51 protein-coding genes, 4 pseudogenes and 1 riboswitch (1 of these 56 cut by a window edge) are annotated in these 56,242 nt (G+C 69.3%); of the genes and pseudogenes, 14 read left to right on the top strand and 41 right to left on the bottom strand.

Going from position 1 to position 56,242, the window contains the following annotated elements:
• Window positions 1-603, bottom strand: the 5' portion of a protein-coding gene (locus VIR15_RS15675; protein ID WP_331929388.1) for an extracellular solute-binding protein. The gene continues 429 nt to the left of window position 1, outside the view; 603 of the gene's 1,032 nt are visible here — the first part of the coding sequence; it begins with the start codon at window positions 601-603; its stop codon lies off the left edge, out of view.
• Between the two features lie 138 nt (window positions 604-741).
• On the opposite strand from VIR15_RS15675, the gene VIR15_RS15670 reads away from it, so the two are divergent.
• Window positions 742-1,266 (top strand): type II toxin-antitoxin system PemK/MazF family toxin, encoded by a 525-nt coding sequence (locus VIR15_RS15670; protein WP_331929386.1) that lies wholly within the window; start codon window positions 742-744, stop codon window positions 1,264-1,266.
• Between the two features lie 65 nt (window positions 1,267-1,331).
• Here the strand turns inward: VIR15_RS15670 and rpsT are convergent, their stop codons facing one another.
• From rpsT to VIR15_RS15650, 4 genes are all read right to left on the bottom strand, one after another.
• Window positions 1,332-1,592 (bottom strand): 30S ribosomal protein S20, encoded by a 261-nt coding sequence (rpsT, locus tag VIR15_RS15665; RefSeq protein ID WP_331929384.1) that lies wholly within the window; start codon window positions 1,590-1,592, stop codon window positions 1,332-1,334.
• A 210-nt stretch (window positions 1,593-1,802) separates the two neighbouring features.
• Complete coding sequence (holA, locus tag VIR15_RS15660; protein ID WP_331929381.1) at window positions 1,803-2,762, bottom strand: DNA polymerase III subunit delta; 960 nt, start codon at window positions 2,760-2,762, stop codon at window positions 1,803-1,805.
• Window positions 2,763-2,823: 61 nt separating this feature from the next.
• Window positions 2,824-3,033: a hypothetical protein gene (locus tag VIR15_RS15655; protein WP_331929379.1), complete on the bottom strand. Its 210-nt coding sequence runs from the start codon at window positions 3,031-3,033 to the stop codon at window positions 2,824-2,826.
• Between the two features lie 196 nt (window positions 3,034-3,229).
• The gene (locus VIR15_RS15650; protein ID WP_331929377.1) at window positions 3,230-5,470 is read right to left on the bottom strand and encodes an ATP-dependent DNA helicase; all 2,241 of its coding nucleotides are present in this window, start codon (window positions 5,468-5,470) and stop codon (window positions 3,230-3,232) included.
• Between the two features lie 97 nt (window positions 5,471-5,567).
• On the opposite strand from VIR15_RS15650, the gene VIR15_RS15645 reads away from it, so the two are divergent.
• On the top strand, window positions 5,568-7,283 hold the full coding sequence (locus VIR15_RS15645; protein ID WP_331929375.1) for a formate--tetrahydrofolate ligase: 1,716 nt from the start codon (window positions 5,568-5,570) through the stop codon (window positions 7,281-7,283).
• A gap of 69 nt (window positions 7,284-7,352) precedes the next feature.
• The gene (locus VIR15_RS15640) at window positions 7,353-8,321 is read left to right on the top strand and encodes a ketopantoate reductase family protein (protein ID WP_331929373.1); all 969 of its coding nucleotides are present in this window, start codon (window positions 7,353-7,355) and stop codon (window positions 8,319-8,321) included.
• Window positions 8,322-8,342: 21 nt separating this feature from the next.
• On the opposite strand, the gene VIR15_RS15635 is transcribed toward VIR15_RS15640, so the two are convergent.
• Both VIR15_RS15635 and hflX read right to left on the bottom strand, forming a co-directional pair.
• Window positions 8,343-9,428: a GNAT family N-acetyltransferase gene (locus VIR15_RS15635; RefSeq protein ID WP_331929371.1), complete on the bottom strand. Its 1,086-nt coding sequence runs from the start codon at window positions 9,426-9,428 to the stop codon at window positions 8,343-8,345.
• Window positions 9,429-9,569: 141 nt separating this feature from the next.
• Window positions 9,570-11,048 carry a GTPase HflX gene (gene hflX, locus VIR15_RS15630; RefSeq protein ID WP_331929369.1) on the bottom strand — a complete coding sequence of 493 codons (1,479 nt, stop codon included), beginning with the start codon at window positions 11,046-11,048 and terminating at the stop codon, window positions 9,570-9,572.
• Between the two features lie 79 nt (window positions 11,049-11,127).
• On the opposite strand from hflX, the gene VIR15_RS15625 reads away from it, so the two are divergent.
• On the top strand, window positions 11,128-11,739 hold the full coding sequence (locus tag VIR15_RS15625) for a class I SAM-dependent methyltransferase (protein ID WP_331929367.1): 612 nt from the start codon (window positions 11,128-11,130) through the stop codon (window positions 11,737-11,739).
• Between the two features lie 46 nt (window positions 11,740-11,785).
• On the opposite strand, the gene VIR15_RS15620 is transcribed toward VIR15_RS15625, so the two are convergent.
• The 8 genes from VIR15_RS15620 to miaB form a co-directional block, all read right to left on the bottom strand.
• A complete protein-coding gene (locus VIR15_RS15620; protein WP_331929365.1) occupies window positions 11,786-13,009 on the bottom strand; it encodes a cysteine desulfurase-like protein in 1,224 nt (407 codons plus the stop codon).
• A gap of 42 nt (window positions 13,010-13,051) precedes the next feature.
• Window positions 13,052-13,903, bottom strand: a complete 852-nt coding sequence (dapF, locus tag VIR15_RS15615) for a diaminopimelate epimerase (protein WP_331929363.1) — start codon at window positions 13,901-13,903, stop codon at window positions 13,052-13,054.
• Between the two features lie 137 nt (window positions 13,904-14,040).
• Window positions 14,041-15,750, bottom strand: coding sequence for a SulP family inorganic anion transporter (locus tag VIR15_RS15610; protein ID WP_331929361.1), 1,710 nt, complete (start codon window positions 15,748-15,750; stop codon window positions 14,041-14,043).
• Window positions 15,747-16,121 (bottom strand): ArsR/SmtB family transcription factor, encoded by a 375-nt coding sequence (locus VIR15_RS15605; RefSeq protein ID WP_331929359.1) that lies wholly within the window; start codon window positions 16,119-16,121, stop codon window positions 15,747-15,749. Before VIR15_RS15605 ends, VIR15_RS15610 begins: the two co-directional genes overlap by 4 nt.
• A gap of 107 nt (window positions 16,122-16,228) precedes the next feature.
• The gene (locus tag VIR15_RS15600; RefSeq protein WP_331929357.1) at window positions 16,229-16,690 is read right to left on the bottom strand and encodes an SRPBCC family protein; all 462 of its coding nucleotides are present in this window, start codon (window positions 16,688-16,690) and stop codon (window positions 16,229-16,231) included.
• A 184-nt stretch (window positions 16,691-16,874) separates the two neighbouring features.
• Window positions 16,875-17,786, bottom strand: a complete 912-nt coding sequence (gene miaA, locus VIR15_RS15595) for a tRNA (adenosine(37)-N6)-dimethylallyltransferase MiaA (protein ID WP_331929355.1) — start codon at window positions 17,784-17,786, stop codon at window positions 16,875-16,877.
• Entirely contained in the window at window positions 17,783-18,409 is a 627-nt protein-coding gene (gene def, locus VIR15_RS15590) for a peptide deformylase (RefSeq protein ID WP_331929353.1), read from the bottom strand. Before def ends, miaA begins: the two co-directional genes overlap by 4 nt.
• 163 nt (window positions 18,410-18,572) lie before the next feature.
• A complete protein-coding gene (gene miaB / locus VIR15_RS15585) occupies window positions 18,573-20,129 on the bottom strand; it encodes a tRNA (N6-isopentenyl adenosine(37)-C2)-methylthiotransferase MiaB (protein WP_331929351.1) in 1,557 nt (518 codons plus the stop codon).
• A 155-nt stretch (window positions 20,130-20,284) separates the two neighbouring features.
• Between miaB and VIR15_RS15580 the strand changes: the two genes are divergently transcribed.
• Window positions 20,285-20,893, top strand: a complete 609-nt coding sequence (locus tag VIR15_RS15580; protein WP_331929349.1) for a YceI family protein — start codon at window positions 20,285-20,287, stop codon at window positions 20,891-20,893.
• Between the two features lie 107 nt (window positions 20,894-21,000).
• Here VIR15_RS15580 and VIR15_RS15575 read toward each other — a convergent pair whose 3' ends face one another.
• The 7 genes and pseudogenes from VIR15_RS15575 to VIR15_RS15540 all read right to left on the bottom strand — a co-directional run bounded on the left by VIR15_RS15575 (window position 21,001) and on the right by VIR15_RS15540 (window position 26,108).
• Entirely contained in the window at window positions 21,001-21,564 is a 564-nt protein-coding gene (locus VIR15_RS15575) for a regulatory protein RecX (RefSeq protein WP_414654971.1), read from the bottom strand.
• A gap of 78 nt (window positions 21,565-21,642) precedes the next feature.
• Window positions 21,643-22,089, bottom strand: a pseudogene (locus VIR15_RS15570) (recombinase RecA); the annotation flags it as partial.
• A 222-nt stretch (window positions 22,090-22,311) separates the two neighbouring features.
• Window positions 22,312-22,818, bottom strand: a pseudogene (locus tag VIR15_RS15565) (intein-containing recombinase RecA); the annotation flags it as partial.
• 108 nt (window positions 22,819-22,926) lie between these two features.
• Window positions 22,927-24,843: pseudogene (locus tag VIR15_RS15555) on the bottom strand (LAGLIDADG family homing endonuclease); the annotation flags it as partial.
• Window positions 24,844-25,074, bottom strand: a pseudogene (locus VIR15_RS15550) (recombinase RecA); the annotation flags it as partial.
• Between the two features lie 237 nt (window positions 25,075-25,311).
• Window positions 25,312-25,857 (bottom strand): O-acetyl-ADP-ribose deacetylase, encoded by a 546-nt coding sequence (locus VIR15_RS15545; RefSeq protein ID WP_331929345.1) that lies wholly within the window; start codon window positions 25,855-25,857, stop codon window positions 25,312-25,314.
• Window positions 25,854-26,108: a DUF3046 domain-containing protein gene (locus tag VIR15_RS15540; protein WP_414654969.1), complete on the bottom strand. Its 255-nt coding sequence runs from the start codon at window positions 26,106-26,108 to the stop codon at window positions 25,854-25,856. The genes VIR15_RS15545 and VIR15_RS15540 overlap by 4 nt, the downstream gene beginning before the upstream one ends.
• Window positions 26,109-26,256: 148 nt before the next feature.
• Between VIR15_RS15540 and VIR15_RS15535 the strand changes: the two genes are divergently transcribed.
• Window positions 26,257-27,876 carry a DUF3352 domain-containing protein gene (locus tag VIR15_RS15535; protein ID WP_331929343.1) on the top strand — a complete coding sequence of 540 codons (1,620 nt, stop codon included), beginning with the start codon at window positions 26,257-26,259 and terminating at the stop codon, window positions 27,874-27,876.
• A 78-nt stretch (window positions 27,877-27,954) separates the two neighbouring features.
• Here VIR15_RS15535 and VIR15_RS15530 read toward each other — a convergent pair whose 3' ends face one another.
• From VIR15_RS15530 to rimO, 4 genes are all read right to left on the bottom strand, one after another.
• Window positions 27,955-28,254, bottom strand: coding sequence for a helix-turn-helix domain-containing protein (locus tag VIR15_RS15530; protein ID WP_331929341.1), 300 nt, complete (start codon window positions 28,252-28,254; stop codon window positions 27,955-27,957).
• A 92-nt stretch (window positions 28,255-28,346) separates the two neighbouring features.
• Entirely contained in the window at window positions 28,347-28,922 is a 576-nt protein-coding gene (locus tag VIR15_RS15525) for a CinA family protein (protein ID WP_331929339.1), read from the bottom strand.
• Between the two features lie 12 nt (window positions 28,923-28,934).
• Complete coding sequence (gene pgsA, locus VIR15_RS15520; protein ID WP_331929337.1) at window positions 28,935-29,600, bottom strand: CDP-diacylglycerol--glycerol-3-phosphate 3-phosphatidyltransferase; 666 nt, start codon at window positions 29,598-29,600, stop codon at window positions 28,935-28,937.
• Entirely contained in the window at window positions 29,597-31,060 is a 1,464-nt protein-coding gene (rimO, locus tag VIR15_RS15515; protein WP_331929335.1) for a 30S ribosomal protein S12 methylthiotransferase RimO, read from the bottom strand. The genes pgsA and rimO overlap by 4 nt, the downstream gene beginning before the upstream one ends.
• Before the next feature lie 37 nt (window positions 31,061-31,097).
• On the opposite strand from rimO, the gene VIR15_RS15510 reads away from it, so the two are divergent.
• Window positions 31,098-32,279, top strand: a complete 1,182-nt coding sequence (locus VIR15_RS15510) for a dipeptidase (protein ID WP_331929333.1) — start codon at window positions 31,098-31,100, stop codon at window positions 32,277-32,279.
• A 12-nt stretch (window positions 32,280-32,291) separates the two neighbouring features.
• Here the strand turns inward: VIR15_RS15510 and VIR15_RS15505 are convergent, their stop codons facing one another.
• Window positions 32,292-33,038 carry an ion channel gene (locus VIR15_RS15505; RefSeq protein ID WP_331929328.1) on the bottom strand — a complete coding sequence of 249 codons (747 nt, stop codon included), beginning with the start codon at window positions 33,036-33,038 and terminating at the stop codon, window positions 32,292-32,294.
• A gap of 58 nt (window positions 33,039-33,096) precedes the next feature.
• Window positions 33,097-36,048, bottom strand: coding sequence for a DNA translocase FtsK (locus tag VIR15_RS15500; RefSeq protein ID WP_331929326.1), 2,952 nt, complete (start codon window positions 36,046-36,048; stop codon window positions 33,097-33,099).
• 203 nt (window positions 36,049-36,251) lie between these two features.
• Window positions 36,252-36,378: riboswitch (SAM riboswitch) on the top strand.
• A gap of 37 nt (window positions 36,379-36,415) precedes the next feature.
• Between VIR15_RS15500 and VIR15_RS15495 the strand changes: the two genes are divergently transcribed.
• Window positions 36,416-37,834: an aminotransferase class V-fold PLP-dependent enzyme gene (locus tag VIR15_RS15495; RefSeq protein ID WP_331929324.1), complete on the top strand. Its 1,419-nt coding sequence runs from the start codon at window positions 36,416-36,418 to the stop codon at window positions 37,832-37,834.
• A 9-nt stretch (window positions 37,835-37,843) separates the two neighbouring features.
• Here VIR15_RS15495 and VIR15_RS15490 read toward each other — a convergent pair whose 3' ends face one another.
• From VIR15_RS15490 to paaA, 10 genes are all read right to left on the bottom strand, one after another.
• Window positions 37,844-38,824, bottom strand: coding sequence for an endonuclease/exonuclease/phosphatase family protein (locus tag VIR15_RS15490; RefSeq protein ID WP_331929322.1), 981 nt, complete (start codon window positions 38,822-38,824; stop codon window positions 37,844-37,846).
• A complete protein-coding gene (locus tag VIR15_RS15485; RefSeq protein ID WP_331929320.1) occupies window positions 38,821-40,506 on the bottom strand; it encodes a ribonuclease J in 1,686 nt (561 codons plus the stop codon). The genes VIR15_RS15490 and VIR15_RS15485 overlap by 4 nt, the downstream gene beginning before the upstream one ends.
• A 65-nt stretch (window positions 40,507-40,571) precedes the next feature.
• Complete coding sequence (dapA, locus tag VIR15_RS15480; RefSeq protein ID WP_331929318.1) at window positions 40,572-41,456, bottom strand: 4-hydroxy-tetrahydrodipicolinate synthase; 885 nt, start codon at window positions 41,454-41,456, stop codon at window positions 40,572-40,574.
• A 243-nt stretch (window positions 41,457-41,699) separates the two neighbouring features.
• On the bottom strand, window positions 41,700-42,164 hold the full coding sequence (locus VIR15_RS15475; RefSeq protein WP_331929316.1) for a dihydrofolate reductase: 465 nt from the start codon (window positions 42,162-42,164) through the stop codon (window positions 41,700-41,702).
• A gap of 29 nt (window positions 42,165-42,193) precedes the next feature.
• Window positions 42,194-43,006: a thymidylate synthase gene (locus VIR15_RS15470; protein ID WP_331929314.1), complete on the bottom strand. Its 813-nt coding sequence runs from the start codon at window positions 43,004-43,006 to the stop codon at window positions 42,194-42,196.
• Window positions 43,007-43,145: 139 nt separating this feature from the next.
• Window positions 43,146-44,267 (bottom strand): 1,2-phenylacetyl-CoA epoxidase subunit PaaE, encoded by a 1,122-nt coding sequence (paaE, locus tag VIR15_RS15465; RefSeq protein ID WP_331929312.1) that lies wholly within the window; start codon window positions 44,265-44,267, stop codon window positions 43,146-43,148.
• A 1-nt stretch (window position 44,268) separates the two neighbouring features.
• Window positions 44,269-44,769, bottom strand: coding sequence for a 1,2-phenylacetyl-CoA epoxidase subunit PaaD (paaD, locus tag VIR15_RS15460; protein ID WP_331929310.1), 501 nt, complete (start codon window positions 44,767-44,769; stop codon window positions 44,269-44,271).
• Window positions 44,770-44,783: 14 nt separating this feature from the next.
• Complete coding sequence (paaC, locus tag VIR15_RS15455) at window positions 44,784-45,539, bottom strand: 1,2-phenylacetyl-CoA epoxidase subunit PaaC (protein ID WP_331929308.1); 756 nt, start codon at window positions 45,537-45,539, stop codon at window positions 44,784-44,786.
• A complete protein-coding gene (gene paaB / locus VIR15_RS15450) occupies window positions 45,539-45,847 on the bottom strand; it encodes a 1,2-phenylacetyl-CoA epoxidase subunit PaaB (RefSeq protein WP_331929306.1) in 309 nt (102 codons plus the stop codon). Before paaB ends, paaC begins: the two co-directional genes overlap by 1 nt.
• Entirely contained in the window at window positions 45,844-46,887 is a 1,044-nt protein-coding gene (gene paaA / locus VIR15_RS15445) for a 1,2-phenylacetyl-CoA epoxidase subunit PaaA (RefSeq protein WP_331929304.1), read from the bottom strand. The genes paaB and paaA overlap by 4 nt, the downstream gene beginning before the upstream one ends.
• Window positions 46,888-46,967: 80 nt before the next feature.
• Here paaA and VIR15_RS15440 point away from each other — a divergent pair, with 80 nt between their 5' ends.
• The 5 genes from VIR15_RS15440 to VIR15_RS15420 all read left to right on the top strand — a co-directional run bounded on the left by VIR15_RS15440 (window position 46,968) and on the right by VIR15_RS15420 (window position 50,750).
• Entirely contained in the window at window positions 46,968-47,558 is a 591-nt protein-coding gene (locus tag VIR15_RS15440; RefSeq protein ID WP_331929302.1) for a GNAT family N-acetyltransferase, read from the top strand.
• Window positions 47,555-48,307 carry an AzlC family ABC transporter permease gene (locus tag VIR15_RS15435; protein WP_331929300.1) on the top strand — a complete coding sequence of 251 codons (753 nt, stop codon included), beginning with the start codon at window positions 47,555-47,557 and terminating at the stop codon, window positions 48,305-48,307. Before VIR15_RS15440 ends, VIR15_RS15435 begins: the two co-directional genes overlap by 4 nt.
• Window positions 48,304-48,618, top strand: a complete 315-nt coding sequence (locus VIR15_RS15430) for an AzlD domain-containing protein (protein WP_331929298.1) — start codon at window positions 48,304-48,306, stop codon at window positions 48,616-48,618. The genes VIR15_RS15435 and VIR15_RS15430 overlap by 4 nt, the downstream gene beginning before the upstream one ends.
• Window positions 48,619-48,650: 32 nt before the next feature.
• Window positions 48,651-49,685, top strand: coding sequence for a serine hydrolase domain-containing protein (locus VIR15_RS15425; protein ID WP_331929296.1), 1,035 nt, complete (start codon window positions 48,651-48,653; stop codon window positions 49,683-49,685).
• A gap of 168 nt (window positions 49,686-49,853) precedes the next feature.
• Window positions 49,854-50,750, top strand: a complete 897-nt coding sequence (locus VIR15_RS15420; protein WP_331929294.1) for an alpha/beta fold hydrolase — start codon at window positions 49,854-49,856, stop codon at window positions 50,748-50,750.
• A 110-nt stretch (window positions 50,751-50,860) separates the two neighbouring features.
• On the opposite strand, the gene dapB is transcribed toward VIR15_RS15420, so the two are convergent.
• Entirely contained in the window at window positions 50,861-51,625 is a 765-nt protein-coding gene (gene dapB / locus VIR15_RS15415) for a 4-hydroxy-tetrahydrodipicolinate reductase (protein WP_331929292.1), read from the bottom strand.
• A gap of 107 nt (window positions 51,626-51,732) precedes the next feature.
• On the opposite strand from dapB, the gene VIR15_RS15410 reads away from it, so the two are divergent.
• Window positions 51,733-53,346, top strand: coding sequence for an FG-GAP-like repeat-containing protein (locus VIR15_RS15410; RefSeq protein ID WP_331929290.1), 1,614 nt, complete (start codon window positions 51,733-51,735; stop codon window positions 53,344-53,346).
• 80 nt (window positions 53,347-53,426) lie between these two features.
• Here VIR15_RS15410 and VIR15_RS15405 read toward each other — a convergent pair whose 3' ends face one another.
• Window positions 53,427-55,703: a polyribonucleotide nucleotidyltransferase gene (locus tag VIR15_RS15405; protein WP_331929288.1), complete on the bottom strand. Its 2,277-nt coding sequence runs from the start codon at window positions 55,701-55,703 to the stop codon at window positions 53,427-53,429.
• Window positions 55,704-55,860: 157 nt separating this feature from the next.
• Complete coding sequence (gene rpsO, locus VIR15_RS15400) at window positions 55,861-56,130, bottom strand: 30S ribosomal protein S15 (protein WP_331929286.1); 270 nt, start codon at window positions 56,128-56,130, stop codon at window positions 55,861-55,863.
• Window positions 56,131-56,242: the final 112 nt, after the last annotated feature.

The following is a 56,242-nucleotide window of genomic DNA, read 5'->3' as shown; positions in this document are numbered from 1 at the left end:
GTTCGCCTTGAACTTCGTCAGCCACTCCTTGGCGCCGTCCTCGCCCTTGGCCACGCGCAGCGCGGTGACGAAGGCCTGGAAGGACGCGTTGGCCGGCGCGTAGCCGATCTTGCCCTTGTACTTCGGGTCGAGGACGGCATCGACGGAGGTCATCTGCTCGACCTCCGGAGCCTGCTGCGGGTTGAACGCGATGACGCGCGCCCGAGCTGACGTCCCGACCCACAGACCGCCCGGATCCGCGAAGCCGTCGATCACCTGCTCGGACGCCGCCGGGTCGAGCGGCTCGAGCCGGCCGGCCTTCGCCAGCGCGCCGAGCGCACCGGCGTCCTGACTGAAGAACAGGTCCGCCTTGGTGGCCTCTCCTTCCTCGAGCAGCTGCGCCGCGAGCTCGCTCGAGCCCGCGTAGCGCACCCCGACCTTGACACCGGTCTGCTGCTCGAGGTCCTCCAGCACACCCGCGACGAGGGACTCGCTCCGGCCGCTGTAGATGACCAGGTCCGCACCCTCGGTCGTGTCGGTCGGGCCGTCGCTGCCGCCGCACGCTGCGGCACCAAGAACGGCGAGCGCCGCGACGGACGCGCTGAGGAAACGGCGAAGGTGCACGTGCTGCTCCTGCCCATAGGGGTCAAGTTAGGACATGCTTACCTTAGGGCACCCCGAGTGGTGCCCTGACACCTGTTCTTCAAAGCGGAACAACCCTCCGGCCTGGGGCGCCGACCATCACTCATTACCGTTGGCCCCATGTCGTCAACCCTGGCGCGGATCAAAACTGCACTGCGCAGCCTCACCCGAGCAACGACGAAGCGGGGCGGGGCACCCGCCCGGCGGCATCCGTCGGAAGCGAGCCCAGCGGCATACGCCCCCTATCTGGGAGACGCGACGACGCTGCCCGACATGACGTACGCGCCGAATCCCGACGGTGCGCCGGACCCGGGTGAGATCGTCTGGGCGTGGGTGCCGTACGAGGAGGACCACGCCCGCGGCAAGGACCGTCCCGTCCTCGTCATCGGGCGCGAGGGGAACCTGCTCATCGGGCTGCAGCTGACGAGTCAGGACCACGACCGGGACGAGGACCAGGAGCGCCGCGCCGGTCGCGAGTGGATCGACATCGGGACCGGGGCGTGGGACCACCGCGGACGCTCGAGCGAGGTGCGCGTCAACCGCCTGCTTCGGCTCGACCCGGCGTATGTGCGCCGGGAGGGCGCCGTCCTGTCACTCAACCGCTACAAGGACGTCATCGCAGCCGTGCGCACCCACTACAGCTGAGCGGGTACGCACTGAGCCCCCCGCCCGATCGGGCGAGGGGCTCGGTGAAACGTTCGATGATCGCGTCAGAGGGACGCAGCCTTCTTGGCCATGGCCGACTTCTTGTTGGCGGCCTGGTTCTTGTGGATGACACCCTTCGACACGGCCTTGTCGAGCTTCTTCGAGGCGGTCTTCAGGGCGTCGGCGGCGGCGTCCTTGTCACCGGAGGCGGCAGCCTCGCGGAACTTGCGGACCCACGTGCGAAGCTCGCTCTTTACCGCCCGGTTGCGCTCGGTGCGCTTCTGGTTGGTCTTGATGCGCTTGAGCTGCGACTTGATGTTTGCCACGTGACGTACTTTCTTGGTCGGAATGGTTGCCGTTAGAGGGCGGCAAAGCTGCTCGGGACCGGGCGTGGGGCACCCTTGCGTGAGCTGCTCTGGATTGCTGCATGCATACGCGCACGACCTGAGCGCGCACGCAAGGCACAAAGTTACCAGCGGCTCAGCGCCGCCTCCAAACTGGCCGAGCCAGACGAGGCCGTATGCCGCTGGGCCCGGTCACTGCGCCGCGCGGGCTCGGGTGATGGTGAGGATCGCCCGCTCCACCGCGTACACGGGATCGCGCCCGCCACCCTTGACCTCGAAGTCGGCCGCCGCCACGGCCTGCACGGCGACCGCAAGCCCCTCGGGGCTCCAGTGCGTCACGGCACGACGGGCCCGGTCGACCTGCCAGGGCGCCAGGCTCAGGCTCTTGGCGACCTGCGCGGAGCTGCCCCGCCCCGCGGAGCCGACCTTGATGAGCTGGCGCAACTGGGAGGCGAGCACCGCAACGATGGGCACCGGGTCGAGACCGCTGGCGATGGCATGGCGCAGCAGCCGAAGCGCCTCCCCGGCCTGGCCGGCGATCGCCGCGTCCGCGACACGGAAGCCGCTCGCTTCCACCTTGCCGCCGTGGTAGGTGTCCACGATCGCGTCATCGACGGTGCCCTCGGTGTCCGCGATGAGTTGGCTGCACGCCGCTGCGAGCTCGCGCACGTCCTTGCCGACCGCCTCGACGAGGGCGCGGACACCGTCGCTCGTGATCCTGCGTCGCGCCTGGGCGAACTCCTTCGTGACGAAGTCCGACTTGTCCCGGTCGGACTTGATCGCCGGGCACTCGATGAGCTTCGCCTGCTGCTTCTTGAGGGTGTCGAGGACCTTCTTGCCCTTCATCCCGCCGCCGTGGGTCACGACGAGGGACACGTCCTCGAGCGGCGCTCCCAAGAGAGAGAGCAGGTCGACCTGGAGCTCGTCCGGCGACTCGTGCAGCCCCTTGACGACGATGCACTTCGTCCCGCCGAAGAGGGACGGGCTTGCATGGAGGATGAGCGAACCGGGCTCGTAGCCGGCGGCCTCGACCCGGATCACCTCGGCGCCCGACGCCTTGGCGTCCGTAACGACGCTCGCGACCGCCCGCTCGACGAGCACGTCCTCGGGTCCGCTCACGAGGACGAGGGAGGGAACGGCCGTTTCGGTCATGGCGCCAACCCTGCCATGCGGTTCAGACACTCCGACATCCCCGGTCACCGGGTTGGCCGATTCACGGGTCGCGATGCCGACCAACCCGAACGGGACGCAGGCTGCCCACGACCAGGACGACGCCGACGGCGGCGAGGATGGGGCCGATCACCGCCCAGAGCCTGACACCCGACATGCCGCTCCCGCCGATCCAGCCCATCCCCTGACCGAACCAGACGAGCCCGAGGACGACGAAGACGGCGCCCAGCACCAGCCCTACCATGCGACTCATGGTCCGCCTCCATTCCCGGAGGTCGGATGCCTCCGACTCCCCCAGCGTAAGTCAGTGTGATATCAGTCACTCGATCCGCACTTCACAGCAGACGATGGCCGCCGTCGAACGGTTCATGACCGAAGACCTGTCCGATGGTGCGCAGCAGGTTGTCGTGGTTGACCGGCTGTGAGAGCACCGGGGGTTGGAGGCGCCGTCAGTCGAACAGCTGGCCCGTGGCCAGGGTGAGGCCGAGCTGGTCCGCCCTGGCCGCGATGGCCGCCTCGGGAAGCTCGAAGTGGTCCACGAGCTCGTCCAGGAGCATCCCCGACTCGGCTGCGTCCCGGAGCTCCTCGTCCTGCTCGTCGGTCCACGCGTGGCCGCTCGTCACCCCGCTCCTCGCGGAGTCCGCGACCGGCGGTGGCGGTGCGACCGGCCGCGGGTGCTCGGTCCCGTCCTGATCGGTGCGGGCCCCGGTCAGTGAGCGCAGAACCGGTTCCTCCACGGTCAGCGGCGCGGGGGCTGTCTCGTCCAGCCGCGTCAGCGCCGCGAGGACCATCCCCTTGTCGGTCGTCGGCCAGAAGGGCGGCAGGGACCGCTGGAGGAAGCCGGCGTATCGCGCCGACATCATCCGCGAGTCGAGGAACGCGACGACGCCGCGGTCGTCGCCCCGGCGTACTAGACGACCGGCGCCCTGTGCGAGACGCAGCGCGGCGTGCGTGGCCGAGACAGCCATGAAGCCGTTGCCGCCCATCCGCGCGATGGCCTGCGAGCGCGCCGACGCGAGCGGGTCGTCGGGGCGTGGGAACGGGATGCGGTCGATGATGACGAGCTGGCAGGACGAGCCCGGCACGTCCACCCCTTGCCAGAGGGTGAGCGTGCCGAAGAGGCACGTGCGCGGATCGCGGGCGAACTGGCGCACGAGCGTGGAGATCTGGTCCTCGCCCTGGCACAGGATGGGGATGTCGTCACCCAGGCGCGCCCGCATCACCTCGGCCGCGGTCTGCGCCGCCCGGGTGGACGAGAAGAGCCCGAGAGTGCGTCCGCCGGCGGCGCGGACGAGCTGCTCGATCTCGTCCAGGCTCTCGTCGCTCGCGCCGTCCCGCCCGGGCGGGGGCAGGTGGGCTGCGACATAGGCGATGGCCTGCTTCGGGTAGTCGAAGGGGCTGCCCACGTCCAGCCCACGCCAGGCCGGCGCGCCCTCGCCTCGCAGCCCGATCGTGCCGGCCACGGCGTCAAAGGTCCCGCCGAGCTCGAGGGTGGCGGACGTCAGGACGACGGTGCGGTCGCTGAAGATCTTGTCGCGCACGAGCATGGCCACGCTCATGGGCGCCACATGGAGGACCGGCCCGCGCCGTGGGTCCTGGCCGAGCCAGACGACGTCGAGCTCGCGCTCCTCGAGGATCCGCTCGGCGTTCTCGTGGACCTCCTCGACAGCGGCTCGCGCCACCTGCTGTGCACCGTCGGCGTCCTGTCCTGGTGTCGGCTTGAGATCGGACTGGACGACGCGCGCCGAGTCGCGGATGCGCGCCAGCGCGAGGGACACCGAGTCGGGCAGGCCAAGCAGCCGGCCTTCCTCCATCGGCTCGAGGGCCGACGCGAGCAGGTCACCCGCCTCGTCGAGCGGCTGGGTGTTCTCCGAGAGGCGACCGGTCTTCTTCGCCGCGGTCTTGACCATCGCTCCGGTGAGCTCATCGGTGATCGTCGCGGTGACCCGGTCGACGAGCTCATGGGCCTCGTCGATGACGAGCAGGTCGTGCTCCGGGAGCATCTGGCGTCCCTCGAACGCGTCGATCGCCATGAACGAGTGGTTCGTGACGATGACGTCGACTTCCTTGGCCGCCGCCCTGGCCCGCTCGACGAAGCACTCGGCGACGAAGGGGCACTTGCTGCCCAGGCACTCGTGCGCCGAGACGGAGACCTGGCGCCAAGCCCTTTCCGGCACCCCTGGCACGAGCTCGTCCCGGTCACCCGACTCGGTCTCGGACGCCCACGCCCGCAGGCGGACGACCTCCTGTCCGAGCCGTCCGGCGCTCGCGTCGACCGCTGCGACGGAGAGCAACCCGTCATCCTCGTCCGGGAACCCGCCCTCGATCTTGTTGACGCACACGTAGTTGCGGCGCCCCTTCACGAGGGCATAGGTCGGGCGCCTGCCGAGGAGGGGCTCCAGAGCGGTCGCCACACGAGGCATGTCGCGGTCGACGATCTGTGCCTGGAGTGCCAGCGTGGCCGTCGCCACGACGGCGGGCCGCCCTGTGTCGAAGGCATGAGCTACCGCAGGCACGAGATAGGCCAGGGACTTGCCGGTCCCGGTGCCGGCCTGGACGAGGAGGTGCTCCTCCCGCTCGATCGCCGCGGTGACGGCTCGCGCCATCTCCACCTGCCCCGGGCGCTCTGTCCCGCCAACCGCGGCGACGGCTGCATGCAGGAGCTGGTCGAGCGTCGGTCGCGGGGCCATTGGCTCAGGGTATTCCGACCCACTCGGACTTCGCCCACGGCTCTCCGCCACTGTGGAGAACACGCCGCGAGCCGCAAAGGTGCGGTTGGATCGGAGCATGACCACCACGCCGTTTCCCTCAGACCTCGACATCGCCTCCGCGGCAACCCTGCGGCCGATGGACGAGATCGGCGCCCAGCTCGGCATCTCGCCGGAGCACCTCGAGCCCTACGGCCGGGACGTCGCCAAGATCGACCTCGCGTTCCTCGACGAGCCAGCCCAGCGGCATACGGCATCGGCTGGAAAGTACGTCGTCGTCACGGCAGTGACGCCGACACCCCTCGGTGAGGGCAAGACGACCACGTCGGTGGGCCTGGCCCAGGGCCTCCAGCGCCTCGGGAAACGGGCGGTCGTCGCGCTACGCCAGCCATCGATGGGCCCGACATTCGGGATCAAGGGCGGCGCCGCCGGCGGCGGGTACAGCCAGGTCGTCCCGATGGAGCGGCTCAACATGCACCTCACGGGCGACTTCCACGCCATCACCGCAGCGCACAACCTGCTCGCCGCGATGGTCGACAACCATCTGCACCAGGGCAACGCCCTCGGCATCGACGTCCGCAACATCACCTGGCGCCGGGTCCTCGACGTCAACGACCGATCGTTGCGCAACGTCGTCATCGGCCTGGGAGCCCGTGAGGACGGTGTGCCGCGCGAGACCGGCTTCGACATCACGGCCGCCAGCGAGATCATGGTGCTGCTCACGCTCGCCAAGTCGCTCTCCGACCTGCGGCAGCGTCTCGGCCGCATCGTCATCGGCTACACCACCGAGGGCAAGAGCGTCACCGCCGAGGACCTCGGCGCCGCGGGGGCGATGGCCGCGATGCTCAAGGACGCGATCAAGCCGAACCTACTGCAGACCCTCGAGGGCGGTCCCGCCATCATCCACTGCGGCCCGTTCGGCAACATCGCGACCGGCACCTCATCGGTCACCGCCGATCTCATCGCCATCCAGGGCAGCGACTACGCCATCACCGAGGCCGGGTTCGGCGCGGACATGGGCGCTGAGCGGTTCTTCAACGTCAAGTGCCGCGTGAGCGGGCTCAAGCCCGACGTCGCGGTCATTGTCGTCACGGTGCGTGCGCTCAAGTCGCACTCGGGCAACTACCTCATCCGGCCCGGCAAGCCGCTGCCTCCCGGCCTGCTCGACGAGAATCCCACTGACGTCCAGGCCGGGCTGCCCAACCTGCGCAAGCACATCGAGATCGTGCGCAGGTTCGGCGTGCAGCCGGTCGTCGCGATCAACGCCTTCCCACAGGACCACGACTCCGAGCACGACGTGATCCGGCGCTACTGCAACGGCATCGGGGTGCGCAACGCCGTGACCAGGCACGTGGCCGAGGGCGGCGCCGGTGCCATCGAGCTGGCCGAGGTCGTCATGGAGGCGGCCCGGGAGCACACGAGCTTCGAGTTCCTCTATCCACTCGACCTGCCGCTGGAGCAGAAGATCGAGGCCATCGCGATGCAGATCTACGGGGCGGACGGCATCGACGTGAGCCCGGCAGCGGCGAGGGCCCTGCGGGACTACGAGCGCCTCGGCTTCGGTGGCCTGCCGGTCGTCATCGCCAAGACGCACCTGTCGATCTCCTCGGATCCGACGCTCAAGGGTGCGCCGCGGGGCTGGCGGATGCCGGTGCGCGAGGTGCGAGCGGCGGTCGGCGCCGGCTACGTCTACGCCATCTGCGGCGAGATGCGGACCATGCCCGGCCTGTCCGCCGCCCCGAACGCCCAGCGGATCGACGTGGATGCGGAGGGCAACATCACCGGCCTGAGCTGACCGCCACGGGCTCCGTAGAGTCGAGCCATATCGCCCGCGAGTCACCCGCCCATCAGAACCATCGCTGTCGTGGGAGCCGGGGCCATGGGCGCGATGTACGCGGACCACTTCAGCAGGGCGGGCTTCCGCACTCTCCTCGTGGCGCACGGTCACCGCCCAGCCCGGTTGCGCGGCCAACCGATCCGCGTCAACGGCCACACCCTGGACGCCGAGGTGGTCGATCCCCTCGACGCCCAGTGGGAGGCGAGTGCGCCCGTTGGCCTCGTCATCGTCGCCGTCAAGCACCGCCAGCTGCCGGATGCCGTCGAGCTGGTCCGATCCCTCGTCTCGAGGGACACGACGGTGCTGTCCGTCCTCAACGGTCTCGACAGCGAGGAGACCATCCTGCGCGGCCTCCGCCAGCCCGGCCCGACAGGAGTGCGTCCAGCGATGGAAGTGGCCGATGAGCAGGTGCCCTTGTGCATCGCGTTGGCGATGGATGCCGAGCGCGAGGGCAACGAGGTCCGCTACACCCAGGCCGGGCGCCTCGTCTTCGGGCACCGGCACCTCATGGCGAGCGACGAGGCCGGACCTGACTGCCGACTCGAGTCAGTCCGGGACGCACTCACCCGAGCCGGGCTCGAGTGGTCCGCCCCGGACGACATGCCCCACGAGCTGTGGTGGAAGTTCATGGTCAACGTCGGGATCAACCAGCCGTCTGCGGTGCTGCGGGCACCCTACGGCGCCTTCGCGCGGCCCGGTCCTGCACGCGATCTCATGACGGCTCTCATCGAAGAGGTGCGCGCGGTGGCCGCGGCCGAGGGGGTGGAGCTCACCGAAGCGGACGTGTCGCGCTGGCACGCCGTCCTCTCCGGGCAGCCGTCTGACGGCATGACCTCCATGCATCAGGACGTGCTCGCGGGTCGCCCGACTGAGGTCGACATCTTCGCCGGTCGCGTCGTCTCCCTCGGACGCCAGCACGGCATCCCAGTGCCGTACAACCAGACGATGCTGTGGATCCTCCACGCACTCGACGGAGCCGCGGGCGCGAGCGCGTGACAGCCAGCCGACGGAACCAGGTCAGGGTCGGCCGTCCGTGACGAGGGGCGCGCCATCGATCCGGCGCGCCATGAAGACGTCGTCGCGGTACTCGTCGCCCTCGAGCCAGATGGCGCCGGGGATCCGACCGACCTCGACCCATCCGGCCCGCTCGTAGAAGTCACCGAGCCCGAGGCCGCTGCGATAGTCGAGGATCAGGAGGTTGACGTCGGGGAGGGCCCGCCGAGCGATCCCGACCATTCCGGCGAGGAGCAGGGCGCCCCAGTTCCGACGCTGGGCTGTTGGGTCGATCATGAGCCGCTTGAGCCAGGCGACGTGGGCGAAGCCCGGCTCTCGGGTGTACTCCCAGAAGCCGAAGCCGCACAGCGTGCCGTCCGGCTTGCGCAGCCCGATGAGCAGCGACTTCCCCGCACGCACGAGCTCGGCATGCTTCTCGAACGCCGCGCGGACCCGCGCGACGGGCGCCCCGGGGAGGAAGCCCACCGCTCCCCCAGCGTCGTTGACCCGGCACCACAGGTCGACGAACTCGTCCACCTCAGTGCGGTCGAGGTCGACCACCCCGACGTCCGGCAGTCTGAGGATGATGTCCGGCTCGTCCTCGGGGAAGTGCGGGTGGACCTCTCGGCCCACCTCGACGAGACCGGCAGCGAGGGCGGTCGCGAGCGACGCGCCGTTGACCGGGGCGATCGCCGCGCGGACCGGTAGGTCGGGCCGGTGCTCGGCCGCCCAGTTCACGACCCCGCGCGCGAGCTCGCGGCCGAGCCCCCGTCCCAGTGCCGCGAACTCCAACCGGTAGTACAGGTTGAGGTGCGGCTCGCCACGGTCGCGGATCACGCGCAACCCGGCCCATCCGATGACCTCCCCGGTGGCCAGCTCCTGGGCCGGCGCGTAGTCGATCCCTTCGGCCCGCCATCGCTCGAGGGATGCGGCGAAATGCTCCCCGCACTGCTGCACCGTCGCCATGGCGGCTGGCTTGTGCACGTAGGTGCGCGGGTCGGTGTGCAGCCGCACGTAGTCCGCCAGGTCCTCCTCGACCGGCCGCCTCAGCCCGAGGCGCGGGGTGTTGATCCACGTGGTCGCTGCGTCGACGACTGATGGGCGTGTCATGTCCAAGGCCATCCGTGCATCCTCTCCGACGGGACCGACAACGACAGTGAGGGGCCAGCCAGGGTCAAAGTGCGGGAGGCGCCCCACGTAGCGGTATGCCGCTGAGCCGGCTCAGCGGCATACGACCCCTTGGTGGGTGGCTCAGGCGACGACGAAGTCAGACAAGTCCGCCTCGACGGACGGCGTCACCCGGGCGCGCACCCGCGTGCCGTCCTCGACGTGCTCGCTCTCGAGGATCTCGCCCTCCTCGTGGATCTTGGAGAGCAGGTCGCCACGGTCGTAGGGCACGAGCGCCTCGACCTCGATGTCCGGCTTCGGCAGCTCGCGTGCGATGAGCTCGCGCAGCTCGGCGATCCCCTCGCCGGTGCGGGCGGACACGGCGATCGAGTGCTTCTCGTGGCGGCGCAACCGGGTAAGGACCGCGGGATCCGCGATGTCCGCCTTGTTGATGACGATGATCTCCTTGATGTCGTCGCCACCGACGTCGGCGAGCACCTCACGTACCGCGGAGATCTGGCCCTCGGGATCGGGGTGCGAGCCGTCGACGACGTGGAGGAGCAGGTCCGCGTCGCCGACCTCCTCGAGGGTCGAGCGGAACGCCTCGACGAGCTGGTGCGGCAGGCTGCGCACGAAACCGACGGTGTCGACGAGCGTGTAGACCCGCCCGTCCTGGGTCTCGGCGCGGCGGACTGTCGGGTCGAGGGTGGCGAAGAGCTGGTTCTGCACGAGCACGCCCGCGCCGGTGAGGCGGTTGAGCAGCGAGCTCTTGCCGGCGTTGGTGTAGCCGGCGATCGCGACGCTCGGGATGCCGCCCTCGCGGCGGCCCTGGCGCTTCGTGTCGCGCGTCGTCTTCATGCCCTTGATGTCGCGACGCAGCTTGGCGATCTTCGTGTTGATGCGGCGACGGTCGAGCTCGATCTTCGTCTCACCCGGGCCTCGCGAGCCGATGCCCTCACCACCGGCGACGCGGCCACCGGCCTGCCGGGACATCGACTCACCCCAACCACGCAGGCGCGGGAGGAGGTACTGGAGCTGCGCGAGCTCGACCTGGGCCTTGCCTTCCCTGCTCTTCGCGTGCTGGGCGAAGATGTCGAGGATCAGGGCCGTCCGGTCGATGACCTTGATCTTGACGACGTCCTCGAGGGCGCGCCGCTGGCTGGGGGCGAGCTCGCCGTCGGCGATCACGGTGTCCGCACCCTCCGCGATGACGATGTCGCGCAGCTCGATCGCCTTGCCCTTGCCGAGGTAGGTCGCGGGGTCGGGCCGCTGGCGGCGCTGGATGACGCCGGCCAGGACCGTGGACCCGGCAGTCTCGGCGAGGGCGGCGAGCTCGCGGAGCGAGTTCTCAGCGTCCTCGGCCGTGCCCTCGGTCCAGACGCCGGCCAGGACAACCCGCTCGAGGCGGAGCTGGCGGTACTCGACCTCGGTGATGTCCTCGAGCTCGGTGGACAGTCCTGCGACGCGCCGTAGTGCGGCGCGCTCCTCCCGGTCCAGCTGGTCGCCGTCAAAGCGGCCGTATGCCGCTGAGTCGGCCTCCAGCCCCTCGTCGGCGAGCGCTTCGGCCTGGGTCGCAAACAGGTCTTCGGCTGTGGATGGCTTGGTGCTGTGGCTTCGTGTCATGTTCCTCATAGGGTCCCATTTCCACAACGACGGCGGCGACACATTTGTGCCCGTGCCCGGCGAAGTACGGTTGCCGGTGATGAGCGAGCGCCCAGATCACTACTTCAGCGCCGATCCGGCCTCACCCGAGGAGCGGCAGCAGATCCGGGTCCGGCTAGACGGTCGCGACCTCACCCTGACGACCGCCCGCGGCGTCTACTCCCCCGGTCGGCTGGACCCGGGCACGGCGGTCCTTCTCTCGGGGGCTCCCGACCCCAGCCCGACCGGCCACCTGCTCGACCTCGGGTGCGGCTGGGGTCCGATCGCGATCACCCTCGCGCTGCGTTCTCCCGGTGCCCAGGTCTGGGGAGTCGACGTGAACCGCCGGGCCCTGCAGCTGGCGGCTCACAACGCCGACGTGGCGGGAGTCAGCAACGTCACCTTCTGCGAGCCGGACGAGGTGCCGGCCGATGTCCGTTTCGAGACGATCTGGTCCAACCCCCCGATCCACGTCGGCAAGGCTGCCCTGCACGCCCTGCTCCAGCGGTGGCTGCCACGACTGGCCGATGACGGCGTGGCACACCTCGTCGTCCAGAAGCACCTCGGCTCGGACTCCCTGCAGAAGTGGATCAACGCGCAGGACTGGGGACTGGCCTGCACGCGGGTCTCCTCGTCGAAGGCCTTCCGGATCCTCGAGGTCCGGCGCACCTGAGCCGGCCCTCGAGACTCGAGCCAGCGCTATCCAGCATTACCCGGCGCTACCCAGTGATCGCCTCGAGGGCCTCGATGAGCCGATCGACGTCCTCGTCGTCGGTGTACGGGGCGAGCCCGGTCCGCACTCCGCCGCCGTCGCCGAGACCGAGGGCGCGTGAGCACTCGATGGCGTAGAAGTTGCTCGCCGGGGCGTTGATGCCCTTGTCCGCCAAGGCGCTCCGCACCTCTTGGGGATCCTTCCCGTCGACGGTGAACAGCAGCGTGGGCGTGCGCACCGCGGCGTTGCTGTGGACGCGGACACCGGGCATCGCCCGGACAGCAGTCTCGAGTCGCTCAGCGAGCCGGTCCTCGTGCTCCTCGAGCGCGCGCAGGCTCGCGACGAGGCGCCCCCGCCGGTCGGACCGGTCAGCCCGCTCGTCAGCCCAGTCGGCCGTCGCGAGGCCAGCGAGGAACTCGACCGCCGCCGTTGTGCCGGCCATGAGCTCGTAGGGCAGCGTTCCCAGCTCGAACCGCTCGGGGACGTCGTCGGAGGACGGCAGCAGCTTGTCCATCTCCAGCGTCGCGAGCAGAGCGGGGTCGGCCGACACGACACCGCAATGCGGTCCGAGGAACTTGTATGGCGAGCACGACCAGAAGTCGGCGCCGAGGGCCGGGCGGTCGACGAGCACGTGCGCCGTGGCGTGGACACCGTCGACCCAGTAGAGGGCACCGGCATCGTGGACGACCTCGGCGATCTCGGCGACGGGCGGCCTCGTGCCGATGAGGTTGGAGGCGCCGGTCGTCGCGACGAGGCGGGTCCGGTCGGAGAGCTGGGCCGCGACGGCGTCGACGGACAGCTCACTCGTCGTGGGGTCGAAGTCGACCCAGCGCACCGTCGCCCCGACCGCTGCGGCAGCCTGCACCCAGGGCCGGATGTTGGAGTCGTGGTCGAGCCGCGTCACGACGACCTCGTCCCCCGGGCGCCACGTCTTCGCCAGGGCGCGCGACAGGTCGTAGGTCAGGGCCGTCGCGCTGCGCCCGAGGATGACTCCCCCTGGGTCGCTGGCGAGCAGGTCGCCGAGAGCCGCTCGGCAGTCGGTGACGATCTGTTCCGCGCGTCGCTCAGCCGGGGTCACCGTGCCCCGATTGGCAACGGCGGACACCATCGTGTCGTGGACCGCCTTGGCCACCAGGTCGGGCGTCTGGCTACCGCCCGGACCATCGAAGTGGGCGGCTCCCTCGCGCAACGCGGGGAAGTGCGATCGGACGGCTGCGACGTCGTAGCTCATGCGCTCATGATCACAGAACCGGCCGGGAACCGGTCGCCGGGTCTACAGGGCGAACTCGCCGTCAGCGACCAGCAACGCCGGCCCAGCGAGCTCCACCCGGTTGCCCGGGAGCGGTGTGACGGTGAGCGTGCCACCCGGCACGTCGACCCGCCACGGCTTGAGGTCCTCCTCACCGGACCAGAACCGGGTCGCGAGCGCGGCAGCGGCCGCACCCGTGCCACAGGACCTGGTCTCGCCCACCCCACGTTCATGCACGCGCATCGCGATGTGCGACGGGCCGACCGCCTTGACGAACTCGACGTTGATCCCGGCGGGCTGGTCGGGCTGGACCTCCGGTGGCGTCGTGAGATCGAGGTTCTCCAGCTCGATGCCCTCGGGCAGCATGACGACGGCATGCGGGTTCCCGAGATCGAGGGTGAGCGCCGGCACCGGCTTGCCGTGCCGCGGTCGCACCATGATGTCGAAGCCGTCGCGACGGGCTCCCTGCTCGTCGCCGTACCGCCACGGACCCAGGTCCACCGCGAAGCCCTCAGGCACCACGCGGACGTGCTTGACGCCTGCCCGGGTCGCGATGTCGAACCGCTCGCCCTTCGCCAGCCCTTCCCGCACCAGGTAGGACGCGAAGACGCGGGTGCCGTTGCCGCACATCTCCGCCAACGAGCCGTCGGCGTTGCGGTAGTCCATGAACCACTCGGCCTCGCCGGCCTGCGCCCGGACGAGGTCCTCGGTGGCGTGGCGCGTCGGCATGATGCGGATGACGCCGTCCCCGCCGATCCCGGCCCTTCGGTCCGCCAAGCGCTGCACCTGCGCGGGCGTCAGCTCGAGCGTGCCGTCGGGGTCAGGCACGAGGACGAAGTCGTTCTCGGTGCCGTGCCCCTTCGTGAACCGCGTCATGACCGTCATTGTGCTGTATGCCGCTGAGCTCGCTCCTACAGGCCGCTTTCCTTGCGCTCGCACGCCCTTCCCCCGTCCAACGATCGAGTGAACAGCTTTTGGGACAAAAGCTGTTCACTCGATTGGTATGGGATGGGTCAGGCGTGGGTCTGCGCGGCTGGCTCGTGCGCGATGCGGGCCGCGTGCACCCGGGCATGGGCGATCGCCTCGGGTGTCGTCGTGAAGAGGTGCCGCTCATGGGCGAGCTCGTCGTAGACCCGCAGCTCGCGCAGCACCTTCTCGTGCTGCGGCTGGATGCCCGAGAGCATGACCGTGATGCCTTGGTCCTCGAGTCGCGAGATCGTGTCCGCGAGCACGGTCGCCCCGGTCGCGTCGATGACGGTGACCCTGGCCATGCGCAGGACCACCACGCGAACGTCGCTGACGTTGGCCAACTCCAGCAGGAAGTCGTGGGCCGCGGCGAAGAACAGCGGACCGTCCATGCGGTAGGCGACGATGTGCTCGTCGAGCAGCGCTCGCTCCTCGTCGCTGTGGTCGGTCTCGTCCAAGGGCACCTGGTCGATGCGAGCGGCGCGGGACGCTTGTCGCAGCGCGAAGAAGCCGGCGACGATCAGACCCACCAGCACGGCCATGACGAGGTCGGTGAGCACCGTGGCCAACGCGGTCACGACCAGCACCGTGGCGTCACCGCGGGTCGAGCGCATCAGGGCACGGAGGCTCGAGAAGCGGACCATCTGCACGGCGGTGGCGATGAGCACACCTGCCAGCGCCGCGACCGGGATCATGCCGACCCACCGGGCCGCCACGAGCACGACGATGAGCAGGACGACCGCGTGGCTGACGGAGGCCAGCCGCGAGGCCGCACCGGAGCGGACGTTGACAGCGGTCCGTGCAATGGCCGCGGTCGCCGGGATGCCGCCGAAGAGCGGTGCCGCCAGGTTGGCAATGCCCTGACCCAGGAGCTCCCGGTCCGGGTCGTGCCGCTGTCCCACGCTCATCCCGTCGGCCACGGTCGCGGACAGCAGGCTCTCGAGCGCCGCCAAGGCCGCGACCGCCACCGCGGGCAGGATCAGGTCGTCGAGGGCTGCGAGGTCGACCATCGGGAACGCCGGCGCAGGCAGGCCCGCCGGGATGGTCCCGATGTCTCCCAGGTGGAGGCCCAGGGCTTGGTTCGCCACGGTGGCCAGGACCACGACCACGAGGGCCCACGGCACCCCGGGACGCAAGCGTGCCAGGAGGATGATGCCGAGGGCCACGCCGAGGGACATGACGACGGGCGCCCAGGTGAGGTTCTGCGCCCACTGGCCGAGCGCGTCGAACGCGACGCCGAGGACCTTCTCGCCCTCAGCATGCTGGCCGAGGACGGCAGGCACCTGCTGGAGGCCGATGATGGCCGCGATGCCCAAGGTGAAGCCCTCCACCACCGGGACGGGGACGTAGCGGATGAAGCGGCCCGCGCCGAACCACGCGAGGCCGATGAGGATCAGCCCGGCGAGGATGCCCACGACGAGCACGCCGCTCGCTCCGTGGGTCGCGATGATCGGCACGAGCACGACGGTCATGGCCCCTGTCGGGCCGCTCACCTGGACGCGGCTACCACCGAAGATGGCGGCCAGCGCACCGGCGACGACCGCCGTCACGAGTCCGGCCGTCGCCCCCATTCCCGAGCTGACGCCGAAGCCGAGCGCGAGCGGTAGGGCAACGAGGCCCACCATGAGCCCCGCCGGGAGGTCGCGACCGAATCGCGCTGACGTCCAGTCCGATCGCCGTGGTGAGAGCTGGCGGGCGCGCCGCCAGGCGATCTGCGTCCACCGGGTGGCGCGAGATCCGTCGATCGCGCTGCTCATGAGGTCGACGCTCCCGTGAGGCTCCCGGTCGCTGTCCCGGTGAGCTCAGACTCCAGCTCGCCCCGGACGATGATGATGCCGGACAGGATCGCGCGAGCGGCGAGCAGCAGGTCCCGCACCTCCGGAACGCTGACGGAGTAGACGACCTCACCTCCGCCTCGCGTGGAGGTCACGAGTGAGGCACGGCGGAGCACGGCGAGCTGTTGCGAGAGGTTGCTGGGCTCGATCTCGATCTGCTCGAGGAGCTCGTGCACGGCGTGATCGCGCTCGGACAGCAGCTCCAGGATGCGGATCCGCGCCGGGTGGCCCAGCGTCTTGAAGAACTCGGCTTTCGCCTGGTAGAGCGGCACGCTCACCGGTGACCCTTCCATTGAAGACTTGTTGACTTGAAGAAGTTATCAAGTCTTGCCTTTGCTGTCACCCCCGTCTCATCGAGTGAACAGCTTTCGGAGTTGGCGCCAGCGCGGTTCGACTGCGGTCAACGCTCGGTACCGCTCCGGAAGGCAGCCTCGTCGGTAGCGAGCAGCATGTCCGCGAAGGTTGCGGTCAGCATCTTGTCGATCAATGGGCCGGTCAATCGGCCGAGCGCACCACCCCTGGGCAGGTACCGGTAGTCGAACGTGGCCAACGTGCCGTCTTCGTCGGGCTCGAGCGTGAGCATGGAGTCGGCGTGTTTGAACGGCACCGATGCGCTCGGCTGGTTCCGTGTGCCGATCCTGCGCCTCTCCTCCCAGGTGGTCACCGTTTCATCCATGCTGCCGATCGGCTTCAGCTCAACGTGGCGGCGAGCTCCCACGCCGCCGGTCTGGTCGCCGATGGGTCTCGTCGCCCGGAGGCCCCTCCAGTGGTTCGCGAGATTCGGAAAGTCGGCGAACAGGGCCCATAGAGCGCCCGGGGACGCAGACATCCGACGTTGCACCGTGATCTGACGTTCAGGCATGAGGACCGCTCCAAGGGTCCGGGTCGGTGCAGGTCAGTGCGCCGTCCACATCCCATGATCGCTACAGCACAGGCAGCCGCGCAATCGCCCTGCCCCACGCCCACATCGGCAAGCTGGAAATCAACGTCGACATAGGTGCCCTCGTCGATTCCCAAGCGACTGACGTTCGGGGTGTGACGCTTCGTCACCCGACCAGGGCGAGCACCTCGTCCACGTCCACTCCGCGCGTCGCGTCGACCCAACGAATTCTCGGGTCCGCGCGGAACCAGCTCTCCTGCCGCCGGACGAACCGTCGGGTGGCTTGGGCGGTCTCGGCGATGGCCTCAGGCTCGGTCAGCTGCCCGTCGATGACGCTGATGGCCTGGGCGTAGCCGATGGCTCGGCTGGCGGTGAACCCGTCCCTCAACCCGTCGGCGAGCAGGCCCTCGACCTCCTGGGGCAGACCCGCGCGCCACATCTGTTCGACCCGGGCATCGGTCCGCTCGTCCAGGACCGACCGGTCCGCCGACAGCCCGACGATGACGGTCGGGGTCACGAACTCGCGTCTCGGCATCGAGGCGCTGAACGGTCGACCGGTCAGCTCGATGACCTCAAGAGCGCGGACGATGCGCCTGATGTTTCCGGGTTGGATCCGCGCCGCAGCTGCCGGGTCCCTCTGGAGCAGAAGGCGATACATGGAGTCGGCACCCACCTCGAGCGCGTGCGCCTCGAGGTGGGCGCGCACGGTGGGGTCCGTCGGCGGGATCTCGAGCCGGTCGAGCACCGCCCGGACGTAGAGACCGGATCCGCCGACGAGGATGGGCACCCGATCGCGCTCCCTGATGGCCCGAATGTCCGCGCGGGCGGCCTCTTGGTAGGCCGCGACACTCGCCTCCTCGGTGACCTCGAGCACATCGAGCTGGTGGTGCGGGATGCCGCGCCGCTGCTCCCGGGTCAACTTGGCGGTCCCGATATCCATGCCCCGGTAGAGCTGCATCGCATCCGCGTTGATGATCTCGCCGTCGAGGCGCGCAGCGAGGTCGAGTCCCAGTCCGCTCTTGCCGGTCGCAGTGGGTCCGACCACGGCGATGATCGGCAGGTCGGCCGGAGCCGTCACATGCCCTCGCTGTGGGCGTGCTCGTGCTCGCGGTCGGGAACGGCGTCCTCCTCATGGCCGAACGGGTCAGGGTCTACCCCGGGCATCCACGTGCCCCCGGGTTTCCCCCAGCCGTTGCGCTTCACGGCCTTGCGGGCCTTCTTGGACTGACGATCGTCCAGGCGGTCGATGTAGAGGGTGCCGTTGAGATGGTCATACTCGTGCTGCATGCAGCGCGCGAACCAGCCCGTCGCGTCGAACTCGATCAGCTGCTCGTCGACGTCGAACCCGACGACGTGTGCCGTCGCGGCCCGCTTGAGGGGGAAGGACTCGCCCGGCACCGAGAGGCACCCCTCGGTCTCCTCGCGAGGGTCCGGGCGTTCCCGCGGGATCCGGGAGGCGGTCAGCGTCGGGTTGATCACGTGTCCCTGGACGGGAACGCCGTCCTGGTTCTCCATCTTCCAGATGAAGACCCGGAGACCGACCCCGATCTGCGGAGCGGCGAGGCCGACACCGTTGGCGGCGTCATTCGTCTCGTACATGTCCTGGACGAGGGTGCGCAGGCCGTCGTCGAACTCGGACACGAGCGCGGCGGGGCGGTGCAGGACCGGCTCGCCGGCGATGACAATGGGTCGAACAGCCATGCCCTGCATCCAAGCACGCGACCGCGCCGGCTCCCAACCCAACTTTCGATGGCAAGCCAGCCCAGCGGCATACGACATCCCTTCCACGATCGAATGAACAACTTCGGGGACCAGCGACACCCAGAATCTGTCCACTCGATCGAAGAGTGGCCGTCCTACCCGCTCACGGGGTGGCGCAGGCGGGAGCCGAGAAGACCGTTGCCGGGCGTCCCACCGTCGGGATGCCGAGGCTCACCTTGGGCTTGCCACTGCCCGCAGGGTCCGCCTGCAGCGTCGCCCAGGCGTCCCCGCCACGCGTCCGACGCACCGAGTAGGCGCCACCGGTGAGAGCGGCGTCGGCGACGAGGTGGTGCGGCGCGCCATAGGTCACCCCCACCGTGACGAGATCGCCCGGGCGTGGCACCTCGGCTCCCTCGGGCACGGCGAAGTGGACGAGGCGGTTGTCGCGGGCCCGCCCGGACAGGCGGTGGGTGGCGGCGTCCTTGCGACCCTCGGCAGGCGCGACGAGCACCTCCACGGATTGGCCCTCGAGACGCCGGTTCTCCGCCCAGCTGACCTCCTCCTGGAGGGCGATCAGCCGGTCGAACCGCTCCTGGACGACCGCCTTGGGCACCTGGCCCGGCATCGTCGCCGCCGGAGTCCCCGGCCGGATCGAGTACTGGAAGGTGAAGGCGCTCGAGAAGCGGGCCTCGCGCACGACGTCGAGCGTGCCCTGGAAGTCGTCCTCGGTCTCCCCCGGGAACCCGACGATGATGTCGGTCGTGATCGCGGCCTGCGGGATGTGGTCCCGGACGGTGTCGAGGATGCGGAGGAACTTCGCGCTGCGGTAGGAGCGGCGCATCTCCTTCAGGACCTTGTCGGAGCCGGACTGGAGCGGCATGTGCAGGCTCGGCATGACGTTCGGCGTCTCGGCCATCGCGAGGATGACGTCGTCCGTGAAGGCCGCCGGGTGCGGGCTCGTGAAGCGGACCCGCTCGAGCCCATCGATCTCACCGCAGGCGCGCAGCAGCTTGCCGAAGGCGAGCCGGTCACCGAACTCGACCCCGTAGGTGTTGACGTTCTGCCCCAACAGGGTGATCTCGACGACGCCCTCCGCGACGAGTGCCTCGATCTCGGCGAGGATCTCGCCCGGGCGGCGGTCCTGCTCCTTGCCCCGGAGGCTCGGCACGATGCAGAACGTGCACGTGTTGTTGCAGCCGACGGAGATCGAGACCCACCCGCTGTACGCCGAGTCACGCCGCGTGGGCAGGGTCGACGGGAAGGTCTCCAGGCTCTCGAGGATCTCCACCTCGGCACGCCTGTTGTGCGCCGCACGGTCCAGCAACGCCGGCAGGGAGCCGAGGTTGTGCGTGCCGAAGACGACATCGACCCATGGAGCCCGCTCGACGATGGTGCCCCGGTCCTTCTGAGCCATGCAGCCGCCGACGGCGATCTGCATCTCGGGGTTGCTCAGCTTGGCCTGGCGCAGCTGGCCCAGGTTGCCGTAGAGCTTGTTGTCGGCGTTCTCACGCACGGCGCAGGTGTTGAAGACGACGACGTCCGCGACCTCGGGCCGCGCGTCCCGCGGCAGGCTGGCGAGGTCGACGTAGCCCGCCGTCTCGAGCAGGCCGGCGAGCCGCTCGCTGTCGTGGACGTTCATCTGGCAGCCGTGCGTCCGCACGTCGTAGGTCCTGGGCATGGTCTTCCGCATCGTCATGGCCGTCATGGCCCTCATGGGCATGGACAAGGGTACGTGGTTCGCGCTCAGCCGTCGGACGTCAGGAACTGGGTCGACACCGCGCCGAGTAGTCTGTCCCGCGCAATATTTGACAGTTCAACGAAAGTCCTGCATAGTTGTCATTGAAGGTTCAACCACCAACCCCCTAAGGACTGATCATGGGACTGTTCAACCGCAAGGCCGAGGCCACCGAGACCGTTGAGGCCGCTTCCGTCGCCATCAACGACATCGCCGGCGACTACACGCTCGACCCGAGCCACACGCGCATCGGCTTCTCGGCCCGTCACGCCATGGTGACGAAGGTCCGCGGCAACTTCGAGGAGTTCGAGGGCACCGCCCACGTCGACACGCAGACGCCGGCCAACTCCTCCGTCAAGGTCGTCATCAAGGCCGCCAGCGTCACGACGCACAACGAGCAGCGCGACGGCCACCTCAAGACCCCCGACTTCTTCGACGTCGAGAACTACCCGGAGATCACCTTCGTCTCGACCAACGTCGAGCGCGACGGCTCCGAGTGGGCCATCACCGGTGACCTGACCATCAACGCGGTCACCAAGTCGATCACCATCCCGTTCGACGCGACCGGCTCCGCGAAGGACCCGTTCGGCAACATCCGCATCGGCTTCGAGGGTGAGACCACCATCGACCGCACCGACTGGGGCCTGACGTTCAACGCGGCCCTTGAGACCGGCGGCGTCCTCGTGAGCGAGAAGGTCAAGCTCGAGTTCGACGTGTCGGCGATCGCCGTGGTCCCGTCCCAGGCCTGAGCGACACCGACCTCCCAAAGGGGGCGGGGACCGTATGGTCCCCGCCCCCTTTCTCACGCCCAAAAAGACCATGCCGTATGCCGCTGGGCCTGCTCCCCCACGAACGCTCAGTCGCGCTGGTGCTCGGGAGCGTCGTTGACAGCGTCGCGGATGACCGGCCAGGCGACCTCGCCCGAGTAGCCCTTGCGCGCAAGCATGGCCGCCAGGCGACGGGCCTGGACGTCGGGCGCCAGACCGGTCATGGTCCGGAGCTTCTTGGCCACGAGTTCCTCGGCCTTGGCGCGCTCGTCGTCGATGCCGACCTGTCCGAGCGCTTCCTCGGCGGTCTCCTGGTCGATCCCCTGCTTGCGAAGCTCATGGGCCAGACCTTTGCGAGCCAGACCCTTCGTGCCCTGCTTCGAGCGGACGAGCATCTCGGCGTAGGCCTCGTCGTCGACCAACCCGACCTCGGTCATCCGGTCGAGGACCCGGGCGGCCACCTCGGGATCACAGCCGCGCTGGCTCAGCTTGCGCTCGAGCTGCGCCCGGCTGCGTGGGGCCATCGACAGCTGGCGCAGCACGATGGCGCGGGCGACCGACTCTGGGTCGGCCTCTGAGCTGGTCTGCTCGGGGTCCTCGGGCGGGGGCGTCCACGAACGACGCCCTCGACCTGGTGCCGCCGCCGCGGCCAGACCCTCTGCTTTCGCGAGGGCGGCCGCGGCGCGCGCCAGCTTGTCGTCGTGGGTCTCGGCCGACACGAGGGCTCAGGCTCAGAACTCGACGGGCACGTCCGAGACGTCGGCGGGCTTGTCCACCTTGGGTCCGACGCCGAGCTTCTCCTTGACCTTCTTCTCGATCTCGTCGGCGAGGTCGGGGTTGTCGCGCAGGAAGTTGCGCGCATTCTCCTTGCCCTGACCGAGCTGGTCGCCCTCGTACGTGTACCAGGCACCGGCCTTGCGGATGAAGCCGTGCTCGACGCCCATGTCGATGAGGCCGCCCTCACGGGAGATGCCGTGCCCGTAGAGGATGTCGAACTCCGCCTGCTTGAACGGCGGCGACACCTTGTTCTTGACGACCTTGACACGCGTCCGGTTACCGACCGGGTCGGTGCCGTCCTTCAGCGTCTCGATGCGACGCACGTCGAGCCGCACCGACGCGTAGAACTTCAGCGCCTTGCCACCCGTCGTCGTCTCGGGGCTGTTGTGCACCATGACCCCGTCGACGAAGTAGTTGTGCGTGCCGGCCACCTCGATGTCGAATCGATGCATCGAACGCGTCTTGGGCTTGACGTGGACGTCGAGGACCCGCGCCGGGACGAGTACCTGGGTCGGCTCGACGAACTCCGGCTCGACCGCGAACTGTCCCCCGAAGCGCGGCAGGAGCTTGTAGTCCATCGAGGGGTGGATGTAGGGCGCGACGATCTCCTGGAAGCGAGCCGTCCCCGCCGTCGTCATCTGTAGCACGGCCTTCTGGCGGGCGCCGCGCAGCGACACCTGGCACTCCACGCCGTGCGTGTCCCTCAAGAATTCGACCAGTCGCTCACGACTGCGCTCACTCATTGCCTCGACACAGATGTCGATGCGGCCGCTGCCACCAGCGGTCCGTGCCTGCAGCCCCTTTGACCGCAGTGCGAAGGCCCCGTCGTCCATGTACCAGATCGCGAGCGCGAGGGGCGTCAGCTGCTTGATCACATCGTCGGTCAGGTGTTTCTTGCCGTCACCCCAGTACATGACCTCGCGCAGCTCACCGAGCTCGGGCAGGGGTGTCAGGTCGATATGCACCGCCCCGTTGGGTCGTACCGATCGGGTCTGTCCGATGTTGCCGAGGAGGGCCGCCTTCCAGTCGAGATAGGCCACCTGCTTCTCCCCGTGACCCATTCGGTAACGAACCCCGCTGCGCCCGTGGGTGTTCGGCGCGAGGTGGCCGTCGCCCATGAGACCACCGAGCACGACCTGCCACTGCTGCTCGCTCAGCCGAGCCGTCTCGTTGACCATGACCCGATCGCCGGCAATGATCTCGCCGGCCTCGCGCCAGCCACTTGGCGTACGGACGAGATGGTTCTCGGTCGCGGCGAACTTCGACTTGCCGTTACCGCCGGACTTCGCGACGGTGAACTGGAGGAACTTCTCCGTGACGCCGTTGTCGAACCATCCGGTCACCGGACGGTTCACGATCTCGTTGGTCTTCGCGTCGTACGTGCGAACCTCGACCGGCAGCTTCTGGTTGACGATCTTGCCGATCTTCTCAGTGGAGCCATCAGCGAGCGTGACCCGGGTGCTGTAGCTCATGCAGCCAAACATGACGCCGATCTTCTCGCGGAGCTGGTTGATGAAGATCGCTGTCGTACCAGTCGTATTCAACGCACCGGTCAGTTTCCGCAATGCCTGGCTCATGAGGCGGGCCTGGAGGCCGACGTGGCTGTCACCCATCTCACCCTCGATCTCGGCGCGGGGCACGAGCGCGGCGACGGAGTCGATGACGATGATGTCGAGCGCACCGGAGCGGATCAGCATGTCGGCGATCTCGAGCGCCTGCTCCCCCGTGTCCGGCTGCGACACGAGCAGGGCATCGGTGTCGACGCCGAGCTTCTTCGCGTACTCCGGATCGAGCGCGTGCTCAGCATCGATGAAGGCGGCGATTCCTCCGCCCTTCTGCGCGCTGGCGACCGCGTGCAGCGCCACAGTCGTGTTGTGGGACAGCATGCCGTTGGCAAGGAAGCTGTGTGACCCGGGCACCATGATGTCGAACGTGGGCTGCATTCCCCCGTCCTCGACTGAAACGACCTCCTCATAGGAGTAGCGCTGCAACGCCAGCGACCTCAGGTGCTCGATGAGCGCCCGAGCCCCATCCGTGATCCGCTCAGGGCGCGCCTCGGCCCAGGCGACGATTCTCAGCAGCCGAGTCTGTGAACAGCGCAAATCCATGTCCTTGCGGAAAAGATCGCCGGCGACCCGGTCAAACCCCCGATCGCCGCCGATGGAGTCACGCAGGTCGGCAATCCGGGTGGCTTGATGCGGCACGTTCTCCCGCTGCGGGTCACGCGACGACGGTCGGTAGTTGGCCTCGACCTGAGCTGCGCGCCGCGCGGAGCGGAAGCCGACCACCTCGAGGAAGCGATGCACGGCGCTGGGGTTCACGATGACGCTGTAGTAGTCGCGCTCGTAGGTGGTGTTGAAGGTCGTATGCAGCGTGACCGGGACGCCGAGGCCATAGAGCATCAGCTGGACCTGCTCGGCCAATTGTCTTGACGCCGAACCGAGCCCGACAGTTGACGACGGGTCGATCCACCCGTCGCCCTCGAACAGCGCGGAGAGGAATGCACGTTGTGCCTTCGCCCCAGCAGTCCGAACTCGGTGGGGAACGGACTTCTCGGGAGCGTTGACGAACGCCAAGCCGTAGTCGTCGGCGAGACGCTTGCGTAGTGCCGTGTCGTGTACGACATGCTCTCGGTCAGCGTAATGCTTGACGGTGCTGCCGAATACGGACTCCATGAGTGAGGAGAACTCGCCAGCCACCTCCGGATCCCAATTGGTGAAGCGGACTGCGTGGCGGTTCTGTTCACCCAGCGTTCCCTCGGCCACGAGATAGCCCAGCAGAACAGCCTCGTCCTCGCTGAGGCCATCACCGTGAGCGGCCTCCTCAGCCCCAAACAGGGCCGACACAACGGTGTCGCCAACCGCCAGCCGTCCTGCCGTGCGCCAGACGATGTTGCCGCGCTCGTTCATGACGCGCAACGGGTGGTTGTGCGTAGCACTCACTGTGCGTCCAGAGCTGAGATGGATGCGCAGGACCGGCTTGCGGTTGTTGTGCGTTGTCGCAGCGACGGCCTCGAGCTCTCCGCGTTCATTGACGACGCGAAGTCCCAAGTGGGACACGTCGGTAACCCGAGACGTGCATGAGGCGGGCTGGCCGGTGCGCTCGAAGAGCTCTGCGATGGTCTCGAGGCCCTGGTCGGACCACACATAAGTGTCGGCCGTGAGGCACTTTCCACTGCTCTCAGGTCCGTAGATCTCCACGATCCGCCCGCGCGGCAGACCGCCGATCCCGAGGGCGACGTCGAGGGCGATCGACCCCGTCGGGATGACCTCGATGGGCGGGCGGATGTCGTCGCCCAGGCGCATGACGGCGCCCTTGCCGAAGTTCTTCTCGATCTGCCCCATCACGGTGGAGAGGGCTTTGTCCTTGTCCTGCGCCGATGCCATCTCGGTCACCTATCTGCCGTCTTCGCTGCGGTCGTCTACCTTCGACCCCCAGCGACGGCTCGTCCGGTCTCGCTGTCGGGTCAGACGTTAGGTGAGGGCACCGACATCGGGGTGTTCCACGAGACGGCCTGTGGACGACGTCGAGCATGGCGCTCCACCTGTGGATCACACTACCGAACACGTGTTCGACGCAGTGGAGGTCAACGACGACACGCCGACACCGGCGTCAATAACCGGTCACTCCCCACGGACGACACCCTCGAGCGCTCGGTCGAAAGCGGCATACGTCTCCTCGCCGAAGAGCCAGAAGCGCGACCGCTCGACCACGCCGAACTCCGCCATCGCCTCGACCACCGCGGTGATGGCGACCCCTGCGGCCCGCTCCACCGGGTAGCCGTAGATGCCGCACGAGATCGCCGGGAAGGCCACAACGGCGCAGCCCGCATCCGCAGCGAGCTCGATGCTCCGTCGATAGCACGACGCCAGCAACGCAGCTTCTCCGGCACTGCCGCCGCGCCAGACCGGTCCCACGGCATGGATGACGTGGCGCACCGGCAGCCGCCCCGCCCCGGTGATCTTCGCGTCGCCGGTCTCGCAGCCGCCGAGCGTGCGGCACTCGGCCAGCAGCTCCGGACCAGCCGCCCGGTGGATCGCCCCGTCCACCCCACCGCCGCCGAGGAGAGACGTGTTGGCCGCGTTGACGATCGCATCCGCCTCCGCGTCGGTCGTGATGTCGCCGCGAAGCAGCTCGATGCCGGATGCCGCTGGGCTCGTTCCCGTCATGGCCGGCCTTCCGGCTGGCCTCCTTGGGCGCCTCGCGCCACCCGGGCGCTCCGGCCCAGGCGACGCTCGGCCGGGATGTCCATGTCGTCGCAGAGGGCCTCCCAGACGGCTCGGGGCGGCTCGCCCTGCTCGAGTGCCTCGAGGACGGTGCGACCACCGAGCGCACCCAGCACGTGGTCCCGGGCCAGCGACCCGGCGTAGGCCTCGCCGAACTCGTCGTTCATCAAGGTCCAGAAGTGGCTCATCCGCACGAGCCGAGTCTGCCACCGAAACCGGGAACCGCCATGGCGCGAATCGTCGTCTGACCGTTGCCAAACCCGCTGAGGAGCTGGCGAGGAGACCGGTAGGGTCGTCCTCGTCCCGCCCGACGGCGGGCTCGATCCAACCAGGGGGAATCACATGAACCAGCCGACCGACGGCCCCGTGCCCGAGAACAACCCGTCCCAGCCGGCCCACGGTGGTCCGCCGTCGTACACCTTTCCCGGGGCGACCGAACCGGTCGGGCTCACGGACCCGTCCTCGAGTGAAGGCGATGCCGTCCCTGCTTCACCACCGCGCCGCAGGACGAGCCGGGCGCTTCTCGTCGGCGGCGTGGCCACCGTCCTCGTGCTCGGTGTCGGAGGTGCTGTCGCCATCCAACAGCTGAGCGGCAGCGGCCCGCGTCCATCCGACGTCCTGCCGGGCGACACCTTCGGCTACGTCCAGGTCGACATCGACCCCTCTGCCGGACAGAAGCTCGCGGCTGTGCGCTTCCTCGGCAAGATCCCCGAGATCAAGGACCTCGAGTCGGGCGACACCCGCAAGAAGCTCTGGGACCTCGCCGTCGCCAACTCGGACGACGACTGCGTCAAAGACTTCGACTTCGCGCGTGACATCGACCCATGGCTGGGTGACCGGGTCGGCTTGGGGTTGCGCCCCGGGGGCACGGCTGACGACCCGAATGTCGTCGCCGCCCTGCAGGTCAAGGACCAGGACCAGGCCATGTCGACGCTGGGCCGCCTCGCAGACTGCAGCGAGGGAGGAGACCAGGTCGACCTCCTGGCCAAGGATGGCTACGTCCTTCTCACCAGGCACGGGCAGGGCGACGCCACGCTCGCGGCGATCGACATGGGCACGCTGTCGCAGAACGCGACGTTCAGCGGCGACATGGCTGCTCTCGGCGAGCAGGGTGTCGCCACGACGTGGTGGAACGTCGGGCCGATCGCCAAGGAGCTCTCCTCGGCTCTGCTCTTCGGTGTACGGGCGCCGGACGCCCCGCAGGACCTCCAGGGGCGGGTGGCCGCAGCGTTGCGCTTCGACCCCGGCTACGCCGAGATCGCCGGGATCGCCCGCGGGTTCAGCGGTGCCGCCCAGTCGATCCAGCCCGTGGACGGCGACCTGTCCGAGCTGGCCGCCCTACCCGACGACACGCTCGCTGCGGTGCACGTCTCGGGCGGGGAGCAGCTGCTGGACCAGGCTTGGCCCCAGCTGGAGAAGCAGCTCAATGACGTGGCTTCGTCGAGCGGCATGGACGACCCTCTCGGCGAGATCGAGGACGAGCTCGGCCTCGCCCTGCCGGACGACCTCAAGGTGCTCCTCGGCAGCTCCTTCACGCTCGCTCTGCCCGACCAGGAGTTCGGCAGCGACGTCCCCGCCATCGGCGCCAAGGTCGTGACGAGCGACGCCCAGCGCGCGGAGGAGGTCGTGTCCACGGTCGAGGACGCGAGCGGCGCGGCCGGCATTCTGACGAAGAGCGTCGACGGAGACCAGCTCTACGTCGCCACCACCCCGGACTACGTCGACCGGCTCAAGTCGGGCGGGAACCTCGGTGACACGGACGGCTTCAAGGCCGCCCTCGGCGACGCGGCCGACGCCGACTACGCGGTCTACGTCAACCTCGACCGGCTCGAGAAGCTCTACCTCGAGGAGGCCGACGGCGAGGCCCGCGCGGCCCTCGAAGCGATGCGCGCCATCGGCATCTCATCCACGGTGACCGGTCAGGGTGAGGCTGCGTTCGCATTCCGCATCGTCGCCAACTGACGGTCCACGCGTTGCGGTTTGAGGTGGACGCGCCGGAGGTTCGCCGGCGCGTTTACCTCAACCGGCGGCGGGAAGATCTCAGGCAGCAGACGCGGCGACGACGTCGTCCGAGGGGACCGGCAGCGCCACGGTGGGGGCGAGGCCCTCGGACTCGGCCATGCGGCTCGAGACATCGATGAGGACCTGGGAAAGAGGCAAGTCAAGGGCGCCGCAGATCGAGGCGAGCAGCTCGGAGGAGGCTTCCTTCTCTCCCCGCTCCACCTCACTGAGGTAGCCCAACGAGACGGAGGCGGTGGCCGAGACCTCACGCAGCGTGCGCCCCTGTGCGCGCCGGCGCTCTCGGAGGACGTCTCCGAGCTCACGTCGCAACAGGGTCATGCCGTCCTCCTCCAATGGTCGTATCCGTCGTCGTGTCCGTTGGTCAAGTGCGGGGAAGCAGGTGCCGCTTCTCCTACCGTACCGCCTGCCCGTCAGGACGGCGCAGGGGTTTGGCCGTCCGCGTCGCGAGCCGAGTCGCGCGGCACAGGGCTCTCGCCGCGCGCGGCGGGGTCCGTCATGACATCCAGGGCGAGCTCAAGCGCGGCCGCCGCGGCCCCTCTCCGCACGTCGTCGCGCGTACCCTTCAACCGCAACGCCCTCGTGACTGTTCCCCTCGGTCCCGCAACGGCGAGGTGGACGGTGCCCTCTGGCTTGCCCTCGGCAGGTCCCGGCCCTGCCACACCCGTCGTCGAGATGCCCCAGGCCGCGCCGAGCCGCAGCCTCGCCCCCTCGGCCATGGCGCGCGCGACGCGCGGGTCCACGGTCCCCGCCTCGGCCACGACTGACGCGGGGACACCGAGGAGCGCAACCTTGACGTCGGCGGCATAGGCCACGATGGCGCCGCGGAGGACGACCGAGGCACCCGGGGTGTCCGCGATGGCGGCGGACACGAGTCCGGCCGTCAGGGACTCGGCGCACGCGACCGTCTCACCCACCTCCGTGAGATGCGTGACGATGCGCTCGGAGACGCTCCGATCATCGGACCCGGCGCTCTCAGGGCAGACCATCAGGGCCGACCATCAGGCCAGACCATCAGGGCGCCTGGTCGCCCTGGCCGCACGCCGCACCCGAGTCCGCTCACTGTTCTCCCGCAGGCTCAGCGCCTGGAAGACGTAGTCGACTCCCGAGACAACGGTCGCGACGAGGGCCGCCGCGAGGATCCCGTGGGCCACCCAGGTCCAGAACTCCGCGAGCGGGAAGACCCACAGGGGCAGCGTGAGGCCACCGAGCGCGAAGGTCTGGAGCATCGTCTTCAGCTTGCCGCCGCGTCCAGCGGGAAGGACCCCATGGCGGATGACGAGGAAGCGGAGCAGCGTGATCCCGATCTCGCGCACGAGGATGACGATCGTCACCCACCACCAGATCTGCCCCAGCACCGACAGACCGATGAACGCGGTCCCGGTGAGCGCCTTGTCGGCGATCGGGTCCGCGACCTTGCCGAAGGTGGTGATCTGGCCGTTGCGGCGCGCGAGCCGCCCGTCAATGCCGTCCGTCACCGCGGCGATCGCGAAGACGACCCAGGCCCAGAAGCGCCACCACGGATCGGCACCGCCGTCATGGAGCAGGAGCACCGCGTAGACCGGCACGAGCAGGAAGCGGAGCACGGTGAGCGCGTTCGGGATGTTCCAGTCCGTGGGGCGGGGCGAGGGACCCTCACCATGCGGCAAGAAGGGCGGCTCCGTCATCGCAACTCCGCGACGAGGTCGATGCCCTCGGTCGCCACGACGACCGCAGGCACGAGGTCGCCCACAGCTGGCTGTCGTCCATCGCCAGCCTCCACATAGGTGACGCCATCGACGTCGGGCCCCTGGAACGCCGCGCGTCCGACGACCCGCCCGTCCTCTGCGTCGACCTCCTCGACGAGGACCTCGACGGCCTCGCCGATCCGCTCCTCGGCGCGCTGCGCGTTGAGCTCCTCGACGAGACGAGTGAGGCGGTCGACGCGCTCAGCGATGACCCCGGACGGCAGCTTCTGCGCGAAGGTCTCCGCCTCGGTCCCGTCCTCGTCGGAGTAACCGAAGACGCCGACCACATCGAGCCTGCCCTCGGTGAGGAAGGCCTCGAGCTCCTCGACGTCCTGGTCTGTCTCGCCGGGGAAGCCGACGATGACGTTGCACCGGATCCCGGCCTCGGGAGCGGACGCCCGCACCCGCGCCAGCAGGTCGAGGAAGGCCTCGCGCGAGCCGAAGCGTCGCATCCGCCGCAGCACCGGCTCCGACGCGTGCTGGAAGGAGATGTCGTAGTACGGCACGACGCCCGGAGTCCGCGCCATCGCCTCGAGCAACCCCGGCCGGATCTCGGCAGGCTGGAGATAGCTGACCCGCACCCTCTCGATCCCGTCCACCGCGGTCAGCTCCGGCAGCAGCTTCTCGAGCAGCCCCAGGTCCCCGAGGTCCTTGCCGTAGGACGTCGAGTTCTCGGAGACGAGGAACAGCTCCTTGACACCCCGGGCAGCCAGCCAGCGTGCCTCCGCGACGACGTCGGCGGGCGGCCGGGACACGAAGGCCCCCCGGAACATCGGGATCGCGCAGAACGAGCATCGACGGTCGCAACCCGATGCGATCTTGAGCGGCGCCCACGGCCGTCCGTCGAGGCGGGCGCGGACCACGCGCGGCCCGCTGGCGGGTGCGGGACCCGGCTCAGCGGCATACGGCATGGTGTTGTGGCCGGGGAGCGCGACCTGCACGGCCACGTCCTGCCGCGCCACCGGCGAGAGCGGAAGGAGGCGTCGCCGGTCGCCGGGCGCATGGCTCGGCACGTGGCCGCCGCCAAGGATCGTGCGCAGATGCGTCGAGAGGTCCCGGTACGAGTCGAAACCGAGGACCGCATCCGCCTCCGGCAGTTGGTCCGCGAGGTCCTTGCCGTACCGCTCGGCCAGACAGCCCACCGCGACGACGGCCCGGGTGCGGCCGTCCTCCTTCAGGTCAGAGGCCTCGAGCAGGGCATCGATGGAGTCCTTCTTGGCCTGCTCGACGAAGCCGCACGTGTTGACGACCGCCACGTCCGCCTCCGCGGCGTCGTCGACCAGGGTCCACCCCTCCGACTGCAGCCGGCCGGCCAGCTCCTCCGAGTCGACCTCGTTGCGAGTGCACCCCAGGGTGACGAGGGCGACACTCCGGGTGGGGGCCGCGGCGGGAGGGGTCATGCGACCCACTGTAGATGGACCGGTGTTCAATGGCTGAATGCCCGACGCGCTCGCCCGTGCACACGCACTCCTCGCCGAGCACCCGCTCATGGACGGCCACAACGACCTCCCCTGGGAGGCCAGGGTGCAGGCCGGCTACGACTTCGAGCGCCTCGACATCTCGACTCCCGTGGCCTCGACGGTCACGGATCTGCCCCGCCTCCGGGCCGGCGGTGTCGGGGGGCAGTTCTGGTCCGTGTTCGTGCCGAGCAGCCTGCAGGGCGACGCCGCCGTGACCGCCACCCTCGAACAGATTGACGGCGTCCACCACATGATCAGGTCGTATGCCGCTGAGCTCGCTCTCGCACGGACCGCTGAGGACGTCGACGTGGCCAGGTCCCAGGGCCGCATCGCGTCCCTCCTCGGCGCGGAGGGTGGCCACTCGATCGGGTGCTCACTCGCCACGCTGCGGGCCCTCCACGTCCTTGGGGTGCGGTATCTCACGCTGACGCACAACGACAACGTGCCCTGGGCAGACTCCGCCACGGATGTCCCAGCCGTGGGCGGGCTCACGGCGTTCGGTCGTGAGGTGGTGCGGGAGCTGAACCGGATCGGGATGATGGTCGACCTCAGCCACGTCGCGGCATCGACGATGCGACAGGCCATCGAGGTGAGCGTCGCACCGGTGATCTTCAGCCATTCCTCCGCCCGGGCCGTGTGCGACTCACCGCGCAACGTCCCGGACGACGTGCTCGAGAGCCTCCGGGACAACGGTGGCGTGTGCATGGTGACCTTCGTCCCGGAGTTCCTCTCCCCCGCCACTGCGCAGTGGCGCGTCGAGGCTGCAGCTGCAGCTGCAGAGCGGGGCGTCGATGCCAAGGACTGGGTCGCCTTCCACCGCTTCGCCACCCAGTACCGGCGCGAGCACCCGAAGCCGGACGCGACGATCGAGGACGTCGTCGCCCATCTCGAGCACGTGCGTGACGTCGCGGGGATCGACCACGTGGGTATCGGCGGCGACTATGACGGCACCGACACCTATCCGGTGGGGCTCGAGGACGTGAGCGGGTACCCCCGGCTCGTCGCTGCGCTCGTGGACCGCAAGTGGTCCGACGTGGACCTTGCACAGCTCGTCCGCGGCAACACCCTGCGGGTCATGCGCGACGTCGAGGCCGTCGCCCGGGACCTGCAGGAAACCCGGCGACCGAGCCTCAGGACGATCGAGGAGCTCGACGGCTGACTGACTCAGACGTCACTGGCGGAAGCGGGCAATGGTGAGGCCGACCAGTCGGGCGACGACGAGCGCGACGTAGAGCATTCCCGTGACCATCTGGAGCATGATGAACGACCGCGCGTGCGGCGTCACCGCGGAGATGTCGGACAGGCCGGTGGACGTCATCGTCGTGATGGACAGGTAGAGCAGCTCGTACCACGAGCGCTCACCAGGCAGTGCCTCGCCGTAGATCGTGAAGGAGTTCGGCCAGATCATCTGGACCGCGACATAGAGATAGGCGAAACCCCAGGCCACCACCGTGAACGTCGCGCCGGTGGCGAAGAGCTCGTCGCGAGTCACCCAGTTGTCGGCGAACATGTACCGGAGCAGCCCGTAGCCCGTGTAGAAGTAGAAGAGCGCGTGCAGCAGCGAGCTCCAGAAGAGGACCGGATCGCTGTCGGGCCAGACCGCCTCGGCAACGGTCAGGGCGACCACAGGCACGCCGATGACCGCCGCCACCCACGTGTGCGCCGGGGTCGCCTGGACGGCGCGGATGGCGAGGAACAGCACGACGAGGCCGACGAGGCCGAAGAGCATCCGACCGAACTCGCGGAAGTCGCCGAGCGTCGCGGTCTCCATGAAGGGGTACGCGAGCAGGGCCGCGAGCTGGACTGCCAGCAGCACGGCGCACGGGGTCTCGACGAAGCCTCGGCGGAGCCGGTCCCAGCGGGTCGGTGGCCCTGGCCGACGCGAGGTCGACGGCCACAGCTCCAGTGATGCGCTCACGACGCCGACTCTAGACCGGAGAGAGCCGCCAGACCGGAGAGAGCCGCCGCCACAGTGCTCAGCGCTCGTCGCGCCGATCGGTCAGCTGCCACGCATCCTCCGACTCATCGTCGTCCTCGGTGGCGACCGGGGTCAGGTCACCAGGCTGCCAGGCTGCGACCGGCCCGCTGGGCAGGTCGTCGAGGTCCTCTCCGTGCGCACGGCGCTCGCCGCGCTGGACGACCATAGCCGCCGTCCGCACCTGTCCGTCTCCGACGGCCATCGGGTCGTATGCCGCTGGGCTGGCCGTGCTTGGGGCGCTCTCCTCAGCGGCCGCGTCCTCTGCCAGCTGTCTCTCGACGATGCTCGGGTCACCGGCGAAGGGCACCGGCTCCTCGGCTGGCTCGGCCGGCTCGTTGGGGTGCGGGACATCCTCTCCCCGCAGGAGCGCCAGGGTCTGCTCGAGGTCGTCCGGCCGGACGAGGACGTCACGCGCCTTCGACCCCTCGCTCGGGCCGACGACCCCCCGTGACTCGAGCAGGTCCATGAGGCGTCCCGCCTTGGCGAAGCCGACGCGCAGCTTGCGCTGCAGCATCGACGTCGACCCGAACTGCGTCGTCACGACGAGCTCGGTCGCCTGCAGCAGCACGTCGAGGTCATCACCGATGTCGTCGTCGATCTGCTTCTTCGGCTGGGCGACCGTGACGTTCTCGACGTAGTTGGGTTTGAGCTGGGTCGTGACGCGCTTGACCACCTCGTGGATCTCCGACTCGTTGACCCACGCACCCTGGACGCGCATCGGCTTGCTCGCGCCCATCGGGAGGAAGAGGGCGTCACCCTGGCCGATGAGCTTCTCGGCTCCCGGCTGGTCGAGGACGACACGCGAGTCGGCGAGAGAGCTCGTTGCGAAGGCCATCCGCGACGGGACGTTGGCCTTGATGAGGCCGGTCACGACGTCCACGGACGGCCGCTGCGTGGCGAGCACAAGGTGGATGCCAGCTGCCCGGGCGAGCTGCGTGATGCGGACCACGGACTCCTCGACGTCGCGTGGGGCGACCATCATCAGGTCAGCCAGCTCGTCGACGACGACGAGCAGGTAGGGGTAGGTGGTCAGCTGCCGCTCGGAACCCGGCAACGGCTTGACCTTGCCTGCGCGGACCCCCTTGTTGAAGTCGTCGACGTGCTTGAAGCCGAAAGCCGCGAGGTCGTCGTAGCGCTGGTCCATCTCGCGCACGACCCACTGCAGCGCCTCGGCCGCCTTCTTCGGGCTGGTGATGATCGGCGTGATGAGGTGCGGGATGCCCTCGTAGGCGGTCAGCTCCACCCGCTTCGGGTCGACGAGGACGAGGCGCACCTCCTCGGGCGTGGAGCGCATGAGGATCGAGGTGATCATCGAGTTGACGAAGCTCGACTTGCCGGAGCCGGTGGCCCCCGCGACGAGCAGGTGGGGCATCTTGGCGAGGTTCGCGATGACGTAGGCGCCCTCGACGTCCTTGCCGACCCCCATCACCATCGGGTGCTCGTTGGACCGGGCGGTCTGGCTGCGCAGGACGTCGCCGAGGGCGACGTTCTCACGGTCGGCGTTGGGGATCTCGATGCCGATCGCGCTCTTGCCCGGGATCGGGCTGAGGATGCGCACGTCCGCCGAGGCGACCGCGTAGGCGATGTTCTTGGACAGGGCCGTGACGCGTTCGACCTTCGTCCCGGAACCAAGCTCGACCTCGTAACGGGTCACCGTCGGACCGCGCGTGAAGCCCGTGACGGCGGCGTCGATGTCGAACTGGTCGAAGACGTGGGTGAGCGACTCGACGACCTTGTCGTTGGCCTGGCTGCGCGTCTTGTGAGGGGCGCCGTGAGCCAGCATCGCGAGATCCGGAAGGTGATAGGTCACATCGCCCTGGAGGGAGAGCTGCTCGACCCGCGCGGGCATCGTCGACGTCGGCGGCGGCGCCAGCTCCGGCTTGGCGCCGGTCTGCGTGTCGGGAGCACCGTGGGTCCGGGGGTCGGTGGCGTCGATCGCCTGGGTCGAACCAGAGGCGCCGCTCGGGCGCGGCGCGAGCAGGCCGGGAGCGGTGGGGCGCTTCTCGCCAGGGCGCAGGCGCAGCGTGGGCTCGTCCTCGGCTTCCCGCATCGCGGCCTGGCGGAAGGCCTCGTCGCCTTCGCGCTCGGACAGGTCCACCGCCTTGCGCCGGCCCCGCTTGGCGCCTCCCTCGGCGGTCTCATCCTGCGCCTGGTCCTGCTCGTGCTCACGGTGCAGCACGAGGTCGCGCAGCTGGCGGAGCCGGTGCGGGATGAGGTTGACGGGGGTCGCGGTGACGACGAGCAGGCCGAAGATCCCGAGGAGGATGAGGATGGCCAGGGCTCCGTACGGCGAGACCGCCGCCGCGAGCGGGCTCGACGCGAGGAAACCGATGATGCCTCCGGCGGCCCGCATGCCCTCGGCCCCGTCCGGCGGGTTGGGGATCCCGTCGCTGAGGTGTGCGAGACCGCATGACGCGAAGGTCAGCGCAATGGTGCCGACGATGATGCGGTTCGTCGCGGCCTCGTCCTCCGGGGCGCGCAGCAGGCGCAGGCCGAGCGCGAGCAGCACGAGGGGGACGGCGTAGGCGATGCGGCCGAACGTGCCCGCGAAGACCGCGTGGACGACCTGACCGAAGGTGCCGTGGACACCCCACCACTCGCGGGCGGCGACGACGATGGCCAGGGCGATGAGGGCGAAGCCGAGCCCGTCCCGACGGTGCTCGGGCTCGAGGTCGCGCGCGCTCGTGCCCACCCGGCGCACTGCACCACCGGCCACGTGGGAGACCCCCATCCAGGTGTTGCGCACGGCCCGCAACGGCAGCGGGAGTCCGCCGCTCTTCGCGTTGGCCCGTGGGGCCGGCCGCTTCGTCGTGCGTCCGCCGCCGCGTCCAGAGGTTGACCGGGTCGATGTCCCTTGCCCACGAGCGGACCCGGTTCCCCGAGAACCCGTCGCGGCACGGCTCGGTGCCGATGAGCTCGAGCGCGCACTGCCGGACCCACGTGTCGCCATGATGGCACGGTACGTCAACGCCACGCTGAACTCACGCGTCACACGCGCACCACGACCGATTCACTCATCCTGTCGGGGCACCCGGCGGACGGACAGGGGCAGCGAGCCCAGCGGCATACGGCATCAAGGTGGTGTCTCAGATGACGACACGCTGCCACGACGCGGTGGACAACGCGGGGGAAGCGTCCCTATCTTCATGGGCAGGTCATGAGCGCCAGCGCGAAGCCCCGGCTTGCTGGCCAGCAACCCTCCTCCGCGGTGGGGTGCTCCGGGTGACGACCAGGCCGTCCTCGCCACGTTCGTGGTGACGGGGCACGGCAAGCGCGGACCTGCATCCGGTGGGTCCCCGACCCCAGGAGCCAGTCCCATGTCCGTCTTCGCCAGCACCGCCACGTCTTCCTGCACCGACCGTGCGCCCGTCCTGCGCAGCCGCCCCCGCGCCGAGACGGCACCAACGGCTGGCCCCGCTCTGCCGGCCGTCGTCGGCGCTGACCTCCAGGTGCCCACCCTTTCGGGGACCACGACCTACGCCAACCTCGACCACGCTGCCTCGACGCCCGCACTGGTCGCGGTCAAGGAGGCGGTCGACCGTGCCCTCGAGACCTACGCCTCGGTCCACCGGGGGGCTGGCTACGCATCTCGGCTGACGAGTGCCTGGTACGAGGAGGCCCGCGCACAGGTGGCCCAGTTCGTCGGGGCGCGCGGCGACGACACCGTCGTCTTCACGCGGACGACGACCGACTCGTGGGCGCTCCTCTCGTCAGCACTGCCGGCGACCACCACGATCTTCGTGTTCGCGTCCGAGCACCACTCGACCCTGCTGCCCTGGGGAGACGACCGCACCGTGCGGCTCCCCGTGCCACACAGCGTCGAGGAGGCCCGCTCGGTGCTCGGCGAGGCGCTCGCCAACGCAGGTTCGGTGGACCCTGACGGTGACCGACTCGTCGTCGTCACAGCTGCCTCCAACGTCACGGGCGAGGTGTGGCCGATCGAGGACTTCGCCCGGATCGCGCACGACCACGGTGCCCGGATCGCGGTCGACGCCGCCCAGCTGTCGGGACACCGACGCATCGACCTTGCCGGGTGGGACGTCGACTACGTCGCGTTCTCGGGCCACAAGACCTATGCCCCCTTCGGTGCCGGGGTCCTTGCGGGACGGTCCGACTGGCTCGACGCGGGCGCCCCCTACCTGCGCGGCGGCGGCGCGACCCGGTCCGTCGGCGAGCACGGCACGAGCTGGGCCACCGGGCCGGCCCGGCACGAGGGCGGCAGCCCCAACGTCATCGGGGCGATTGCCCTCGCGGCAGCGTGCGCGACGATCGCCGGCCACCGCGGGGCAATCGAGGAGCACGAGGCACGCCTCCTCGCCCGGCTGCGCGACGGATTGCGATCGATCGACGGGGTCGAGCGGCTGTCGTTCTTCGGCGAGAACCATGACCGCGTGGGCGTGGTGGCGTTCACCGTCCGAGGCCTCGAGCCGTCGCTCGTCTCGCAGGTCCTGTCCGTCGAGCACGGGATCGGCGTGCGGGACGGGCGCTTCTGCGCCCACTTGCTCGTCGACGACCTGCTCGCCAAGCGGGGCGACGCCACGCCGGGCGAGGGGGTCGCGACTGCCGTGCGTGCCAGCATCGGGCTCGGCACGACCATCGAAGGCGTGGACCGACTCATCGGTGCGGTGCGCGAACTCGTCGAAGCCGGACCCGCGGCCAGGTGGACGCGCGGAGACACCGGTTGGGTGGTTGCGGGCAACGACCCGCGCGATCGTGAGGTGACCCGCCCCTGGTGACGCCGACGATCAGCGTCTCGGGAGCGAGTAGGCCGCCCAGATGATGCCGTGGTCCGTGCCATGGATCGCGACCTCACCCGCCTCGACGACGGTCAGCTTGCGGCTCAGCAGGTGATCGATCTGGACGTAGGGCGGCATGCGATGGTCGACGAAGGGCCAGGTCCGGACCCAGCCCAGCCCCGCGACCCGGTGCGCGTCGTCCTGGCCCGCTGAGAGGGCCCGGAAGGCGGGGTGCCCGGGACTCGCGTTGAAGTCGCCGGCGAGCAATGTCGGCTGGTCACCCGACTGGCGGTCTCGCCAGGTCGCCAGCGCCCGCAGGCCGGCTCGCCACTGCTCGGTCTCGCCGGCCAAGGGCGCCATGACGTGCACGGCCTTGAGCCGGACCGGAGTGCCACTGACGTCCAGGACGACCTCCGGCTGGAGGCTCGGAGTGTGTGCGTCGACCGGGTCGCCACCGGTCACCTGGGTGAGGGGGAAACGCGAATAGACCATGGTGCCCGTGAAGGAGTCCGGACGGGTCTCCCCCGCCCGCTCGATGAACCATTGGTCGAGGCCCGACTTGTCCAGCGCCCGCTCCGCGTCCGGCGTGATCTCGGTGGCCACGAGGACGTCGACGGAGTGAGCCCGCACTGCCTCCGCCACCTGGTCCGGGTCGGCCCTGCCGAACGAGAGGTTGACCGCCATGACGGTGAGGTCACGTGGCGCCTGCGGCGACGTGTGGGCGAACCAGTCCGGGAGCGCCATGGTCGCCGCGACCACGACAGCCACGGTCACCGGCAGCAGCATCCACCACCGCCTGAGCAAGGCAGTCGCAACGAGCAGGCCGAGCAGGCCGATCGCGACGAACGGGCCGGCAGTCTGCAGCACGATGACCGGCTGCGCCGTCGTGTCGAGCCAGCGTGCGGCGCCGGCGGCCACGAGGACGACGAGCGCCGCGGCGATTCCGAGGTCGACCCAGCGCCGCCTCCTACCCAGCTCGGGCTCCGTCACGCCTGGAGGACGACGGGGATGATCATCGGGCGTCGACGGATCTTGCCGCCCACCCAGGAGCCCACGGCCCGCCGGATGACCTGCTGGAGCTGCTGGTCGTCACGAACGCCATTCGCGACGGCCTCCTCGATCGCCCGCTCGACCTTCGGGATCACCTGCCGGAAGAGCTCCTGGTCCTCGACGAAGCCCCGCGCCGTGATCTCCGGACCGGACGCGATCTTGCCGGTCGCGGCGTCGAGCACGACGATGCACGTGATGAAGCCCTCGTCGCGCAGGATGCGACGGTCCTTGAGCAGCGCCTCGTCCGCGCCGCCGATGTTGGTCCCGTCGACATAGATGTAGCCGCAGTCCACGACTCCGGTGATCCTGGCCTGGCCGTCGACGAGGTCGACCACGACGCCGTCCTCTGCGAGCACGACGTTTTGCTCGGGCACACCTGTCTGGATGGCGAGCTGGGCGTTGGCGTACATGTGGCGCCACTCGCCATGCACCGGCATGACGTTGCGGGGTCGCACGATGTTGTAGCAGTAGAGCAGCTCGCCCGCGCTCGCGTGGCCCGAGACGTGCACCTTGGCGTTCCCCTTGTGCACGACGGTTGCACCGAGGCGCATGAGGCCGTTGATGACTCGGTAGACGGCGTTCTCGTTGCCGGGAATGAGGCTGCTGGCCAGCAGGACGGTGTCGCCCGGGCCGACGTTGATCCGGTGGTCACCGTTGGCCATCCGGGACAGGGCCGCCATCGGCTCGCCCTGCGAACCGGTACTGATGAGCACCAGCTTGTTGTCCGGGAGGTCACCGAAGCGTTTGGCGTCGACGAGGATCCCGTCGGGCACGTGCAGGAAGCCGAGGTCGGCGGCGATCCCCATGTTGCGGATCATGGAGCGGCCGACGAAGGCGACCTTGCGCCCGGCCTTCTCGGCCGCGTCCAGCACCTGCTGGACCCGATGGACATGGCTGCTGAAGCACGCGACGATGATGCGCCGCTCGGCATGCCGGAAGACCTTGTCGATGGCCGGCGCGATCTCGAGCTCAGGGGTGGTGAAGCCGGGCATGTCGGCGTTCGTCGAGTCGGTGAGGAACAGGTCGACGCCCTCCTCCCCCAGCCGTGCGAAGGCCCGCAGGTCGGTGATCCGACCATCGAGCGGCAGCTGGTCCATCTTGAAGTCACCGGTGTGCAGCAGGGTGCCCGCCTTGGTGCGGACGAACACCGCGAGCGCGTCCGGAATCGAGTGGTTCACCGCCACGAACTCGAGGTCGAAGGCGCCGACCCGCTCGCGCTGCCCCTCCGCAACGGCCAGGGTGAACGGCCGGATGCGGTGTTCCTTGAGCTTGGCCTCGACGAGCGCCAACGTCAGGGTCGAGCCGATGAGGGGGATGTCCTCCTTGAGGCGGAGCAGGTAGGGGACGGCTCCGATGTGGTCCTCGTGTCCGTGTGTGAGGACGATGGCCTCGACGTCGTCGAGACGGTCCTCGAGGTAGGAGAAGTCGGGCAGGATCAGGTCGACCCCGGGATGGTGGTCCTCGGGGAAGAGCACGCCGCAGTCGATGACGAGCAGCCGGCCCTGGGTCTCGAGGACGGTCATGTTCCGACCGACCTCGCCGAGCCCGCCCAGGGCGACGACCCGGAGGCCGTTGCTGGGCAGGGCGGGCGGATCGGTCAGCTCGGGGTGGAGATGGCTCACAGGTTTCCTGTCGGTCGGGTGCGAGGTCAGGCGAGCTGGCCGAGCCAGCTGGGTGGGCGCGCTGGTCAGGCGACCGTGGCGAGGGCGGAGCGGACGACCTGTCGCTGCTCGGGGGTCGCCTCCACGAGCGGGAGCCGCACCGTGGCGGACTCGATGACGCCCTGCTCGGCAAGGGCCGCCTTGGCCATGATGGCTCCCTGCGTGACGTTCATGACGGCGTCCACCATGGCGTGAAGCGACCGGTGGATGGCCCGGGCATCGTCCCAGCGGCCCTCCACGACCGCGTCTGCGTAGCGCCGGTAGACCGCGGGGCAGGTCTGCGAGGTCACGCCCACGAATCCGACGCCGCCGTTGACGAAGTGGGCCAGGTTCATCGCGTCGTCGCCGGAGTACCAGTCGAGGCCGGTCGCCTCCATCAGCTGGCTGGCGAGCCACAGGTCGGCGCGGGCGTCCTTCACGGCGACGACGCGCTCGTGCTCGGCTATCCGGAGGTACGTCTCGCGGGCGATGGCGATGCCGGATCGACCCGGGATGTCGTAGACCATGACCGGAAGGTCGCTCGCGTCAGCGAGGGCGAGGAAGTGGGCGACAAGCCCCGCCTGCGGCGGCTTGTTGTAGTACGGCGTGACGGCGAGGACCGCGTTCGCGCCGACCTTCTCAGCGACGCGCACGGACTCGACGCTCTTGGCGGTGTCGTTGCTGCCTGCCCCGGCGACGATGACGGCCCGGTCGCCGACCGCGCCGATGACGGCCCGGAGGAGGTCCTCCTTCTCGGACGCCGTGGTCGTCGGCGACTCCCCCGTCGTCCCGGACACGATGATGCCGTCGTGGCCCTGGTCGACCAGGTGCGTCGCCAAGCGCTGGGCGGAGTCGAGGTCGACTGATCCGTCCGTCCGCATCGGCGTCACCATCGCCGAGAGGACACGTCCTAGCCGGGGTGCGTCTGCCATGGGGCAAGGTTAGCCCCCGCCGCCTCCCATGCTTCCAGGCGGCCGCAACGTGTCCCAACCCGATCGAAAGAACAGCTTTGGGGTCACTTCTCCCCGAAACGTGGTCACTCGATCAGGATCGGTGGCGGAGCGCACGAAGCGAGGCACTACTCGCTCGGGGGTCCGAGTAGTGCCTCGCCACTCCTACCATCGCGTGGCCTGCGGTGGCGTTACACGGCTCGGGCACCAAATTCCGGCGGGCGGTCAGCGGCGGAGGTAGGTGACCCACGCAAACCCGTCGTGCGGCTCGCGTTCCGTCTCCTGCCACTCTGTGGGATCGACGTCGGGAAAGGTGACTGAGCCCTCCGGGGACTGGTCGACCTCCGTGATGACGAGGCGAGCGGCATACGGCATGGCCTCCCGGTAGACCTCGCCGCCGCCGACGACGAACACCTCGTCAGCGGGTCCGGCGAGGCTCAGGGCCTCGGCCAGCGAGTGCGCGGTCTCGACGTCCGGGTGTCGCCAGTCCTCCTGCCGGGTCAGCACGATGGTCCGGCGGCCGGGCAGCACGCCGACTGAGTCGAACGTTCGCCGGCCCATGATCATCGGGTGCCCCATGGTCGTGCGCTTGAAGAACTTGAGGTCCTCGGAGATGTGCCACGGCATCGAGGAGCCGTCGCCGATCACGCCGTTGCGGCCGACGGCGGCGATCATCGTCACGTTCGTCATGGAGCCACTGTGTCAGCAAGTGCCCCGGCTCAGACAGCGATCGGGGCGCGGATACCCGGCTCCGCCACGTAGTCGACGAGCTCGAAGTCGTCCAGGTCGAACTCGTCGATACTCGCCTTGCCGGGGGTGATCCGCATCGTCGGCAGCGGATGCGGGGTGCGGGTCAGCTGGAGCCGAGCCTGCTCGAGGTGGTTGAGGTAGAGGTGGGCGTCGCCCAGCGTGTGCACGAACTCCCCCGGCTCCAGGTCGGTCAGCTGCGCCACCATCTGCGTCAGCAGCGCATAGCTCGCGATGTTGAACGGCACGCCGAGGAAGATGTCGGCGCTGCGCTGGTAGAGCTGGCACGACAGGCGCCGTGTGCCGTCATCACCGGGCGGCGACACATAGAACTGGAACAGCGCGTGGCACGGCGGCAGCGCCATCTCGTCGACATCCGCGACGTTCCAGGCAGAGACGATGAGGCGGCGGGAGTCCGGATTGGTGCGGATCTGCTCGATGACCTTGGCGATCTGATCGACGCGGCGCCCGTCCGGGGTCGGCCACGACCGCCACTGGTACCCGTAGATCGGCCCGAGGTTGCCGTCCTTGTCGGCCCACTCGTCCCAGATCGAGATGCCACGCTCCTGGAGCCACCTCACGTTCGTGTCACCCCGCAGGAACCAGAGCAGCTCGCCGATGATCGAGCGCAGGTGCAGCTTCTTCGTCGTCATCGCGGGGAAGCCGTCGGCGAGGTCGAAGCGCATCTGGTGGCCGAAGACGCTCAGCGTCCCGGTCCCGGTCCGGTCGGACTTCTCCTGACCGTGGGTCAGGACGTGGTCGAGGAGGTCAAGGTACTGCCGCACACAGGCAGCGTAGTTGGCCCCGGTGTCACAACCGAGCAGGTGAGGCCGTATGCCGCGGGTCCGGCTCCCCCGCACCCAGCCTCCCAGCCCACGTCCCACATCTCACGGAGCTGGCCGTCTGGCGGTCAGTCGCGTCGGCTCAGGCGTCGTAGTCGAGGGAGACGTCGTCGCTCACCGGGTGGCTCTGGCACGTGAGGACCAGGCCGGCCGCCACCTCGTCCGGCTCGAGCGCGTAGTTCCGGTCCATCCGCACCTCGCCGGAGACGAGCCTCGCCCGGCACGTGCCGCAGACGCCGTTGGTGCACGAGAAGGGGGCATCCGGCCGCAGGCGAAGCGCCGCGTCGAGGATGGTCTCGTCGCGGCTCGGCATGGGGATCACGGTCGTGCGCCCGTCGAGGTTGACCGTCACCGTCGCCTCGGGCGGCGCCCCCTCGTCGATGACGACCTTCCGCTTCGGCTCGGTGCCGTCGTCGACGTGGAAGATCTCGTGGTGGACGTGGTGCGGCTCGACCCCCTGCTCCGTGAGCAGCGCCTCGGCCGCGGTCACCATCCCGAAGGGCCCGCAGAGGTACCACTCGTCCACGGACCCGACCGGCACGAGGGTGGCGAAGATCCGTTCGAGCCGCTCCGGGTCGAGCCGCCCACTGAAGAGCTCGACGTCCTGCGCCTCGCGGGAGAGGACGTTGATGAGGTGGAAACGCCCCGGGAAGCGGTTCTTGAGGTCCTCGAGCTCCTCGAGGAACATGATCGAGCTCGTCCTGCGGTTGCCGTAGAGCAGCGTCACGCGTGACCGCGGCTCCTCCTCGAGCGCGGTGGCGAGCAGGGACATCACCGGCGTGATCCCGGAGCCTGCCGCAATCGCGAGGTGATGCCGTATGCCGCTGGGCTGGGTTACACACGTGAAGCTGCCCAACGGGGTCATGACCTCGAGAACGTCCCCGGCGGCGACGACGTCGTTGAGCCAGTTCGACATCCGTCCCTCAGGGACGCGCGCAGCGGCGACGCGCAGGGTACGGCTCGCGGTGGCGGTCGCGCGCGACTGACAGATCGAGTAGGACTGCCGGACCTCCTCGCCGTTGATGATGGCGCGCAGCGTCAAATGCTGGCCAGGCTCGAACCGGTACTCGTCGGCGAGCTCGGGCGGGACCGCGAAGGTGATGGCAACGGACTCGTCGGTGAGCCGCTCGACGTCGGCGACGGTCAGCTCGTGGAAACGGGCCCGATGGCGGGCGGGAGCGCCCTCGGTCGTGAGGTCGGTCATTTCAGATGGCCTTGAACTCGTCGAAGGGCTCACCGCACGCGTTGCACCGGCGCAGGGCCTTGCACGCGGTGGACCCGAAGTGGGCGATCTCCGTCGTGTCGTCCGAGCCGCAGTGCGGGCAGCTGACGACGTGCCGCTGGAGCTGGAGGAGGACGGGACCACGGCCCGCGCCTTCCGGCACCGGCCCGGGCGGCGCGATGCCGAAGCGCTGGAGCGCGGCCCGGCCCTCCTCGGTCATCCAGTCGGTCGTCCACGCCGGGGACAGCCGGGTCCGCACCTCGGCTCGATAGCCGTGGACCTCGGCCTCCCACCGGATCCGGTCGGTGATCGCCTCCATCGCAGGGCATCCGGAGTACGTCGGCGTGATGGTCGCGACGAGCACCTGGGCGTCCTCGTCGACCTCCACGTCGCGCAGGATCCCGAGGTCCGCGATGGAGATCACCGGGATCTCCGGGTCAGGGATCCGCGAGATCGCCTCAGCCACAGCAGCTTCCGTCGACATGGGCGCCATCGGGCTCACCACGTCGCACCGGGGTGGGAGCGCGCGATGTGCTGCATCTCGGCGAGGAGGTAACCCATCGGCGTCGAGTGGACGCCCTCTCGGCCACCGCGAGTGCGCCGGGTCGGGGCGTGCAGGTCGAGGGTCGCCTCCTCGCACACCGCGGCCACCTGCGACGTTACGGCCTCGTGCAGGGATGACGGCAGGACGCCCACGCCGGCCTCCGCTGCCGCGACGCTCGCCGGGTCGTCGTCGAACAGCTCCGGCAGGTAGGGCAGCACCCACTCCAGCCCGGCCTGCATCCGCCGGTGCGACTCCTCAGTCCCGTCCCCCAAGCGCACGACCCACTGCGTCGCGTGGTCGTGGTGGTAGCGGACCTCCTTGAGCGCCTTGCCGGCCACCCCCGCGAGGACACCGTCGCTGGAAGCGAGCAGAGCGGCATACAACTGCTTCTGGTACGCGGAGAACCACAGCAACCGCGCCATCTCCCGCCCGAAGTCACCCCGCTCCTGCTCGACGAGGTGGACGTTGCGCCACTCCCGCTCGTCCCGCATCATCGCGAAGTCGTCCTCGCTCCGGCCCGTGCCGTCGAGCGAGCCGACGTAGGGATAGAGCCCCCGCGCCTGACCGAGGAGGTCCAGCGCGATGTTGCCGAGCGCCATGTCCTCCTCGATCTGCGGGGCGTTGGTCATCCACTCGCCCAGCCGCTGCGCATAGACCATCGCATCATCAGCCAAGCCGAGCAGGTATGCGGCAGAACGATCCTCGCCCATCACAGGTACTCGACGTCCTCTGGCACCTCGTAGAACGACGGATGCCGGTAGACCTTGTCGGCCGCGGGGTCGAAGAACGAGTCCTTCTCCTCCGGGCTGCTCGCGACGATGTCCGACGCGCGGACAACCCAGATCGAGACGCCCTCCTGGCGGCGGGTGTAGACGTCGCGGCCGTTGCGCAGCGCCATCTGGGCGTCCGGGGCGTGGAGAGAGCCGACGTGGGCGTGCGAGAGCCCTCGCTTGCCGCGGACGAACACCTCCCAGAGCGGCCAGCTCTTCTCGGCGGGCCCGGTGGTGGGTTCGGTCACGCGGCACTTCCCTTCAGCTCGTCGGCGTGCTTGCGTGCGTAGGCGTTGGCGGCCTCACGCACCCAGGCGCCCTCCTCGTGGACGGCGCGACGGTGCTCGATCCGCTCGGCGTTGCACGGACCGTCACCGCGAAGGACGCGCCAGAACTCATCCCAGTCGATGGGCCCGAAGTCATAGTGGCCGCGCTCCTCGTTCCACCTCAGCTCGGGGTCCGGCAGCACGATGCCGAGCTTCTCGGCCTGCGGCACCATCATGTCGACAAACTTCTGCCGCAGGTCGTCGTTGCTGAACCGCTTGATCCCCCACGCCATCGACTGGGCCGTGTGCCCGCCCTTGGCGGCGTCACCGGTGTCGGGCGGGCCGAACATCATCAACGCCGGCCACCACCACCGGTCGGCCGCGTCCTGGGCCATGGCCTGCTGCGCCTCGGTGCCGCGCATGAGGTTCCACAGGATCTCGAAGCCCTGCCGCTGGTGGAACGACTCCTCCTTGCACACGCGGATCATGGCGCGCGCGTAGGGGCCGTAGGAGCACCGGCACAGCGGCACCTGGTTCATGATCGCGGCACCGTCGACGAGCCAGCCGATCGCGCCGCAGTCGGCCCAGGTCAGCGTCGGGTAGTTGAAGATCGACGAGTACTTCTGCTTGCCGTTGTGCAGCCGGTCGAGCAGCTCGGCACGGTCGACGCCGAGCGTCTCGGCAGCGCTGTAGAGGTAGAGGCCGTGTCCCGCCTCGTCCTGGACCTTGGCGATGAGGATCGCCTTGCGCCGCAGGGAGGGGGCGCGGGTGATCCAGTTGCCCTCGGGCTGCATCCCGATGATCTCCGAGTGGGCGTGCTGGGCGATCTGGCGGATCAGCGTCTGCCGGTACTCCTCCGGCATCGCGTCGCGTGGCTCGATGCGCTGGTCGGCGGTGATGAGCGCATCGAAGTCACCTCCGACCTGCTCGCGTCGGTCCTGGTGCGCGAGAGCCTCGTCGTAGGCGCCCGTCTCCGCCGCGTTCAACGGCTCGTTCGGGTCGATGACGTCATTGCCATACATGCGTCCAGTATGCGAGATGGGCGCCAGTCGCACCAAAGTGGCCTTTCTCGGACGCGTGGAGCGCCTGAGACGATGCTGTGGTGAACCAACCGCACCACCCCGTCCATCACGAGCACGACCACCCGCCCGGTCCCCTTGCCGACGCCAGCGTCCGGCTGGCCCGAGTGTCCGATGCCCCCGCAGTGGGGTTCGTCCAGGCCGTCGTGTTCCGGGAGGCGTATGCCGCTGAGCTGGCTCCCGAGGTCATAGCCGAGTTCCAGCCCCAGGCCTTCGCGAGCGCGTGGCGGGCGACGCTCGAGGGTGCGGCGGCAGGGGACGGAGTGCTGCTCGTGGCGTGCGCGGGTGAGCAGGTCGTCGGTTTGGCTGCGGTGGGAGCCTCGAGCGATCCCGACGCCGACGACAGCACCGCCGAGCTGCTCGTGCTCGCCGTTCATCCGGACGCGCGGCGCCAGGGCCATGGCTCCCGTTTGCTCCACGCCGTCGTCGACACGGCGCGCGCCCGCGGACGCGACCGGCTGACCGCTTGGGCCCTGGCCTCCGCAGAGGAGGTGCGCGCTTTCCTCGTCGCGGCTGGACTGGACTCGGACGGCGCGCACCGGCAGCGCGTGGTCGGCCCTGACGGTGAGACCGCCGAGGAGGTCCGCCTCTCTGCTTCCCTGGAGGCGGCATGACGACGGACGCCCGGCCCGCAGAGGAGCGGCGCCTCGTCATCCGGGAGGCCCTGTCGGTCGGCATCGCGACGGGTGCCTACGGCATCAGCTTCGGGGCCCTGGCGGTCTCTGCCGGCCTCGACGTGTGGCAGGCCTGCGCCCTCTCCCTGCTGATGTTCACGGGCGGTTCGCAGTTCGCCTTCATCGGGATCATCTCGGCCGGCCTGCACGCTGCCCCGGCCGCGATCGCCGCGTCCTCCCTCCTCGGTGTCCGCAACGGTCTCTATGCCCTGGAGCTGACCCAGCTGCTGGGGGTCAGGGGTGTCCGACGCCTCGCCGCCGCGCACATCACCATCGACGAGTCGACCGCGGTGGCGGTGTCCCAGTCGCACGGCAAGGCCGCTCGCCTGGGCTTCTGGCTGACTGGTCTGACCGTCTTCGCGTTGTGGAACTTCACGACGCTCGTCGGCGCCCTCGTCGGCAACGCCCTCGGGGACCCGAAGGCCTGGGGTCTCGACGCGGCCGCCTGCGCCGCGTTCACCGCCCTCCTCTGGCCGCGGCTGAAGAATCGTGACGCCGTCGCGATCGCCGTCGTCGCTGCGGTGGTCGCGGTCCTGCTCGCCCCCGCCACGCCGCCCGGCGTCCCGGTCATCGTCGCGGCGCTGGCCGCGTTCATCGCCTGGCGCGAACCGCGCCGCGGCGCAGTTGACACCGACGGGGACGCGGAGGACTCGGAGCCACGCCGGACGGGGTCCGAGGTGCAGTCATGAGCATGTGGGTCGCCTTGCTCATTGCGGCCGCGATCGCCTTCGGGCTCAAGCTCGTCGGCTACCTCGTGCCGGCCGACTTGTTGGCGGAGCCGCACGTCAAGCGCGTCACTGCGGCGCTGCCCGTGGCTCTGCTCGCCGCTCTGGTTGCCATCCAGACCCTGACGGGCCCTGGTGGTGCCTGGACGCTCGACGCGCGCCTCGCCGCGGTCGGCGTGGCCGTCGTGGCGCTGATCCTCCGAGCGCCGTTCATCGTCGTCGTCGTCCTCGGCGCGGCGACGGCCGCCCTGCTTCGACTCGCCGGCTGGGCCTGAAGGCCAACCTGGCGCAGCCCTAGGCTCCTTCCATGGTGACGTGGGACGAGGTGGCGGGCGGGCTCGCCGGGTTGGGCGAGGAGGACCGGTTCACGGGAAGCGTCCTGGTGGTGGAGGGCGAGCGAACGCTTCTCGAGGTCTGCGCCGGTCTGGCCAACCGCGCGACGGCGACGCCGATCCGCCCCGCCACCCGATTCGGCCTGGCGTCCCTGTCCAAGGCATTCACGGCAGCGGCCGTGCTGAGCTGTGTGCGCAACGGCCTGCTCGGCCTCGACAACCGGGTCGTGGACCTCCTGCCGGCCTCGCGCCGACCGTGGACCCTGCCGCACGAGGTGACGGTGCACCACCTGCTCAGTCACACCTCCGGCATCGGCGACTACTTCGAGGAAGACGAGGACCTGACCGGGCACCTCGAGGACTACGGTGCCCTCTGGCGAGACCTGCCCGTCTACGGAATGGAACGGCCTGACGACTTCTTGCCTCTCTACGCCGGAGCTGCGCCCATCGACGAGCCGGGGGCGAAGTTCCACTACAGCAATGCCGGCTTCGTGCTGCTCGCCGCGATCACCGAGGAGGTGACGGGGCAGGAGTTCGTCCACACGGTGACCGAACGCGTGCTCGGGCCGGCCGGTATGTCGTCATCCGGCTACTTCCGGTCCGACGAGCCAGTGCCCGACGTCGCGGCGGGCTATCTGAAACGCGCTGGGAGCGATGACCCGTGGCGCAGCAACATCTTCTCGATACCGGTCATCGGTGGAGGCGACGGCGGAGCCCACTCCACCCCGCGCGACCTGGATCGGTTCCTCACGGCGATTGCATCCGGCGACCTCCTGGGCGAGGAGCTGAGCACCCTGATGCGCAGGCGGCACGTGCCCGTCGACGATGGGGTCTCCTATGGCTACGGCCTCTACGTCCGGGCCGACGGCGCCTTCGGGCACGGGGGTGGCGACCCGGGTGTCGAGACGGTGGCGCGCCACCTACCTGACCGGGACCTGACGCTGGTTGCCCTCTGCAACGGCGAGGGGATGCTCGAGGACGTCTGGCCCTTGGTGCTCTCGGCTCTCTGACCCGGCCGTCGTCGACCCGAGCGGGCTCGCGGCGCTCGTCATTCCTGCAGGCCAAGTGGGCATTTCCACCCATGGCCGGCGCCTCCCGGATGGGCACATCTCCCGACGCGGTTGACGCTGCCAGAACGTAGCGTCGAGCTGCAGGACAAACCTTGGGAGGTGAGTTCGATGAGCAACGGACCAGCGCGTGATGGAGGACCGGTCGTCGACGGTGCGCAGAAGGAGCGCCGGCAGCTGATCGCAGCCACTCCACTCCTCGAGCAGCACCTGACCGTGGCCGGAATACCAACGGCGGTGCTCGTCGGTGGCGAGGGCCCTCCTGTCGTGCTGCTGCACGGGCCCGGCGAATTCGCCCTGACGTGGATGCGCGTCATGCCACAGCTCGCCACGGCGCACCGTGTCGTGGCTCCCGACCTGCCTGGCCACGGCGCCTCCGGTTTGGGAGACGGGCCGCTCGACCGCGAGCGTGTGCTGTCCTGGCTCGACGACCTGATCGAGCAGACCTGCCCCTCGCCTCCCTACGTGGCGGGCCATCTGGTTGGCGGTGCGATCGCGATGCGCTTCGCGCTCGAGCGACCGGACCGGCTGCGTGGCCTCTCGTTGGTCGACACCCACGGCCTGAGCCGCCTCCGCCCGTCCCCGGCGTTCGCCATCACCCTCGCCACCTTCATCGCACATCCGACGCCCACGAGCAGGGACCGCTTCTTCCGGCAGTGCTTCGTCGATGTCCCGCAGCTGCAGGAGGGGCTGGGCCCACACTGGGACCCGCTGATGACGCTGGGTCTGGAGGGCGCCAGGTCGCGGGAGCAGAAGACGGCCATGCGCAGCCTCATGTCTGCCTTCGGCACCCGGTCGATCCCCGAGGCCGACCTCGCCAGGATCACGGTGCCGACAACGCTCATCTGGGGTCGCGAGGACCGCCAGACGCCACTGTCCGTGGCCCAACGCGCCAGCGAACGATACGGCTGGCCCTTGCACATCATCGACGGGGCCGCCGACGACCCCGCCTTCGAGCAGCCCGCGGCGGTGATGAGGGCGTTCGAGGCGATCCCTGCCCTGGGATGACGGCTAGCTGCGTTCGAGGTATTGGGATCGAGGTAGTGGCTCGCTCGCGAGAGGGATGGATCACCTCGAACCAGGTGAAGGCAAGGGGGCAGTCCAGGCGATGCTGAGGGTCAGTCGAGGCTGAGGTACTTCTCCAATCCCACGGTGAGACCGGGGTGGTCTGCGACGGCGCGGACCGCGGCGATGACGCCGGGCATGAAGGAGGCCCGGTCGAACGAGTCGTGGCGGATCGTCAGCTGCTCGCCCGCGTTCCCGAGGAGCACCTCCTGGTGCGCGACGAGCCCACGCAGCCTCACCGAGTGCACGTGTATGCCGCTGAGCTGGGCTCCGCGAGCGCCTTCAGGATCGTGGGTGGTTGCGTCTGGGACGTCGGGCAGGCCGGCCTCGTCTCGCGCGGCCCCGATGAGCGCCGCCGTCCGTGCGGCCGTCCCGGACGGCGCGTCGACCTTGCCCGGGTGGTGCAGCTCGATGATCTCGACGGATTCGAAGTACGGGGCCGCCTTGGCGGCGACCGACATCATGAGCAGCGCCCCGATCGCGAAGTTCGGCGCGATCAGCACGCCGACCCCAGAGCCGGTGCTGGCGGGCGGTGCCCCGTCGAGCTGCTGCTTGAGGGCTGCCAGCCGGGCCTCGTCCCAGCCGGTGGTGCCGACGACGACGTGAACTCCCCGGTCGACGCAATGGGCGACGTTGTCCGGTGATGCGGCCGGGACCGTCAGCTCGACAGCGACGTCGGCGCCGCCCAGATCCCCCAGCTCATCACGCGAGCCGTAGGCCCCGACGAGCCTCAGTCCCTCAGCCGCCCCGACCGCCCTTACGGCCTCGGAGCCCATCCGGCCGTTCGCGCCGATCACCGCAACCTTGATGTCCGTCACGCCGAAACCCTATCGATGCCGGACAGGGAGTCCGTGTTTCGCGACGAAAGGCCCACCTTCACCGACGGTCCGGATGGACACTGGAAGGGATCGAGGGAGTGGTCATCATGCGCGATCCTGCTCGCACGAACCTCCGGCGCGTCCGAAGGATCCTTCTCGCCCCTCTCGCGGCCGTGGCGCTGCTCGCCGGGCTCCTGCCCGCCGTCGCGCCGCCCGCTCAGGCCGAGCCCCTGTTCGGGCACGACATCTCGTGGCCGCAGTGTCCTTCGAGCGTGGGTGGGTTCGACCTGCCGATGCCCCCGGACAGCACCCAGTTCGTCATCGCGGGCCTGACCAAGGGCTTGCCGTTCACCGAGAACCCGTGCCTCGCGTCGCAGGTCGACTGGGTCCAGACCCGCAACAAGCCCGCACACGCGTACACCATGGCCGCCTTCCCGACGAGCGCGCAGCTCAGCACCTACGGTTCGCAGGGACCCTGGTCGACGAGCACGCGCGCCGGCCAGCTGTCGAACGTCGGCTATGCCGAGGCGACCTACGCCGCAGGAAGCCTCGACCGCGTCGGTTGGACGCCGCCCGTGGTGTGGATCGACGTCGAGCCGCGGCCGGCGCAGCCCTGGCCCACCGGCAACGCCGCCCAGCAACGCGAGAACCGCTACGTCATCGAGGGATTGATGCGCGGACTGCGCGATAACGGCTACGCCTACGGCCTCTACTCCTTCACCAGCGGCTGGCAGGAGATCACCGGCGGCTGGCGTCTCCCGGGTGTCCCCGTGTGGGCGACGGCCGGACAGCTCGACTACCCCAACGAGGCTCTGGACCGGTGCACCCAGCCCAGCTTCTCGGGTGGGCACGTGTACCTCTCGCAGTGGTACGACGACACCCGGGACTATGACCGGACCTGTGGGACGTACGCGTTCAGCAACCTGCCGATCCCGGCCTCGACGCTCTCCAACTCCACGGCGGACTTCAACGGTGATTGGAACAACGACGTCCTCGCGCGGTGGACCGCGACCGGCACGCTGCATCTGTACGCCGGCCAGGGCAACGGCCGGATCGCTTCCCACGTCCAGATCGGCAGCGGCTGGGGACCGTTCAACGCGTTGGAGACGGTCGGTGACTTCAGCGGTGACGGCGCACTCGACGTGCTCGCCCGCGACCCGGCCACGGGCTACCTGTGGATGTACCGAAGCACGGGAAAGGGCGGCTGGTCCAGCTCCCGTATTCGGGTGGGCACGGGCTGGAACCCGTTCAACTCCATCATCGGGCCCGGGGACTTCGACGGCGACCAGCGCGTCGACGTCCTCGCCCGCAAGGCCTCAACCGGCGAGCTGTTCCTCTACGCCGGGAACGGCACGAATGGGTTCAAGAGCGTCCGTCGCGTGGGCACCGGCTGGAACAGCTTCAGCACTCTGGTCGGCGCCGGGGACGTCAACAGCGATGGACGGGCGGACGTCCTGGCGCGCGAGTCGAGCACCGGCTACCTGTGGCTGTACCCGGGCAACGGCTCCGGCGGTTGGCTGCCCCGCCTCCGGATCGGCTCCGGGTGGAACGGCTTCACCGCCATCATGAGTCCCGGGGACCTCACCGGCGACCGCGTGGTCGACGTCGTAGCCCGTGACCGGAACGGTGACCTCTGGCTGTACGCGCGCACGGCGTCCGGAGGGTGGCGCAGCCGGGTCCTCATCGGGGCCGGCTGGAACGGCATCAACGCGATCTTCTGATCGCGGGCGACCCCGACCCGCTATGTCGAAGCGGCCCGGAACCGCAAGGTTCCGGGCCGCTTCACATCGGCGTCCGCGACTCAGGCGTCAGCCGGCTCCTCGGCCTTGGCGGACTCGGCCTTGGCGTCGGACTCTCCCTCGGGCAGGACAGCCGCGAGCGAGAGCTTGCCGCGCGGGTCGATCTCCTTGAGCTCGACCTGGATCTTCTGGCCGACCTTGACGACGTCGTCGACGCTGTCGATCCGCTTGCCACCGACGAGCTTGCGCACCTCGGAGATGTGCAGCAGGCCGTCCTTGCCGGGCAACAGCGAGATGAACGCACCGAACGTCGTCGTCTTGACGACCGTGCCGAGGAAGCGCTCGCCGACCTCGGGCATCTGCGGGTTCGCGATGGCGTTGATCGCCGCGCGAGCCGCCTCTGCAGACGGGCCGTCGACAGCTCCGATGAACACGGTGCCGTCGTCCTCGATCGAGATGTCGGCGCCCGTGTCGTCCTGGATCTGGTTGATCATCTTGCCCTTCGGGCCGATGACCTCACCGATCTTGTCGACGGGGACCTTCACCGTGATGATCCGCGGCGCGTAGGGGCTCATCTCGTCGGGCATGTCGATGGCCTCGGCCATGACGTCGAGGATGTGCAACCGCGCGTCGCGGGCCTGGGTCAGCGCGCCAGCGAGGACCGACGCCGGGATGCCGTCGAGCTTCGTGTCGAGCTGGATCGCCGTGACGAACTCCTTGGTGCCGGCGACCTTGAAGTCCATGTCGCCGAAGGCGTCCTCGGCGCCGAGGATGTCGGTCAGCGCCGCATAGCGCGTCTCTCCATCGACCTCGTCCGACACGAGACCCATCGCGATCCCCGCGACCGGGGCGCGCAGCGGCACACCGGCGTTGAGCAGCGACAGGGTGGAGGCGCACACCGAGCCCATCGACGTCGACCCGTTCGAGCCGAGCGCCTCCGATACCTGGCGGATCGCGTAGGGGAACTCCTCGCGCGTCGGCAGCACCGGCATGAGGGCGCGCTCGGCGAGCGCTCCGTGGCCGATCTCGCGACGCTTCGGGGAGCCGACGCGGCCGGTCTCGCCGGTGCTGTACGGCGGGAAGTTGTAGTTGTGCATGTAGCGCTTGCGCGTCTGCGGGTTCAGCGTGTCGAGCTGCTGCTCCATCTTGAGCATGTTCAGCGTGGTGACACCCATGATCTGGGTCTCACCGCGCTCGAAGATGGCCGAGCCGTGGACGCGCGGCAGGACCTCGACCTCGGCGCCGAGGGCGCGGATGTCGGCGAGGCCACGGCCGTCGATGCGGACCTTGTCGCGCAGGATGCGCTGGCGGACCAACTTCTTCTGCAGCGCGCGGAACGCGGCCGAGACCTCCTTGCGGCGGCCCGCGAACGGTCCGTGCACATCGCTGTCCTCGCCCTCGCCGACAAGCCTCAGGTGCAGCGCCGACTTGATCTCGTCCAGCCGGTCCTCGCGCTCGGTCTTGCCGGCGATCGTCAGGGCGGCAGCCGTGTCGGCCGAGGCGGCCTCCTCGACGGCGGCGAAAACGTCGTCCTCATAGTCGAGGAAGACCGGGAAGTCCTCCACCGGCTTGGCCGCCTTGGCAGCCAGCTCGGCCTGTGCCTCGCAGAGCACCTTGATGAACTTCTTGCTCGCCTCGAGACCTTCGGCGACGACCTCCTCGGTCGGCGCCTGCTTGCCCTCGGTCTTGACGAGGTTCCAGGTCGACTCGGTCGACTCGGCCTCGACCATCATGATCGCGACGTCATCGCCACCCGAACCCGACACGACGCGGCCGGCTACGACCATGTCGAAGACGGAGCGCTCGATGTCCGAGAAGTTCGGGAACGCGACCCACTGTCCGTCGATGAGCGACACGCGCACGCCACCGATCGGGCCGGAGAACGGCAGACCAGATATCTGCGTGGAGGCGCTCGCGGCGTTGATGGCGAGCACGTCGTACTGGTGCTCGGGGTTCAGGGCGAACACCGTGATGATGACCTGGACCTCGTTGCGCAGGCCCTTTTTGAAGGTCGGGCGCAGCGGCCGGTCGATGAGCCGGCAGGTGAGGATCGCCTCGGTCGTGGGGCGGCCCTCGCGACGGAAGAACGAGCCGGGGATCCGGCCGACGGAGTACATCCGCTCCTCGACGTCAACGGTGAGCGGGAAGAAGTCGAACTGGTCCTTGGGTGTCTTGCCCGCGGACGTCGTCGACATGATCATCGTGTCCTCGTCGAGGTACGCGACGACGGCTCCCCCGGCCTGCTTGGCCAGGCGCCCGGTCTCGAAGCGGACCGTGCGAGTGCCGAAGCTGCCGTTGTCGATGACGGCCTCGGCGAAGGTGATGTCTGGACCCTCCATATAGGGGCCCTCGCTTTCTTTCTCTCTTCGTGCCCACGCACATCGTCGTTGTGTGCGGGGTTTCATCAGGCGGGCCGCCAACCACTGGGGGGTGCGAACCTCACCACGACGAAAGGCGGTCACCGCAGGACTGCGGTGACCGCCTTTCGTCACGTGTTCATCGACGCAGGCCGAGTCGCTTGATGAGCGATCGGTAGCGCTCGATGTCGGTCGCCTCGAGGTAGCGCAGCATGCGCTTGCGGCGGCCGACGAGCAGGAGGAGACCACGACGGCTGTGGTGGTCGTGCTTGTGAGCCCGAGAGTGCTCGGTGAGGTCCTTGATGCGCTGCGTCAGCATCGCGATCTGCACCTCCGGGGAGCCGGTGTCGCCCTCCTTGGTGGCGTACTCGGCCATGATCTGCTTCTTCACGTCAGCTTCCAATGGCATGGATGACCGACTCCTTATCTTCTCGTTGCGCGGTGCTCCAGGGCATGTCCACCTGGGCGCTCTCTCTCCGCGGCCGGTCAAACGGCATCGCCAAGCGTAACAGCGGGCCTCC

Origin of the sequence: Intrasporangium sp. (genome assembly GCF_036566125.1) — a bacterium.
Lineage (GTDB): Bacteria > Actinomycetota > Actinomycetes > Actinomycetales > Dermatophilaceae > Intrasporangium.
Note: the sequence above shows the minus strand (reverse complement) of the source record. Positions and strands in the feature narration are given on the sequence as shown.

What these genes read in the sequence shown, in the direction of transcription:
- VIR15_RS15425 (WP_331929296.1), top strand. Translation starts at nt 48,651, where the DNA reads ATGGTGACGTGGGACGAGGTGGCGGGCGGGCTCGCCGGGTTGGGCGAG.
- VIR15_RS15625 (WP_331929367.1), top strand. Translation starts at nt 11,128, where the DNA reads ATGAGCGAGCGCCCAGATCACTACTTCAGCGCCGATCCGGCCTCACCC.
- VIR15_RS15430 (WP_331929298.1), top strand. Translation starts at nt 48,304, where the DNA reads ATGAGCATGTGGGTCGCCTTGCTCATTGCGGCCGCGATCGCCTTCGGG.
- VIR15_RS15405 (WP_331929288.1), bottom strand. Translation starts at nt 55,703, where the DNA reads ATGGAGGGTCCAGACATCACCTTCGCCGAGGCCGTCATCGACAACGGC.
- VIR15_RS15645 (WP_331929375.1), top strand. Translation starts at nt 5,568, where the DNA reads ATGACCACCACGCCGTTTCCCTCAGACCTCGACATCGCCTCCGCGGCA.
- VIR15_RS15655 (WP_331929379.1), bottom strand. Translation starts at nt 3,033, where the DNA reads ATGAGTCGCATGGTAGGGCTGGTGCTGGGCGCCGTCTTCGTCGTCCTC.
- VIR15_RS15475 (WP_331929316.1), bottom strand. Translation starts at nt 42,164, where the DNA reads ATGACGAACGTGACGATGATCGCCGCCGTCGGCCGCAACGGCGTGATC.
- VIR15_RS15495 (WP_331929324.1), top strand. Translation starts at nt 36,416, where the DNA reads ATGTCCGTCTTCGCCAGCACCGCCACGTCTTCCTGCACCGACCGTGCG.
- VIR15_RS15500 (WP_331929326.1), bottom strand. Translation starts at nt 36,048, where the DNA reads ATGGCGACACGTGGGTCCGGCAGTGCGCGCTCGAGCTCATCGGCACCG.
- VIR15_RS15600 (WP_331929357.1), bottom strand. Translation starts at nt 16,690, where the DNA reads ATGCCTGAACGTCAGATCACGGTGCAACGTCGGATGTCTGCGTCCCCG.
- VIR15_RS15435 (WP_331929300.1), top strand. Translation starts at nt 47,555, where the DNA reads ATGACGACGGACGCCCGGCCCGCAGAGGAGCGGCGCCTCGTCATCCGG.
- VIR15_RS15620 (WP_331929365.1), bottom strand. Translation starts at nt 13,009, where the DNA reads ATGAGCTACGACGTCGCAGCCGTCCGATCGCACTTCCCCGCGTTGCGC.
- VIR15_RS15670 (WP_331929386.1), top strand. Translation starts at nt 742, where the DNA reads ATGTCGTCAACCCTGGCGCGGATCAAAACTGCACTGCGCAGCCTCACC.
- VIR15_RS15635 (WP_331929371.1), bottom strand. Translation starts at nt 9,428, where the DNA reads ATGACACGCCCATCAGTCGTCGACGCAGCGACCACGTGGATCAACACC.
- VIR15_RS15510 (WP_331929333.1), top strand. Translation starts at nt 31,098, where the DNA reads ATGCCCGACGCGCTCGCCCGTGCACACGCACTCCTCGCCGAGCACCCG.
- paaA (WP_331929304.1), bottom strand. Translation starts at nt 46,887, where the DNA reads ATGTATGGCAATGACGTCATCGACCCGAACGAGCCGTTGAACGCGGCG.
- VIR15_RS15420 (WP_331929294.1), top strand. Translation starts at nt 49,854, where the DNA reads ATGAGCAACGGACCAGCGCGTGATGGAGGACCGGTCGTCGACGGTGCG.
- VIR15_RS15650 (WP_331929377.1), bottom strand. Translation starts at nt 5,470, where the DNA reads ATGGCCCCGCGACCGACGCTCGACCAGCTCCTGCATGCAGCCGTCGCC.
- rimO (WP_331929335.1), bottom strand. Translation starts at nt 31,060, where the DNA reads ATGACCCCTCCCGCCGCGGCCCCCACCCGGAGTGTCGCCCTCGTCACC.
- VIR15_RS15410 (WP_331929290.1), top strand. Translation starts at nt 51,733, where the DNA reads ATGCGCGATCCTGCTCGCACGAACCTCCGGCGCGTCCGAAGGATCCTT.
- hflX (WP_331929369.1), bottom strand. Translation starts at nt 11,048, where the DNA reads ATGACACGAAGCCACAGCACCAAGCCATCCACAGCCGAAGACCTGTTT.
- holA (WP_331929381.1), bottom strand. Translation starts at nt 2,762, where the DNA reads ATGACCGAAACGGCCGTTCCCTCCCTCGTCCTCGTGAGCGGACCCGAG.
- VIR15_RS15525 (WP_331929339.1), bottom strand. Translation starts at nt 28,922, where the DNA reads ATGGTCTGCCCTGAGAGCGCCGGGTCCGATGATCGGAGCGTCTCCGAG.
- VIR15_RS15580 (WP_331929349.1), top strand. Translation starts at nt 20,285, where the DNA reads ATGGGACTGTTCAACCGCAAGGCCGAGGCCACCGAGACCGTTGAGGCC.
- paaD (WP_331929310.1), bottom strand. Translation starts at nt 44,769, where the DNA reads ATGTCGACGGAAGCTGCTGTGGCTGAGGCGATCTCGCGGATCCCTGAC.
- def (WP_331929353.1), bottom strand. Translation starts at nt 18,409, where the DNA reads ATGGCTGTTCGACCCATTGTCATCGCCGGCGAGCCGGTCCTGCACCGC.
- VIR15_RS15605 (WP_331929359.1), bottom strand. Translation starts at nt 16,121, where the DNA reads ATGGAAGGGTCACCGGTGAGCGTGCCGCTCTACCAGGCGAAAGCCGAG.
- rpsO (WP_331929286.1), bottom strand. Translation starts at nt 56,130, where the DNA reads ATGCCATTGGAAGCTGACGTGAAGAAGCAGATCATGGCCGAGTACGCC.
- paaE (WP_331929312.1), bottom strand. Translation starts at nt 44,267, where the DNA reads ATGACCGACCTCACGACCGAGGGCGCTCCCGCCCGCCATCGGGCCCGT.
- VIR15_RS15610 (WP_331929361.1), bottom strand. Translation starts at nt 15,750, where the DNA reads ATGAGCAGCGCGATCGACGGATCTCGCGCCACCCGGTGGACGCAGATC.
- miaB (WP_331929351.1), bottom strand. Translation starts at nt 20,129, where the DNA reads ATGCCCATGAGGGCCATGACGGCCATGACGATGCGGAAGACCATGCCC.
- dapF (WP_331929363.1), bottom strand. Translation starts at nt 13,903, where the DNA reads ATGACGCGGTTCACGAAGGGGCACGGCACCGAGAACGACTTCGTCCTC.
- VIR15_RS15545 (WP_331929345.1), bottom strand. Translation starts at nt 25,857, where the DNA reads ATGACGGGAACGAGCCCAGCGGCATCCGGCATCGAGCTGCTTCGCGGC.
- VIR15_RS15530 (WP_331929341.1), bottom strand. Translation starts at nt 28,254, where the DNA reads ATGACCCTGTTGCGACGTGAGCTCGGAGACGTCCTCCGAGAGCGCCGG.
- dapA (WP_331929318.1), bottom strand. Translation starts at nt 41,456, where the DNA reads ATGGCAGACGCACCCCGGCTAGGACGTGTCCTCTCGGCGATGGTGACG.
- paaC (WP_331929308.1), bottom strand. Translation starts at nt 45,539, where the DNA reads ATGGGCGAGGATCGTTCTGCCGCATACCTGCTCGGCTTGGCTGATGAT.
- VIR15_RS15535 (WP_331929343.1), top strand. Translation starts at nt 26,257, where the DNA reads ATGAACCAGCCGACCGACGGCCCCGTGCCCGAGAACAACCCGTCCCAG.
- pgsA (WP_331929337.1), bottom strand. Translation starts at nt 29,600, where the DNA reads ATGACGGAGCCGCCCTTCTTGCCGCATGGTGAGGGTCCCTCGCCCCGC.